The 55,911-nt window shown below is 67.4% G+C and carries 51 protein-coding genes and 1 tRNA gene (1 of these 52 cut by a window edge); 17 read left to right on the forward strand and 35 right to left on the reverse strand.

Annotated elements, in window-relative coordinates; all coding sequences use genetic code 11:
• From ACTIF2_RS15475 to pyk, 3 genes are all read left to right on the forward strand, one after another.
• A partial coding sequence (locus ACTIF2_RS15475; protein ID WP_439497982.1) for an MOFRL family protein occupies nt 1–682 on the forward strand: 682 nt, incomplete at its 5' end.
• A gap of 3 nt (nt 683–685) precedes the next feature.
• Nucleotides 686–1,135: a DUF1036 domain-containing protein gene (locus tag ACTIF2_RS15480; protein ID WP_439497983.1), complete on the forward strand. Its 450-nt coding sequence runs from the start codon at nt 686–688 to the stop codon at nt 1,133–1,135.
• A gap of 10 nt (nt 1,136–1,145) precedes the next feature.
• The gene (gene pyk, locus ACTIF2_RS15485; protein ID WP_439497984.1) at nt 1,146–2,585 is read left to right on the forward strand and encodes a pyruvate kinase; all 1,440 of its coding nucleotides are present in this window, start codon (nt 1,146–1,148) and stop codon (nt 2,583–2,585) included.
• Nucleotides 2,586–2,595: 10 nt separating this feature from the next.
• Here the strand turns inward: pyk and ACTIF2_RS15490 are convergent, their stop codons facing one another.
• The 10 genes from ACTIF2_RS15490 to cpdR form a co-directional block, all read right to left on the reverse strand.
• On the reverse strand, nt 2,596–3,564 hold the full coding sequence (locus ACTIF2_RS15490; protein WP_439497985.1) for an alpha/beta fold hydrolase: 969 nt from the start codon (nt 3,562–3,564) through the stop codon (nt 2,596–2,598).
• A gap of 54 nt (nt 3,565–3,618) precedes the next feature.
• Nucleotides 3,619–4,275 carry a tetratricopeptide repeat protein gene (locus tag ACTIF2_RS15495; RefSeq protein WP_439497986.1) on the reverse strand — a complete coding sequence of 219 codons (657 nt, stop codon included), beginning with the start codon at nt 4,273–4,275 and terminating at the stop codon, nt 3,619–3,621.
• Nucleotides 4,276–4,419: 144 nt separating this feature from the next.
• Nucleotides 4,420–4,545: a type B 50S ribosomal protein L36 gene (ykgO, locus tag ACTIF2_RS15500; RefSeq protein WP_038363015.1), complete on the reverse strand. Its 126-nt coding sequence runs from the start codon at nt 4,543–4,545 to the stop codon at nt 4,420–4,422.
• Nucleotides 4,546–4,720: 175 nt separating this feature from the next.
• Complete coding sequence (locus ACTIF2_RS15505; protein ID WP_439497987.1) at nt 4,721–5,512, reverse strand: MBL fold metallo-hydrolase; 792 nt, start codon at nt 5,510–5,512, stop codon at nt 4,721–4,723.
• A 222-nt stretch (nt 5,513–5,734) separates the two neighbouring features.
• A complete protein-coding gene (locus ACTIF2_RS15510; protein ID WP_439497988.1) occupies nt 5,735–6,292 on the reverse strand; it encodes a hypothetical protein in 558 nt (185 codons plus the stop codon).
• Between the two features lie 302 nt (nt 6,293–6,594).
• Nucleotides 6,595–7,851 (reverse strand): calcium-binding protein, encoded by a 1,257-nt coding sequence (locus tag ACTIF2_RS15515; RefSeq protein WP_439497989.1) that lies wholly within the window; start codon nt 7,849–7,851, stop codon nt 6,595–6,597.
• A 295-nt stretch (nt 7,852–8,146) separates the two neighbouring features.
• The gene (locus ACTIF2_RS15520; RefSeq protein ID WP_439497990.1) at nt 8,147–9,574 is read right to left on the reverse strand and encodes an aldehyde dehydrogenase family protein; all 1,428 of its coding nucleotides are present in this window, start codon (nt 9,572–9,574) and stop codon (nt 8,147–8,149) included.
• 197 nt (nt 9,575–9,771) lie between these two features.
• A complete protein-coding gene (locus ACTIF2_RS15525) occupies nt 9,772–10,266 on the reverse strand; it encodes a GAF domain-containing protein (protein WP_439497991.1) in 495 nt (164 codons plus the stop codon).
• Nucleotides 10,267–10,386: 120 nt separating this feature from the next.
• Nucleotides 10,387–10,461: transfer RNA gene (locus ACTIF2_RS15530), tRNA-Val, on the reverse strand.
• A 128-nt stretch (nt 10,462–10,589) separates the two neighbouring features.
• Nucleotides 10,590–10,949, reverse strand: coding sequence for a cell cycle two-component system response regulator CpdR (cpdR, locus tag ACTIF2_RS15535; protein ID WP_038363805.1), 360 nt, complete (start codon nt 10,947–10,949; stop codon nt 10,590–10,592).
• Nucleotides 10,950–11,204: 255 nt separating this feature from the next.
• Here cpdR and ACTIF2_RS15540 point away from each other — a divergent pair, with 255 nt between their 5' ends.
• Both ACTIF2_RS15540 and hisN read left to right on the forward strand, forming a co-directional pair.
• The gene (locus tag ACTIF2_RS15540; protein ID WP_439497992.1) at nt 11,205–12,125 is read left to right on the forward strand and encodes an N-formylglutamate amidohydrolase; all 921 of its coding nucleotides are present in this window, start codon (nt 11,205–11,207) and stop codon (nt 12,123–12,125) included.
• Between the two features lie 334 nt (nt 12,126–12,459).
• Complete coding sequence (gene hisN / locus ACTIF2_RS15545) at nt 12,460–13,242, forward strand: histidinol-phosphatase (RefSeq protein WP_439497993.1); 783 nt, start codon at nt 12,460–12,462, stop codon at nt 13,240–13,242.
• Here the strand turns inward: hisN and ACTIF2_RS15550 are convergent.
• On the reverse strand, nt 13,147–14,202 hold the full coding sequence (locus ACTIF2_RS15550) for an alpha/beta fold hydrolase (protein ID WP_439497994.1): 1,056 nt from the start codon (nt 14,200–14,202) through the stop codon (nt 13,147–13,149). The two genes, hisN and ACTIF2_RS15550, sit on opposite strands and share 96 nt — an antisense overlap.
• A 193-nt stretch (nt 14,203–14,395) precedes the next feature.
• Between ACTIF2_RS15550 and ACTIF2_RS15555 the strand changes: the two genes are divergently transcribed.
• Nucleotides 14,396–14,863, forward strand: coding sequence for an Hsp20 family protein (locus ACTIF2_RS15555; RefSeq protein ID WP_439497995.1), 468 nt, complete (start codon nt 14,396–14,398; stop codon nt 14,861–14,863).
• Nucleotides 14,864–14,950: 87 nt separating this feature from the next.
• Here ACTIF2_RS15555 and ACTIF2_RS15560 read toward each other — a convergent pair whose 3' ends face one another.
• The gene (locus ACTIF2_RS15560; protein WP_439497996.1) at nt 14,951–15,808 is read right to left on the reverse strand and encodes a hypothetical protein; all 858 of its coding nucleotides are present in this window, start codon (nt 15,806–15,808) and stop codon (nt 14,951–14,953) included.
• 85 nt (nt 15,809–15,893) lie between these two features.
• Entirely contained in the window at nt 15,894–16,958 is a 1,065-nt protein-coding gene (locus ACTIF2_RS15565) for a threonine aldolase family protein (RefSeq protein WP_439497997.1), read from the reverse strand.
• Nucleotides 16,959–17,631: 673 nt separating this feature from the next.
• Between ACTIF2_RS15565 and gltB the strand changes: the two genes are divergently transcribed.
• Together gltB and ACTIF2_RS15575 are read left to right on the forward strand one after the other, a co-directional pair.
• The gene (gltB, locus tag ACTIF2_RS15570; protein ID WP_465248472.1) at nt 17,632–22,263 is read left to right on the forward strand and encodes a glutamate synthase large subunit; all 4,632 of its coding nucleotides are present in this window, start codon (nt 17,632–17,634) and stop codon (nt 22,261–22,263) included.
• Between the two features lie 4 nt (nt 22,264–22,267).
• A complete protein-coding gene (locus ACTIF2_RS15575; protein ID WP_439497999.1) occupies nt 22,268–23,692 on the forward strand; it encodes a glutamate synthase subunit beta in 1,425 nt (474 codons plus the stop codon).
• Between the two features lie 96 nt (nt 23,693–23,788).
• Here the strand turns inward: ACTIF2_RS15575 and ACTIF2_RS15580 are convergent, their stop codons facing one another.
• From ACTIF2_RS15580 to ACTIF2_RS15595, 4 genes are all read right to left on the reverse strand, one after another.
• Nucleotides 23,789–25,033, reverse strand: a complete 1,245-nt coding sequence (locus ACTIF2_RS15580) for a DUF459 domain-containing protein (RefSeq protein WP_439498000.1) — start codon at nt 25,031–25,033, stop codon at nt 23,789–23,791.
• A 66-nt stretch (nt 25,034–25,099) separates the two neighbouring features.
• Complete coding sequence (locus ACTIF2_RS15585) at nt 25,100–26,332, reverse strand: lytic murein transglycosylase (protein WP_439498001.1); 1,233 nt, start codon at nt 26,330–26,332, stop codon at nt 25,100–25,102.
• A gap of 88 nt (nt 26,333–26,420) precedes the next feature.
• The gene (galE, locus tag ACTIF2_RS15590; RefSeq protein ID WP_439498002.1) at nt 26,421–27,410 is read right to left on the reverse strand and encodes a UDP-glucose 4-epimerase GalE; all 990 of its coding nucleotides are present in this window, start codon (nt 27,408–27,410) and stop codon (nt 26,421–26,423) included.
• A 39-nt stretch (nt 27,411–27,449) separates the two neighbouring features.
• Nucleotides 27,450–27,683 carry a hypothetical protein gene (locus ACTIF2_RS15595; RefSeq protein WP_439498003.1) on the reverse strand — a complete coding sequence of 78 codons (234 nt, stop codon included), beginning with the start codon at nt 27,681–27,683 and terminating at the stop codon, nt 27,450–27,452.
• 57 nt (nt 27,684–27,740) lie between these two features.
• Here ACTIF2_RS15595 and galU point away from each other — a divergent pair, with 57 nt between their 5' ends.
• A complete protein-coding gene (gene galU / locus ACTIF2_RS15600) occupies nt 27,741–28,619 on the forward strand; it encodes a UTP--glucose-1-phosphate uridylyltransferase GalU (protein ID WP_439498004.1) in 879 nt (292 codons plus the stop codon).
• A 98-nt stretch (nt 28,620–28,717) separates the two neighbouring features.
• On the opposite strand, the gene ACTIF2_RS15605 is transcribed toward galU, so the two are convergent.
• A complete protein-coding gene (locus ACTIF2_RS15605) occupies nt 28,718–30,259 on the reverse strand; it encodes an outer membrane beta-barrel protein (RefSeq protein WP_439498005.1) in 1,542 nt (513 codons plus the stop codon).
• 306 nt (nt 30,260–30,565) lie between these two features.
• Here ACTIF2_RS15605 and ACTIF2_RS15610 point away from each other — a divergent pair, with 306 nt between their 5' ends.
• The gene (locus ACTIF2_RS15610; protein ID WP_439498006.1) at nt 30,566–31,540 is read left to right on the forward strand and encodes a KpsF/GutQ family sugar-phosphate isomerase; all 975 of its coding nucleotides are present in this window, start codon (nt 30,566–30,568) and stop codon (nt 31,538–31,540) included.
• 34 nt (nt 31,541–31,574) lie between these two features.
• Here the strand turns inward: ACTIF2_RS15610 and ACTIF2_RS15615 are convergent, their stop codons facing one another.
• The gene (locus ACTIF2_RS15615; protein WP_439498007.1) at nt 31,575–32,654 is read right to left on the reverse strand and encodes a citrate synthase/methylcitrate synthase; all 1,080 of its coding nucleotides are present in this window, start codon (nt 32,652–32,654) and stop codon (nt 31,575–31,577) included.
• An 83-nt stretch (nt 32,655–32,737) separates the two neighbouring features.
• Between ACTIF2_RS15615 and ACTIF2_RS15620 the strand changes: the two genes are divergently transcribed.
• The gene (locus tag ACTIF2_RS15620; RefSeq protein WP_439498008.1) at nt 32,738–33,892 is read left to right on the forward strand and encodes a citrate/2-methylcitrate synthase; all 1,155 of its coding nucleotides are present in this window, start codon (nt 32,738–32,740) and stop codon (nt 33,890–33,892) included.
• Between the two features lie 25 nt (nt 33,893–33,917).
• Here ACTIF2_RS15620 and serA read toward each other — a convergent pair whose 3' ends face one another.
• The 4 genes from serA to ACTIF2_RS15640 form a co-directional block, all read right to left on the reverse strand.
• The gene (gene serA, locus ACTIF2_RS15625; RefSeq protein WP_439498058.1) at nt 33,918–35,165 is read right to left on the reverse strand and encodes a phosphoglycerate dehydrogenase; all 1,248 of its coding nucleotides are present in this window, start codon (nt 35,163–35,165) and stop codon (nt 33,918–33,920) included.
• A gap of 235 nt (nt 35,166–35,400) precedes the next feature.
• Nucleotides 35,401–35,847, reverse strand: coding sequence for an NfeD family protein (locus ACTIF2_RS15630; protein WP_439498009.1), 447 nt, complete (start codon nt 35,845–35,847; stop codon nt 35,401–35,403).
• A 10-nt stretch (nt 35,848–35,857) separates the two neighbouring features.
• Complete coding sequence (locus ACTIF2_RS15635) at nt 35,858–36,838, reverse strand: SPFH domain-containing protein (protein ID WP_439498010.1); 981 nt, start codon at nt 36,836–36,838, stop codon at nt 35,858–35,860.
• Between the two features lie 105 nt (nt 36,839–36,943).
• Nucleotides 36,944–37,441, reverse strand: coding sequence for a MarR family winged helix-turn-helix transcriptional regulator (locus ACTIF2_RS15640; protein ID WP_439498011.1), 498 nt, complete (start codon nt 37,439–37,441; stop codon nt 36,944–36,946).
• 192 nt (nt 37,442–37,633) lie between these two features.
• Between ACTIF2_RS15640 and ACTIF2_RS15645 the strand changes: the two genes are divergently transcribed.
• Nucleotides 37,634–38,383 (forward strand): alpha/beta fold hydrolase, encoded by a 750-nt coding sequence (locus ACTIF2_RS15645; RefSeq protein WP_439498012.1) that lies wholly within the window; start codon nt 37,634–37,636, stop codon nt 38,381–38,383.
• Nucleotides 38,384–38,503: 120 nt separating this feature from the next.
• On the opposite strand, the gene hemH is transcribed toward ACTIF2_RS15645, so the two are convergent.
• The gene (gene hemH, locus ACTIF2_RS15650; RefSeq protein ID WP_439498013.1) at nt 38,504–39,568 is read right to left on the reverse strand and encodes a ferrochelatase; all 1,065 of its coding nucleotides are present in this window, start codon (nt 39,566–39,568) and stop codon (nt 38,504–38,506) included.
• A gap of 171 nt (nt 39,569–39,739) precedes the next feature.
• Between hemH and ACTIF2_RS15655 the strand changes: the two genes are divergently transcribed.
• Together ACTIF2_RS15655 and ung are read left to right on the forward strand one after the other, a co-directional pair.
• Nucleotides 39,740–41,260 (forward strand): bifunctional metallophosphatase/5'-nucleotidase, encoded by a 1,521-nt coding sequence (locus ACTIF2_RS15655; protein ID WP_439498014.1) that lies wholly within the window; start codon nt 39,740–39,742, stop codon nt 41,258–41,260.
• On the forward strand, nt 41,257–41,958 hold the full coding sequence (gene ung / locus ACTIF2_RS15660) for a uracil-DNA glycosylase (RefSeq protein ID WP_439498015.1): 702 nt from the start codon (nt 41,257–41,259) through the stop codon (nt 41,956–41,958). The genes ACTIF2_RS15655 and ung overlap by 4 nt, the downstream gene beginning before the upstream one ends.
• A gap of 153 nt (nt 41,959–42,111) precedes the next feature.
• Here the strand turns inward: ung and ACTIF2_RS15665 are convergent, their stop codons facing one another.
• The 8 genes from ACTIF2_RS15665 to ACTIF2_RS15700 form a co-directional block, all read right to left on the reverse strand.
• Nucleotides 42,112–43,344 (reverse strand): phenylacetate--CoA ligase family protein, encoded by a 1,233-nt coding sequence (locus ACTIF2_RS15665; RefSeq protein WP_439498016.1) that lies wholly within the window; start codon nt 43,342–43,344, stop codon nt 42,112–42,114.
• A 26-nt stretch (nt 43,345–43,370) separates the two neighbouring features.
• Nucleotides 43,371–44,051, reverse strand: coding sequence for a zinc metallopeptidase (locus tag ACTIF2_RS15670; RefSeq protein WP_439498017.1), 681 nt, complete (start codon nt 44,049–44,051; stop codon nt 43,371–43,373).
• Nucleotides 44,052–44,072: 21 nt separating this feature from the next.
• Nucleotides 44,073–44,921: an ABC transporter ATP-binding protein gene (locus ACTIF2_RS15675; RefSeq protein ID WP_439498018.1), complete on the reverse strand. Its 849-nt coding sequence runs from the start codon at nt 44,919–44,921 to the stop codon at nt 44,073–44,075.
• 144 nt (nt 44,922–45,065) lie between these two features.
• The gene (locus ACTIF2_RS15680) at nt 45,066–46,394 is read right to left on the reverse strand and encodes an ABC transporter substrate-binding protein (RefSeq protein ID WP_439498019.1); all 1,329 of its coding nucleotides are present in this window, start codon (nt 46,392–46,394) and stop codon (nt 45,066–45,068) included.
• Between the two features lie 118 nt (nt 46,395–46,512).
• Nucleotides 46,513–47,592, reverse strand: a complete 1,080-nt coding sequence (locus ACTIF2_RS15685) for a branched-chain amino acid ABC transporter permease (RefSeq protein ID WP_439498020.1) — start codon at nt 47,590–47,592, stop codon at nt 46,513–46,515.
• Between the two features lie 11 nt (nt 47,593–47,603).
• Complete coding sequence (locus ACTIF2_RS15690; RefSeq protein ID WP_439498059.1) at nt 47,604–48,518, reverse strand: branched-chain amino acid ABC transporter permease; 915 nt, start codon at nt 48,516–48,518, stop codon at nt 47,604–47,606.
• A 187-nt stretch (nt 48,519–48,705) separates the two neighbouring features.
• Nucleotides 48,706–49,524: an ABC transporter ATP-binding protein gene (locus ACTIF2_RS15695; protein ID WP_439498021.1), complete on the reverse strand. Its 819-nt coding sequence runs from the start codon at nt 49,522–49,524 to the stop codon at nt 48,706–48,708.
• A complete protein-coding gene (locus ACTIF2_RS15700) occupies nt 49,521–51,458 on the reverse strand; it encodes an AMP-dependent synthetase/ligase (RefSeq protein ID WP_439498060.1) in 1,938 nt (645 codons plus the stop codon). The genes ACTIF2_RS15695 and ACTIF2_RS15700 overlap by 4 nt, the downstream gene beginning before the upstream one ends.
• Before the next feature lie 387 nt (nt 51,459–51,845).
• On the opposite strand from ACTIF2_RS15700, the gene ACTIF2_RS15705 reads away from it, so the two are divergent.
• The gene (locus tag ACTIF2_RS15705; protein WP_439498022.1) at nt 51,846–52,187 is read left to right on the forward strand and encodes a hypothetical protein; all 342 of its coding nucleotides are present in this window, start codon (nt 51,846–51,848) and stop codon (nt 52,185–52,187) included.
• Nucleotides 52,188–52,313: 126 nt separating this feature from the next.
• Nucleotides 52,314–52,841 (forward strand): P-loop nucleotide/nucleoside kinase family protein, encoded by a 528-nt coding sequence (locus ACTIF2_RS15710; RefSeq protein ID WP_439498023.1) that lies wholly within the window; start codon nt 52,314–52,316, stop codon nt 52,839–52,841.
• 78 nt (nt 52,842–52,919) lie between these two features.
• Here the strand turns inward: ACTIF2_RS15710 and ACTIF2_RS15715 are convergent, their stop codons facing one another.
• Together ACTIF2_RS15715 and ACTIF2_RS15720 are read right to left on the reverse strand one after the other, a co-directional pair.
• Nucleotides 52,920–53,594 (reverse strand): Crp/Fnr family transcriptional regulator, encoded by a 675-nt coding sequence (locus tag ACTIF2_RS15715; protein WP_439498024.1) that lies wholly within the window; start codon nt 53,592–53,594, stop codon nt 52,920–52,922.
• A 117-nt stretch (nt 53,595–53,711) separates the two neighbouring features.
• The gene (locus ACTIF2_RS15720; protein WP_439498025.1) at nt 53,712–54,962 is read right to left on the reverse strand and encodes an MFS transporter; all 1,251 of its coding nucleotides are present in this window, start codon (nt 54,960–54,962) and stop codon (nt 53,712–53,714) included.
• Nucleotides 54,963–55,097: 135 nt separating this feature from the next.
• On the opposite strand from ACTIF2_RS15720, the gene ACTIF2_RS15725 reads away from it, so the two are divergent.
• Complete coding sequence (locus tag ACTIF2_RS15725; RefSeq protein WP_439498026.1) at nt 55,098–55,541, forward strand: winged helix-turn-helix transcriptional regulator; 444 nt, start codon at nt 55,098–55,100, stop codon at nt 55,539–55,541.
• A gap of 3 nt (nt 55,542–55,544) precedes the next feature.
• Here ACTIF2_RS15725 and ACTIF2_RS15730 read toward each other — a convergent pair whose 3' ends face one another.
• Nucleotides 55,545–55,911: the 3' portion of a LysE family translocator gene (locus tag ACTIF2_RS15730; protein WP_439498027.1), read on the reverse strand. 224 nt of this gene lie beyond the right edge of the window; the window shows 367 of its 591 coding nt (coding positions 225–591); its start codon lies beyond the right edge, outside the window; the stop codon is at nt 55,545–55,547.

Below are 55,911 nucleotides of genomic sequence, written 5' to 3' on the forward strand. Positions count from 1 at the left end.
GGCCGGCCCGACCGTGCCGGACCCGAGCACGATGGCGGACGCCCGCGCCATCGTCGCGCGCTACGGCCTCGATCTGCCGCCGGCCGCCCGCGCCCTGCTCGACGACGACGCCAGCGAAACCCCGAAGCCCGGCTATGCCACCTTCGCCGACAGCGAGTTCCGGATCGTCGCCCGCCCGGCCGATTCGATCGCCGCGGCGGTGGCGGCAGCCCGCGCCGCCGGCTACGAGCCGATCGATCTCGGTCCCGATTGCGAAGGCGAGGCGCGCGAGGTCGCGGCCGAGCATGCCGCGCTCGCGCTCCGGCTCAAGGCGGAAGGACGCCGCGCCGCGATCATCTCCGGCGGCGAACTGACCGTGACTTTGCGCGGCAAGGGCCGCGGCGGGCCGAACCAGGAATATGCTTTGGCGCTCGCCATCGCGCTCAATGGGGAGGCGGGCATCGTCGCGCTCTCGGGCGACACCGACGGCACCGATGGCGGCGGCGGCGAGGCCACCGACCCGGCCGGCGCCATCGTCGACCCCACCACTTTGGCGCGCGCCTCGGCGCGTGGCCTCGTTCCTGCCCAATCGCTGGCGGACAACGACTCGACCGGCTTCTTCGAGGCCCTTGGCGACCTGCTGCGGACGGGACCGACCTTGACCAATGTGAATGATTGCCGCGTCATCCTGATCGACCCCTAGATCATGACCAGCCGATTCGACCGATCCGCCTTTCGCCTCGCCCTGCTGCTGGCCGGCCTCCTCGGAAGCGCCGCCCCGGCACTGGCCGATCTGCGCATGTGCAACACCACGGCAAGCCGCATCGGCGTCGCGATCGGCTATCGCGACGCGCAAGGCTGGGTCACCGAAGGCTGGTGGAACCTGGCGCCGCGCGGCTGCGAGACCTTGCTACGCGGCACGCTCGCGGCGCGATTCTACTATGTCCACGCCGTGGACTACGACAAGGGCGGCGAGTGGACCGGCAAATCCGTCATGTGCACGCGCAACAAGGAATTCACGGTTCGCGGCATCGAGGATTGCCTCGCGCGCGGCTTCGACCGCTCAGGCTTCTTCGAGGTCGATACCGGCGAGCAGAAGAGCTGGACCATCCAGTTGACCGACACCACCCCCGGCGCGGCGCCGCCAAGGCCATGAGGACATGCCAATGAGGCGCGAGCGCCGGATCAAGATCATCGCCACGCTGGGCCCGGCATCGGCCAGCGAGGAGATGTGCGCCAAGCTGTTCGAGGTCGGCGTCGACGTCTTCCGCATCAACATGAGCCATACCCAGCGCGAGACCCTGCCGGAGAAGATCGCGATGCTGCGCGGGCTGGAGGCGAAGTTCCATCGCCCGGTCGGCATCCTCGCCGATCTCCAGGGTCCCAAGCTTCGCGTCGGCCAGTTCGGCGGCGATGGCGGCGTGATGCTGGAGAAGGGCGCGCGCTTCGTGCTCGATTCCGATCCGGCACTGGGCGACGTCAAGCGCGTCCACCTGCCCCATCCGGAAATCCTGAGCGCGCTCGAGCCGGGCCACAACCTGATCCTCGACGACGGCAAGATCCGGCTCGTCGTCGAGAAGGCCTCGCCGAAACAGGCGGTGACGCGCGTCACGATCGCCGGCCGCCTCTCCTCGCGCAAGGGCGTCAGCCTGCCGGACACGACGATCCCGGTCTCGGCCATGACCGACAAGGACCGTTCCGACGCGGAAGCCGCGGCCGAGGCCGGCGTCGACTGGATCGCGCTCTCCTTCGTGCAGCGGCCCGAGGACATGGCCGACCTGCGCAAGATCGTGCGCGGACGGGCGCTGGCTCTGGCCAAGATCGAGAAGCCCCAGGCGGTGGCGCGGCTGGAGGAGATCATCGAGGCCTCGGATGCGATCATGGTCGCCCGCGGCGATCTCGGCGTCGAGATGCCGCTCGAGAAGGTGCCGGGCACGCAAAAGCGCATCACCCGCATGGCGCGGCGCATGGGCAAGCCCGTCGTCGTCGCGACCCAGATGCTGGAGAGCATGATCACCGCCCCGGTGCCGACCCGCGCCGAGGTCTCCGACGTCGCCACCGCCGTGTTCGAGGGCGCCGACGCCGTGATGCTCTCGGCCGAGAGCGCCGCCGGCCAGTATCCGATCGAGGCGGTGGCGATGATGAACCGCATCGCCGAGGAGGTGGAGAACGAGCAGGTCTACCGCTCGATCCTCGAATCGCAGCAGGCCGAGCCGGAGGCGACCGGCGCCGACGCGATCGCCAAGGCGGCGCACGAGATCGCCGACACGCTGCATCTCAAGGCGATCACGGCCTGGACCTCATCGGGCTCGACCGCGCTGCGCATCGCGCGCGAGCGGCCGAACTCGACCGTGATCGCGCTGACGCCCAACCGCGGCACGGCGCGCCGGCTGACCCTGGTCTGGGGCGTCCATGCCGTCGTGACCAAGGATGCCAGCGACGCCGACGACATGGCCTTCCGGGCTTGCAAATTCGCGGTGCGCGAAGGTTACGCCTCAGTCGGTGACCGTATCATCGTGGTCGCCGGCGTCCCCTTCGGCACACCCGGCGCGACCAACATGGTGCGCATCGCCTTCATCGCGAAGGAGCATGTCGCAAAGGCCTGAGCGGCGGGTCTCAACGCGCCCAGGCCAGCCCCGATTTCGGCCCGGCCAGCTGGTCGATCGCCGCGACGACGATCTCGGGCGCGGCATGGTGCGGCATATGCCCGACGCCCGGCAGCAGCACGAAGCGGCCCTGCGGCGCCTCACGCGCGATCGAGGCCGAATGGATCACCGGCGAGACGATCGCGTCGCTGTCGCCGGTGATCGCCACCACCGGCACGGCGAGCTCGCCATAGCGCGGCGCCTGGGCGCTGACGAAGGCGAGCGTCGCGGCGACGTCCTGGGCGTTCGCCTGGAAGGTCGCGGGCCGCAGCAGCAGCCTGACCTCTCCGGTCTCGACATAGCCGGGCGTGACCGGCTTCGGCGCGAAGACACTCTCTACGCCATAGCGCAGGAACGCATCGCTGGCCGGCACGCCGATCAGCCAGGTGAAGAGCGGTCCGACGACCGGCCAGGATGCGGCGTGATAATACCAGGCGATGCCGCCCGGCCAGGGATGGGTGACGCCGCCGAGCAGGACGAGCCCCTGCAGCCGTTCCGGCCTGTCGAGCGCGATGCGGGCGGAAAGCCCGCCCGCCAGCGAATGAGCGACGAGGACGAAGCGCTCCGGCGCGATCCGGTCCAGCGCCTGCATGAGCACGGCCGCCTGCCGGGCCGGATCGGCCATGGCGCGGCCTTCCATCCGGTCGCTCCAGCCATGGCCGGGCCGGTCGAGCGCGATCACGCGATAATGGCTGAGTTCCGGGCCGAGCATCGCCAGCAGGTCGGCATGGTTGGATGAGGCGCCATGGACGAGGACGACGGTGCCGCGCATCTCGCCGGAAGGCTTGCGCTCGACATAATGCAGCCGCCCGCCGGGCAGCGCCAGGAATGTCCCCTTCGGCGGATGCAGCCGCGCGGCCTCGGCGCTCAGCCATGCCGTTCTGGCGAGCAGGCCGGCGACGACGAGGATGGCGAGGAGGAGCAGCGCGCGCGTCGGCATGATGCGCTTACGTCGCCGCGGCCGATTCGGTTTTGTCGGGAGAGTGCAAGGGCCTTACGCGTCGCGTCCGTCGACCTCGAACTTCAGCGCCTCGACCGCGTCCTTGATCGCGTCGAATTGCGGATAGATCTCGAGCGCCTTGCGATAGGCGACCATGGCCCGCTTGTCGTCGCCCTGCTGGCGCAGGATCGTGCCGAGCCCCATCATCGCGCCGTAATGGCGCGGCTCGCGCTTCAAGGCCTCGCCGATATCGAGCATCGAGCGAATCGGGTCGCCGGCGAGAAAGAGCGCGTTGGCGCGCTGGTTCCAGGCCTCGGCCCAGTCGGGTTCGAGGCTGATGATGCGGTCGAGCAGCTCGATCGCGAGTTCGAGTTCCTTGCCGCGCAACGCCGTCTGGGCCCGGGTCATCAGCAGGTCGGCCGTGTCGGAGCCCGAGCGGGCCCAGCGCCGCTGGATCAGGTTGGCGATGCCCTTGGCCTCTTCGTCGGTCTTGGCCGCCGCGAGCCGCTCGAACAGCCGGTCGAGCGTCGCGGCCGGGCCGCGCGACGGCCCCGGAGCCGGCGTCACCGGGTTGTCGTCCTTGTCGGCGGGCGGAACCATGCCCGGACGCGATGGCAGGCTTTCCTGCGCCAGCGCCACGGCAATGCCGAACGGCGCGGCGGCAGTCAGGGCCAGCGCGAAACCGGCGGACAGCAGGCGATGCGTGCTCATGACTGCAAGTTTAGGAGCTTGCGCGTCCGCGTCAAATCACGGGACGGCGATATGCGCACGCCAAAAAGGGCGGATGCGCCCGGCGCATCCGCCCTTGAAACCTTCGTCGGCATCGGCAACGCGGCCGGAAAGCCGCGCGCGAACTCAGCCCTGACGCGCCTTGAAGCGCTTCTGGACCTTGTTGATGATGTAGACGCGGCCCTTGCGGCGAACCAGCTGGTTGTCGCGGTGACGGGCGCGCAGCGACTTGAGCGAATTGCGGATCTTCATCGTCTCTACTCCGTCGACCCACCCTCGCGGGCGTGTCGGTCAAAAATTCACGGCCGCGACGCGGATCGGCAGGCGATCCTCATCGACCACTCGAACGGCGCGGCTGATGCGATGCCGGCTGTATACGGATTTTTCCGATAATCGCAAGGGCGCAAGGCTCCGAAAAGCGCGAGGCTCATGCGATCGCGGCGAGATAACGCTCGAAGGAACGGGCTACTCCCGCCTTGGCGTCGCCATCCATCACGCGCCCCTCGAAGGCTCCGTAGACGCGTGAGAACGGATAGGGATCGAGAATCGCGGCGATCCGGCGAATCGTCGCGGCATTCACCGGGATCATGTTGGGATAGGAATAGAGCACGCTGACATAGCGGCGGTCCGGCGCCACCTGCAGCACGTCGCCGCAATAGAGCGCGCCCTCGCCCTTCGCGTGATGCAGCACCGTCGCCCCCGCGAAATGGCCGCCGCAGCGCAGAAGGGTCAGACTCCGCCCGAGCTTGAGCGCCTCACCGTTCCAGAATTTGATCGCGGGATGAGGCTCGGTGACCCATTGCGCATCGTCGGCATGCAGATGGACCGGGATCTCCAGCGCCTGCGCCCAATCGGCCAGCGCCGTGTAGTAATGCGGATGCGAGATCGCCATCCCGATCAGCGGGCCGCGCGCCTTGATCGCGGCGACGGCCTCGGGCGTCACCAGCCCGATGCAGTCCCAGAGCAGGTTGCCCTCGTCCGCCTCGACCAGCAGCATGCGCTGGCCGATGGCGAAGGCCGGCTTGATGCGCAGGCCGAGGACGCCGTGATCCTCAGTGCAGTCGATCGCGTGGGCGGCGCCGAGCTCATCCGGCGTCAGCCAGTCCTGCCCTCCCCAGCGCACATATTGGCGCTCGTCGCGACAGATCGGGCAGGCTTCGGGAGGCGTTGCGGATTCCGGAAAGCGGGCCCCGCATTGGCGGCAGATGAAACGCGGCATGGCGCACTCCGTGACAGGGCTGGGGCCGACCTATTCCTGCGTCGGCTCGCCGCTGGCGCTCCGAACGCCACGGCGAATTATCTTCATGAGAAGAAAAGAGTCCATCTATCTTCTTGTCAAGATAACTCGACGCTGGCTGCGGAGACTTCCAGCAGGGCCGATCAGCATCCCGCGCCGCCGCTGCGACCCGGCAGCCACGTGCGCCGGGCCGAGCGGCAGTCCCTACGACACGACGCTCGAGAGGTCATGCGGGCTGCGATAAGGCCCCGCCTTCTCGTCGAAACGCGTCCAGCCCTCGCGTTCGTATTCGGCACGGCGCGCTACCGCGTCGATCGGTCCCGCCCCCTCCATGATCTTCCCGATCGCGGCCGCATGCGACTCCGTCGTCCGAACCGAGACGACCGCCCCGCCGCGCCGGATGGTCTCGGCGAAATAATGCGCCTCCTCCTCGCTCATGCCGGCGCCGGTCAATGCGCCGATCAGGCTGCCGGCGGCGGCGCCGGCGGTCGCGCCCACCGCCGTGGCGCCGATCAACCAGCCCGCCGCCAACGCTGCGCCGACGCCGGGAATCGGAAGCGCCGCCAGGCCGGCAAGAAGCCCGGCGCCGCCGCCGGCGATCCCGCCGATCTCGCCGCCCGTGGTCGCATCGTCCTCGATCTGCCCCGGGCTGTAGCTGACGATGCTGATGTCGTCGGGCTGCACGCCGGCGGCTTCGAGCCGGGAGACGGCGGTCTCTGCGGCGCTGCGGTCGTCATAGGATCGTGTGATGGTGCTTGCCATGAAGCTGCTCCTTCGCTGGGATGCACTTCAGGGCGAACCCGCTTCGCCGGGTGTTGTTCCCTGGAGCGGTCGAGAGTTGGCATCGCGGCGCGGGCGTCACGGCTTTGCAGCATGTCGTCAGGGCAGGGGAAACCCCAGCACCCGTTGCGGCGAGTGCCAGGGTCCCTGGATCGCACCGCGAAGCGATGCCCATAGGTAACGTGCAACCCGCGGATGAGTTCCCAAAGAACAAGCCCGCCTCCCATCAGGGCGGCAGGCTCCATCAGGAGGCCTGTCATTGATAAGACTGGTCTCGGCGTAGCCTAGGCGAAGAACAATGCCGCCTGCACCTCGGCGATGGTCAGCGGATTGGCACTGTGGACCTGGAACGAGTAGTAGCTCGAGCCCTGCGCGATGTAGCCGATCACGTCGGTGCCGTACTGGCTGAGAAAGACCGAGCCGCTATAGGCCGTCGGCAGGATGATGTAGTCCTGCACGCCGCCGGCCTTGAAGTCCGCGATATAGTCGCCCTCCCCGGCCCGCACATCCGATATCAGGTTGAAGTAGTCGAGCCCGCCGGCATTGAAGTCGCCGTAGAAGATGTCATTGCCGATATAGCCGCCGAGCGCGTCCGAGCCGTTGCCGCCGAACAGGAAGTCATTGCCGATGCCGGCGAACAGGATGTCGTTGTCGATCCCGCCGTCGATATAGTCATTGCCGTTGCCCGTCGCGATCTGGTCGTTCCCGGCTTCGCCAAAGGCGGTGATCGCGTTGGCGAGGCCCGAATAGATCGCGTCGTTGCCGGTGCCGCCAAAGGCGGTATCGGCGCCCTGGTCGGCCCAGATCGTATCGATGCCGGCGCCGCCAATGAGCGTGTCGTTGCCCAAGCCTCCGATCAGCGTGTCGTTATTGTCGCCGCCATCGAGATAGTCGTTGCCGCGACCGCCATCGAGATAGTCGTCGCCGGCGCCGCCATAGAGACCGCCAGTGATCGTATAGAACGTGTTGGCGGCATTGTGATCCTTGACCTGGAAATTCGCCAGCCTGTTGTCGTCGCCGTCGCCACCCAGCAGCGTGTCATTGCCATCGAAGCCATAGAGGGCGTCGCGATCCTGGCCGCCATCGAGATAGTCGGACCCGCTGACCTCGCCTGCAAACGGCACGATCGAGCCGGCCGCGGCAGTGGCATAGTCAAATTCGCCTCCGACCAGCAGGTCGCTGCCCATCTCGCCGTAGATCCAGTCGGTCGTCGTTCCGCCATGAATGGTATCATTTCCATCGTCGCCGAAACCAAACATGAATCCGGAGCCAAAATTACCGATGAAATCGAAGCCATTCCCGCCATGAACATCGGGGGCAGCTAGATTGGTGAGAATTCGATCGTTGCCGTCCAAGGCATAGACCGCATCCTGGGCCGCGAAGATATAGTCGTTTCCGTCGGTGAGTATTTGAGACATGACCGACCCCCTTTTGTTTTGTTTTTTTGGGTTGCGTACACCCTGGATCGTCGAGAATCCGGCGGGCCGCGCCCGCCGAGCACGTCGCCTGCGTTGATCCCGGCGCAGTTCCTCCCGCGCCATCCTTCATTTGACGGATGCGGAGCAGCAAACTTACTCCGAAGCCGGCACGCCCGAAGAGGAAAAGAGGCCTCGTGAGCCGGCGCAAAAGTGGTATCGCCTCGCGCGACACAACCGAAGGACACTCCCGCGAGCACGACCCCTCTCGCAAGTGCCGGCGCTTCAGTCTCTTGCGGCACCGCCTCGGGAACCGCGAAGCAAAAATAGCCGCCGTTTCCGAAGGAAACGGCGGCTACCTCTGAAGCGGTAATACCAGCGAAGTAGCGCCGATATCTTCAGTCGGGCGTGCTTTTCGCTTTCAGGCGGCGTAGCCGACCGTGCCCTTGATCTCGAGGAACTCCTCGAGCCCGAAATCGGCATATTCGCGGCCATTGCCGGATTGCTTGTAGCCGCCGAAGGGCGCCCCGGCGTCCCAGGCCGGGTAGTTGATATAGACATTGCCGCTGCGCATCTGCGCCGCGACCTTGCGGGCGCGCTCGAGCGAGCCGGACTGGACATAGGACGCCAGGCCGTAGGGCGTGTCGTTGGCGCGCTGCACGACCTCGTCGTCGCTCTGATAGGGCAGGATCGAGAGCACCGGCCCAAAAATCTCCTCGCGCGCGATCGTCATCTCGTCGGTGACGTTGGCGAAGACGGTCGGGCGGACATAATAGCCGCGATTGAGGCCCTCGGGACGACCCGAGCCGCCGGTGACGAGATCGGCGCCTTCCTTGATGCCCGCTTCGATCAGCTTCTGGATCTTGTTGTACTGCGTCTCGCTGACGACCGGGCCGAGGAAGGTCTCGTTCGAGGCCGGCGCGCCGACCTTGAGCGGTTCGGCGACGGCCTTGGCGATCGCCACCGCCTGGTCCTGCAGCGCGGCCGGCACGAACATCCGGGTCGGCGCGTTGCAGGACTGGCCGGAATTGCGCATCACGCTCTCGACGCCGAGCTTCACGGCCTTGTTCAGGTCGGCATCGTCCAGGATGATGTTGGCCGACTTGCCGCCGAGCTCCTGATGCACCCGCTTGACCGTGTCGGCCGCGGCCTTGGCGACGAGGATGCCGGCCCGGGTCGAGCCGGTGAAGGAGACCATGTCGACGCCCGGATGGCGCGAGATCGCCTCGCCGACCGTCGGGCCGTCGCCATTGACGAGGTTGAACACGCCCTTGGGGATGCCCGCCTCATGCATGATCTCGGCGAAGATGACCGCGTTCAGGGGCGCGATCTCGGACGGCTTCAGCACCACGGTGCAGCCGGCGGCGAGCGCGGGCGCGACCTTGCACATGATCTGGTTCATCGGCCAGTTCCACGGCGTGATCATGCCGACGACGCCGATCGGCTCCTTGGCGATCAGCGTGGTGCCGCGCAGCTCCTCGAACGCGAAGTTCTCCAGCGTCTGGATCATCTTGGCGAGATGGCCCGTGCCCATCGCGGCCTGGGCCTTGTGGGCCAGTTCCATCGGCGCGCCCATCTCGCGCGACAGCGTCTGCGCGATGTCGGCATGGCGCGCCTTGTAGGCCTCGAGCAGGCGCCGCATCAGCGCCAGGCGCTCCGCCTTCGAGGTCGCCGCATATGCCGGGAACGCGGCGCGGGCGGCAGCCACGGCCTTGTCGACATCCGCCTCGTTGCCGAGAGCGATGGTGCCGATGGCCTCCTCCGTCGACGGATCGATCACCTCGAGCGTCTTCGACCCGGACGGCTGCACCCACTGACCGTCGATATAGAACTGCAGGTTATGCGACATGGGATGCTCTCCGGGGTCGGTTTGGCGGGATGCGGGCCTTCGCCGGTGAGGTCGCGGGCGAAAGTCCGGCCGAATGGTGCAGCTCTTTCGCTGTATCCGGCCGGGCGTAACGATAGGCAGCCGATGCCGGCTTGTCACGGCGCGGGGCGCCCCGTCACCGAATGGCGGTCATGCGCCGACGCTGGCCGGCGCCCCGGTTATTCGCCGCCCGCGCTCGCCGCGAGATAGATCGCTGCGATCGCCTCGATGCCGGCCTGGTCCTCGGCATCGAACCGCGCGACCTCCTGGCTGTCGAGGTCGAGCACGCCGAGCACGCGCCCGTCGCGGAGCAGCGGCACGACGAGCTCCGAGCGCGAGGCCGCGTCGCAGGCGATATGACCCGGGAAGGCATGCACGTCCTCGACCAGCACCGATTGCCCGCGTTCGGCAGCCGCGCCGCAGACGCCGCGCCCCAGCGGAATCCGCACGCAGGCCGGCTTGCCCTGGAACGGCCCGAGCACGAGCTCCTCGCCACGCAGGAAATAGAAGCCGGCCCAGTTGAGCTGCGGCATCATCTCGTAGAGCAGCGCCGAGGTGTTGGCGGCGTTGGCGATCGGGTCCGACTCGCCCGAGAGCAGGGCTTCGAGCTGCTGCGAAAGCTCCCGATAGAATTCTGCCTTGCCGGCCGCCGTGATCGCCCGCGCCTGAAACATCGCCGTTCCTCCCGATATCCGCGGACCGCCGCGCCTGCGGCATCCGGGTGGGGCTGAAAACAAAAAATCCGGAGAGGCGTTCCCGCTCTCTCCGGATCGCTCCCCGGTCACGGGGGAAGATGGTGGGCGCGACAGGGATCGAACCTGTGACCCCTACGATGTCAACGTAGTGCTCTCCCGCTGAGCTACGCGCCCGTCATGCCTTGCGGCAACCGGAACATGCCGCCGCCTTGCGGCCACGAGCATGTTGCGAGGGTTGCGGCTATAGCCGCTCGCCTTGCGGCTTGCAAGGCGCATAATCACGAAACCGACCTTGAGCGGGCTCAGGCCGCCAGCAGCTTCTCGACCTCGTTGACCAGTTCGCGCAGGTGGAAGGGCTTGGAGAGCACCTTGGCATCCTTGGGCGTCTGCGAATCGGGGTTGAGCGCGACCGCGGCGAAGCCGGTGATGAACATCACCTTGATGTCGGGGTCGAGCTCGGTGGCGCGCCGCGCCAGCTCGATCCCGTCCATTTCCGGCATCACGATATCGGTCAGGAGCAGCTCGAAGGGCTCCTCACGGAGCCGGTTATAGGCCGAGAGCCCGTTGTCGAAGGATGCGACGTCGTAGCCTGCATTCTGCAGGGCCTTGACCAGGAAGCGGCGCATGTCGTTGTCGTCTTCGGCGAGAAGTATCTTCGTCATGGGCCTGCTTCGTCCGTCCCGTTCGGCCTATAAGGATGAGGGCCGCCCATCCGGACAGCCCCGCGTTGGTTTCGTCGCGCCCGATCGGCTTTCCGGGCCGGCGCGCCGCAGCGTTAGCCGCCGCCCGGAGCGCTTGGAACATGATCCTTGTATAAGGCCCTCGCATGGTAAACAACGGGTGAACGCGGAACGTATTTCGTCCTCTCCATCGAGATGGCTTCAACCGCTTCGCATTGTGTGCTTCAGTCGCCAGGCATGACGTTCTCATCCGGTTATTTCCCGCCCGAGACCGACGATGTCGTCGCCGAGATCGAGCATCCCTTCAGCCTCTATCAGCCGGCTCTCCAGGTCGTGCCGGTGGTCGTTGACGTCCCGCATGCCGGGCGGCGTTACCCGCCGGGCTTCGTCGAGCGGGCGCGGCTGCCGCTGCGCTCGCTGCGCCGCTCGGAGGACGCCTATGTCGACCGGCTCTTCCGGCAGAGCGTCGCGCTCGGCGCGCCCTTGCTGGTCGCCGAGTTTCCGCGCGCCTTCCTCGACGTCAACCGCGAGCCCTATGAGCTCGACCCGCGCATGTTCGAGGGTCGCCTGCCCGCCTTCGCCAATACCCGCTCGATGCGGGTCGCCGGCGGGCTCGGCACGATTCCCCGCATCGTCGGCGACGCGCATGAGATCTATTTCGGGCGCATTCCGGTCGAGGAGGCCTTAGCGCGCATCGACGCGCTCTACCGGCCCTATCACGCCGGCCTGCGCAGCCTGGTCCAGCGCACGCAATCGGCCTTCGGCACCTGCATCCTGGTCGATGCGCATTCGATGCCCTCGAGCGGGCTCGACCGTGACGGGCTCGCCAAATCCGATGTGATCCTGGGCGACCGGTTCGGCACCAGCGCGGCAAGCTATGTCATAGACATCGCCGAGGAGGCGTTCCGGCGCCGCGGCCTGAGCGTGACCCGCAACCGTCCCTATGCCGGCGGCTTCATCACCGAGCATTACGGCGCACCGGCCACCGGCGTCCACGCGCTCCAGATCGAGATCAACCGGGCGCTCTACATGAACGAATCGACGCTGGAACCGCATGCCGGCTTCACCGAGCTCGAGCAGGCCGTCGGCACCGTCATGGCTGAATGCTTCGCGCAATGGAGCGGCTGGCTCGACGAGTGGCGCGAGGCGGCCGAATAGCCGCCTGCCGGTCGAGACGCTTGCTTGCCGTGGCAACCAAGAAAAAAGGGCCGCGCACTTTCGTGGCGGCCCAAGTCTAGGGAGGAAACGCCCAAGGAGGGCAACGAAGGCTTGAGGTGATCGCCCCTTCGCAGTGCACAATATGACGGTGCAGCGCAAAAACGCAAGAGGCTTTGCCAAAAATCTTATGGGGCATGCGTCGAGCGCAACCCAAACTCCCGGAATGCCGGTCGATTTTCTTGTTTTTTGACGACACCCGCCTCAAGAAGCTCGGGCGCGGGCCTCGTCGGCCACGCCATTTTGCTGCGCAGCAACGCAAGCCGGGAGAACAGGCATGAGTGCGATTGATTTCGGCGCCTTCGTCGCGGAACTGGCGACCCGGTCCGGCCAGGCGATCCTGCCGTTCTTCCGTTCCGCGCACGCGACCGAGGACAAGTCCGCCGGCGGCGTTTTCGACCCCGTCACGGAGGCCGACCGCGCCGGCGAGAACGTGATGCGCCACATGATCAAGCACAGTTTTCCGGAGCATGGCGTGCTCGGCGAGGAATTCGGCACCGAATATGGCGAGTCCGACTATGTCTGGGTGCTCGATCCGATCGACGGCACGCGCGCCTTCATTTCGGGGATCCCGGTCTGGGGCACCCTGATCGGCCTGACGCGCAAGGGCGTGCCGGTCTATGGCATGATGCATCAGCCTTTCACCGGAGAGCGCTATTCGGGCGATGGCCGGCGCGCCCGCTATGAAGGGCCGGGAGGCCAGCGCGCGCTGCGCACGCGCCAGGGCGCCGATCTCGCCACCGCGACCCTGATGACGACCAGCCCCGCCTTGTTCGCCGGCGCCGAACAGGCCGCCTACCAGCGCGTCGAGGCCAAGGTCCGCATGGCGCGCTATGGCTGTGATTGCTACGCCTATTGCATGCTCGCCTCGGGCCATGTCGACCTCGTCATCGAGAGCGGCCTGAAGCCCTATGACATCGTCGCCCTGATCCCGATCGTCGAAGGCGCGGGCGGGATCGTCACCTCATGGGACGGCGGCAGCGCCGCCGGCGGCGGCAGGGTCGTCGCCGCCGGCAGCAAGGCCCTGCACGAGGCCGCGCTCGCCCTGCTCGCCGGTTGAACGAGGCGCGGTCGCGTCCTCGCCGGGAATGAAGGCGTCGAACGCGGCCCAGAACCGCGCGCGGATCGCGTCGGTCTCCATCAGGATCTCGTGGCGCGCCGTCGGCAGGACCAGCGCCGGGCCGGTCTTCAGCCGCGCCGCGAAACGCTCGATCGCCGGCGTCGAGACGACCGGATCAAGCCCGGCGGCGATCACCAGCACCGGCACCCTGACGTCGAGCGCCGCGGCGGGCGCCGTCAAACGGTCCATCAGGGTGAAGGCCGTCCTGATCCAGGCGACGGTCGGGTCGCCGATGCTGAGATGCCGCGCTTGCGCCGACAAAGCGCTGTTGCGGGCATAGCGGGCCGGGTCGCCGGTCAGGCGGTTGCCTTCGAACGGCTTGGTCGCGATCGCCGTCTCGCCGCCGCCGGGCACGAAGGATGTGCCGAAGCCGAGCCAGAACAGCGCGCTCGCCAACAGGCGCGCGGCGCGCGGCCGCGCCACCATGCTCAAGCCCAGCATCGGCGCGATCGCCACCATGCGCGAGACCGGCAGCGCGCCGTGCCGGGCCGCATCGAGGCAAAGCGCGGCGCCCATCGAATGCGCCAGCACGAAATAGGGCGGCGGGAACCGTGCCTGCATCTCGGCCATGGCGAGCGCGAGATCGCGCTCGTAATCCTTGAGCCGGCCGACATGGCCCTTGCGTATCCGTGAGACGAAACGCTGCGAACCGCCCTGCCCGCGCCAGTCGAAGCTGAGCACGTGGAAGCCGCGGCGGCGCAGCTCGATGATCGTCTCGCTATAGCGCTCGATGAACTCGGCCCGGCCCTGGACGACGATGACAGTGCCGCGTGTCGTCTTTGCCGTCGCCCGCCAGCTCGCGAAGCGCAAGGCGGCGCCGTCCTGCGTCGTCGCGAGCCAGACCTTGCCATGTCCGGGGACGGGGTAGTCGGGATGAGCGAAGAGTTCGGCCTCGGCCATCGCGGGCTCCGAATCGTCATGCCCGCCGCGGGCGCGCGGCGCTGGTTATGCCCGCTCGAACCCGCACTTGAAAAGCTGAAAACGCACACCCAACTTTCTGTCACGCAGGCCGGGATCGGCTGCGTGAACCTGAACGGGGCCCGCGCTCATGATGAGGCGGGCTCGACCGAACGTCGCTTCTTAGGAGGACATTATGCGTCACTTCGATCTTTCCCCGCTTTATCGCTCGACCGTCGGCTTCGACCGCCTGTTCGCCCTGCTCGACCAGGCGACCAGCGTCGAGAACGCGCCGAGCTATCCGCCCTACAACATCGAGCGGACCGCCGAGAACGCCTACCGCATCTCGATTGCGGTCGCCGGCTTCGGCGAGGGCGACCTTGCCATCGAGAGCAAGGAGAACACCCTGACCGTACGTGGTGACAAGCAGGTTGCCGAGGACGCCGACAAGCGCGAGGTCCTGCATCAGGGCATCGCCGCGCGCGCCTTCGAGCGCCGCTTCCAGCTCGCCGACTATGTCCAGGTGACCGGCGCCAGCCTCGAGAACGGCCTGCTCCATATCGATCTCGTCCGCGAGATCCCGGAGGCCAAGAAGCCGCGCCAGATCGCTATCGGCGGCAAGCCCGCCAAGGTGCTCGAGGCCAAGGTTTCCAAGGCCGCGTAACACTGACCGGCTTTCCAGGCCTGATATGAATGGGGCGTCCCCGGTTTCCCGGGGACGCCCTTTTTCATGCGCGGTTTTGGCGGCGCATCATTCGAGCGGGGCGACCGGAACGGCGGGAGTGGCCGGCTTCGGCGTCGATGGCGCCGCATCCGGAAGCTGCACGGGCGGAAGCTCGACCGGCGCGACCGAGATGCCGGACGGATCGGCCTTGGCGAGCGGCGGCTGACGCTCGGCTTCGCCCGTGCCGCGCACGTCGTTCGGATTGACCAGCTTGGGCTTCTCCTCGCCGGACGGCGCGGTCGGCCCAGGCGTCGGCGCCGCCGGGGCGGCAGGCGCAGCCGGAGCCTCTGTCGCAGGCGCACTCGCCTCGACCGGCGGCGGTGGCGCGGCCGGCTTCTCCGGCTCGGGCGCAACCGGCGGCGCAGCCGGAGACGGCGGAATCACCTGCGCCGGCGCGCTCGCCTGCGCCGGTCCCTTGAGCGAGGCCGGCCGCTCGGGCGGCAGCGGCAGCAGACGAGGCTGGGCCGGCCGAGCCTCGGGTTCGACGCGGGCGACCTCGGGAGTCCGGGGCCTGACGCGCTCGGGCGCCTGCAGATTGACGCGCTGGACCAGGTCGCCGCTGTAGAGATCGAAGATCAGCCGGGTGCGCCGGCCATTCGCAGCCTGTCCGTCGACGACATAGGAGGAATCCGTGCGCACCGTCCGCTCGACCTGGGCGAGGCCGTATTCGCGGAGCGCGATGCGCGCGACCGCGCGCGCCGACAGCGGCGCGGGTGGCGGCGGCGCATAACGATAGCCGTAGCCGTAATAGGACGGCCGCGGCGCGTAATCATATTCGTAGTCGTAATATTGCGCGGCGGCTCCACCGGCCGTGCCCACCAGCGCACCGGCCATTGCCAGGCCGATCAGCGCGATGCGTGAGCGCGCGCTCGAAACAGAAGCCATGTCTCCATCCTCTTAATGGAACGAACCAGGCCTTCAGTAATCCTTAGGGATTACGGCGCGCTTGCGGCGTGAATCAGGGGATATTTCAGCGCGGGGTTGCGTTCAGCACCGCGATGAGCCCCTCGACATCGGCCTCGCGCGTCGCGAAGGACATCACGAAGCGGCCGATCACCTCGCCCGGAGCCAGCGGCGCGCCGTCGGACAGCGCCGTGTCGGACCAGGCAAGGTAGCGCGCGCCGGCCGCCTTCAGCCTGTCCTGCGCGGCGGCATCGAGAATCAGGAAGACGGCGTTCGCCTCGCAGGGCCAGGCGAGCCGCGCCGCGCCGTTTGCAACCACCGCCTCCGCGAGCCGCGAGGCCATCGCATTGGCATGGCGCGCGAGCGCGAGCCAGTGACCGTCCGCCAGCAGGCCCTCGAACTGCGCCCCGATCAGCCGGCCCTTGGACAAGGTGTGTCCGCCGCGCTTGCGCCGCCATTTCATCTCGGCCGCCAGCGACGGTTCGAAGAAGACCACGGCCTCGGCCGCCCAGGCGCCGTTCTTGGTGCCGCCGAAGGAGAGCACGTCGACCCCGGCCTTCCAGGTGATCTCGGCCGGCGTGCAGCCGAGCCTGACCAGCGCATTGGCGAAGCGCGCCCCGTCCATGTGCAGCTTCAGGCCGCGCGGCGTGGCGGCCTCCTTCAGCGCCCGGACCTGCGCCGGCGTGTAGATCAGCCCGCACTCCGTCGCCTGCGTGATCGAGAGCGCCTGCGGCTGCACCTGATGCAGCGCGCCCTCCCTCAGCCGCGAGAGCGCCAGGGTCACCGCCTCCGGCGCGATCTTGTTGCCGGCGCCGGGCAGCCCGACGAGCTTGGCGCCGTCGGAGAAGAATTCCGGGGCGCCGCATTCATCGTCGGCGACATGGCTCTCCTGATGGGTCAGCACCGCCCCCCAGGGCCGCGTCAGGCAGGCCAGAGCCAACGAGTTCGCCGCGGTGCCGGTCGTCACCAGCGAGACGGCGACCTCATGCTCGAACAGATCGGCGAACAGGCCCTCGATCCGCGCCGTCCAGGCGTCGGTGCCATAGGCCGAGGCCGCACCGTCATTGGCAGCGCTGAGCGCCGCCATCACCGGCGCGCTCGCGCCCGCCGTATTGTCGCTGATGAAATTCATGATCGAGGGTTATCTGCGGCTGGCTGGGCTGCCAAGCGCAAGGCGGGAATGATGCCCTGCGCGCCGCGCCTGCCGGGCGTCCCGATTACCGGCCCTGGACAAGAAGCGTGCAGTCCGACTCCCGCTTTCGTCCCGGAAATGTCTCGACGGCAGCGCATATCGCAATAATATTTCCGCGCGACACAAAATAGGCGCTTGTGCGGACATTAGAATTCTGGCAAATTCGTCCCAATAGGACAGTGATACTGTCCCATTTTTCACCGCGCTGACATCGGGCTCGATCCTGATGTCGGACGATCGCAACGGAGCGGAGCAATGACGAGGGGCACGGCCACGACCGCCAAAGCCAACCGTAAACGCGCCGCCCGTAAAACGGCGGCGTAAACAGGCGCGGCAGGGCTGAGACAGCCCGAGGCGCCTGCGGAGGACGCGGGCGCGGGATCAAGACAGCGCAAGCAAGCCTCTGACGGACTGACCGGCCGGATTGGCCCCATCCTTGCTGTCCAAGGGACAGCGGTGGCCGATCCGGGCGGTGACTGATGCGGCCCTGCGGCGAGAGCCCAAGGGCGATGGCAAGCGGGGTTTGACCATGAGCGGAACCAGCAAGTCGGCGATCTCCGGCGGCAGCGCGCTGACGGCCTTCGAGCCTTTCCCGACGGTGCGCGATCCGGCCATGCCGGAGCGCCAGGGGCTCTACGACCCGTCCTTCGAGAAGGATTCCTGCGGCGTCGGCTTCATCGCCGACATGAAGAACCGCAAGACCCACGCCATCGTCGAGCAGGGCCTGCAGATCCTGCACAATCTCGACCATCGCGGCGCCGTCGGCGCCGACCCCAAGCTCGGCGACGGCTGCGGCATCCTCACCCAGATCCCGCACCGCTTCTTCAAGGAGGAATGCGGCAAGCTCGGCATCGACTTGCCCGAGCCCGGCCAATACGCCATCGGCCAATTCTTCATGCCGCAGGACGCGGGCGACCGCGCTGTCTGCGAGGAGATCGTCGCCCAGACCGTCGAGGAGGAAGGTCTGATCTTCCTCGGCTGGCGCGACGTCCCGGTCGACAACGCCGACCTCGGCGAGGCCGTCAAGGAGACCGAGCCGACCCATCGCCAGCTCTTCGTCGGCCGCCCGGCCGAGATCACCGACGAGGACGAGTTCGAGCGTAAGGTCTTCGTCACCCGCAAGTCGGTTTCGAACAAGGTCTACAAGCGGCAGGACCGCGCCACCGCGACCTATTACCCGGTCTCGATGTCGGCCCGCACCATCGTCTACAAGGGCATGGTGCTGGTCACCCAGCTCGGCTCCTATTTCAAGGACCTGACCGATCCGCGCTTCGAGAGCGCGATCGCCCTCGTCCACCAGCGCTTCGCCACCAACACCTTCCCGTCCTGGCGCTTGGCCCATCCCTATCGGATGGTCGCGCATAACGGCGAGATCAACACGCTGCGCGGCAACGTCAACTGGATGGCGGCGCGCCAGGCTAGCGTCGATTCCGACCTGTTCGGGGCCGACATCTCGAAGCTCTGGCCGATCTCCTATGAAGGCCAGTCCGATACCGCTTGTTTCGACAACGCCCTCGAATTCCTGATCCAGGGCGGCTACTCGCTCGCCCATGCCATGATGATGCTGGTGCCCGAGGCCTGGGCTGGCAACCCGCTGATGGACGAGGAGCGGCGCGCCTTCTACGAGTACCATGCCGCCCTGATGGAGCCCTGGGACGGCCCGGCCGCCATCGCCTTCACCGACGGCCGCCAGATCGGCGCGACGCTCGACCGCAACGGCCTGCGCCCCGCGCGCTATCTCGTCACCGATGACGGCATCGTCGTGCTCGCCTCGGAATTCGGCGTGCTGCCGATCCCGGAGGAGAAGATCGTCGAGAAGTGGCGCCTCCAGCCCGGCAAGATGCTGCTGATCGATCTCGACCAGGGCCGCATCATCGGCGACGACGAGATCAAGACCTCGCTCTGCCTCGCCCATCCCTACAAGGACTGGCTGAACCGCACCCAGATCGTGCTGGAGGAGTTGCCGCCGGTCGAGGCGCGCGCCTCGCGCACCGACGTCGCCCTGCTCGATCGCCAGCAGGCCTTCGGCTACACCCAGGAAGACACCAAGATCCTGATGGCGCCGATGGCGGTGACCGGCCAGGAAGCCGTCGGCTCGATGGGCACCGATACGCCGATCTCGGCGCTCTCCTCGAAGTCGAAGCTGCTCTACACCTACTTCAAGCAGAACTTCGCCCAGGTCACCAACCCGCCGATCGACCCGATCCGCGAGGAGCTGGTGATGAGCCTGCTCTCCTTCATCGGGCCGCGGCCCAACATCCTCGACCTCGAGGGCACCTCGCGCCGCAAGCGCCTCGAGGTGCGCCAGCCGATCCTGACCAATGACGATCTCGAGAAGATCCGCTGCATCGGCCATTACGAGGATCGTTTCGACACCAAGACGATCGACATCACCTATCCGGCACGCGAAGGCGCTCCCGGCATGGAAGGCGCGATCGAGCGGCTCTGCGAGCGCGCCGAGGCGGCCGTCCATGGCGGCTACAACATCATCATCCTGTCGGACCGCCAGGTCGGCCCCGACCGCATCCCGATCCCGGCGCTGCTGGCGACGGCCGCGGTGCACCATCACCTGATCCGCAAGGGCCAGCGCACCTCGGTTGGCCTCGTGCTCGAATCCGGCGAGCCGCGCGAGATCCACCATTTCGCCTGCCTCGCCGGCTTCGGCGCCGAGGCGATCAACCCCTATCTCGCCTTCGAGACGCTGGAGGCGCTGTTCGAGGCCGGCGAGTTCCCCAAGGAGGTCGACCGCTACGAGGTGGTGAAGCGCTTCATCAAGTCGGTCGGCAAGGGCCTGCTCAAGGTCATGTCCAAGATGGGCATCTCGACCTACCAATCCTATTGCGGCGCGCAGATCTTCGACGCGGTCGGCCTCAAGACCGAGGCGATCGACAAGTATTTCGCCGGCACGATCTCCTCGATCGAGGGCGTCGGCCTGCCCGAGCTGGCCGAGGAGAGCGTGCGCCGCCACCGCGACGCCTTCGGCGACTCGCCGGTCTATCGCGACGCGCTCGATATCGGCGGCGAATACGCCTACCGCATCCGCGGCGAGGACCATGCCTGGACGCCGGAGAATATCGGGCTGCTCCAGCATGCCGTGCGCGGCAACGCCCTGGACAAGTACAAGGCCTATGCCGAGCTGGTGAACGACCAGAGCCAGCGCTTTTCGACCATTCGCGGCCTGTTCCGGATCAAGGATGCCGAGGCGATCGGCAACACGCCGATCCCGCTCGACCAGGTCGAATCGGCGGCCTCGATCGTCAAGCGCTTCTCGACCGGCGCGATGTCCTTCGGCTCGATCAGCCACGAGGCGCATTCGACGCTCGCGATCGCGATGAACACGATCGGCGGCAAGTCCAATACCGGCGAGGGCGGCGAGGAGCCGGAGCGCTTCGTGCCGCTGCCCGACGGCCGCTCGATGCGCTCGGCGATCAAGCAGATCGCGTCCGGCCGCTTCGGCGTCACCACGGAATATCTCGTCAACTCGGCGATGATGCAGATCAAAATCTCGCAGGGCGCCAAGCCCGGCGAGGGCGGCCAGCTTCCCGGCCACAAGGTCGATGCGCGCATCGCCAAGGTCCGCCACTCGACGCCGGGCGTCGGCCTGATCTCGCCGCCGCCGCATCACGACATCTATTCGATCGAGGATATCGCCCAGCTCATCTTCGATTTGAAGAACGTCAACCCGGCGGCCGATGTCTCGGTCAAGCTCGTTTCCGAGCTCGGCGTCGGCACCGTCGCGGCCGGCGTCGCCAAGGCGCGCGCCGACCACATCACCATTTCGGGCTATGAGGGAGGCACCGGCGCCTCGCCGCTGACCTCGATCAAGCATGCCGGCTCGCCCTGGGAGATCGGGCTCGCCGAGACCCACCAGATCCTGGTGATGAACAAGCTGCGCGGCCGCATCGCGCTGCAGGTCGATGGTGGCCTGCGCACCGGGCGCGACATCATCATCGGCGCGCTGCTCGGCGCCGACGAGTTCGGCTTCGCCACCGCGCCGCTGATCGCGGCCGGCTGCATCATGATGCGCAAGTGCCATCTCAACACCTGCCCGGTCGGCGTCGCGACGCAGGACCCCGTCCTGCGCAAGCGCTTCAAGGGCGCGCCCGAGCACGTCATCAACTTCTTCTTCTTCCTCGCCGAGGACGTGCGCGAGATCATGGCGAGCCTCGGCATCGCCAAGTTCGACGATCTCGTCGGCCGCTCCGACTGGCTCGACAAGAACCAGGCGATCGACCACTGGAAGGCCAAGGGGCTCGATTTCAGCCGCATCTTCCACAAGCCGGACGTCCCGGCGAGCGTGGCGATCCGCCATGTCGAGCTGCAGCAGCACCCGATCGACGCGGTGCTCGACCGCAGCCTGATCGCGCAATCGCAAGGCGCGCTGGAGAAGGGCGAGCCCGTCGTCATCGAAAGCCCGATCCGCAATGTCGACCGCTCGACCGGCGCCATGCTCTCGGGCGAGATCGCCAAGCGCTACGGCTATGCGGGGCTGGCGGAGGACACCATCCAGGTGAAGCTCACCGGTACCGCCGGCCAGAGCTTCGGCGCCTGGGTCGTCAACGGCGTCACGCTCGACCTCACCGGACAGGCCAACGACTATGTCGGCAAGGGCCTCTCGGGCGGCAAGCTGATCATCAGGCCGTCGCCGGCGGCGCGCGCCCCGGCCGAGCGCTCGATCATCGTCGGCAACACCGTGCTCTACGGCGCGATCTCGGGCGAATGCTATTTCCGCGGCGTCGCCGGCGAACGCTTCGCGGTGCGCAATTCGGGTGCGATCGCGGTGGTCGAGGGCACCGGCGACCATGGCTGCGAATACATGACCGGCGGCGTCGTCGTCGTGCTCGGCCAGACCGGCCGCAACTTCGCCGCCGGCATGTCGGGCGGCATCGCCTATGTGCTCGACGAGGACAAGAGCTTCGCCAAGCGCTGCAACCTCTCGATGGTCGATCTTGAGCCGGTGCCCGAGGAAGAGGAGCTGACCCAGCGCCTCTACCACCATGGCGGCGATCTCGAGTTCAAGGGCCGCATCGACGTGATGGCCAACATGTCCGGCTACGATGCCGAGCGCCTGCTCCAGCTCATCGCCGACCATCACCGCTATACCGGCTCGACCCGGGCCAAGGACATTCTCGACAACTGGGCCGAGTACCTGCCCAAATTCGTCAAGGTCATGCCGGTCGAGTACCGGCGGGCGCTACAGGAAATCGAGCGGGCGCAGGCCGGCATGTCGGTCGCGGCGGAGTGACAAGATGGGCAAGGTAACCGGCTTCCTCGAGATCGACCGCCGCGACCGGAAGTATCTTCCGGCTTCGGACCGGATCAGGAACTACAAGGAGTTCGTGATCCCGCTCGGCGTCGAGGCGACGCGCGACCAGGCGGCGCGCTGCATGAATTGCGGCATCCCCTATTGTCACAATGGCTGCCCGGTCAACAACCAGATCCCGGACTGGAACGACCTCGTCTACAACGACAAGTGGCGCGAGGCGCTGGAGAACCTGCACTCCACCAACAACTTCCCGGAATTCACCGGCCGCGTCTGCCCCGCCCCCTGCGAGGCGTCCTGCACGCTGAACCTCGAAGACACGCCGGTCACCATCAAGTCGATCGAATGCGCCATCGTCGACAAGGGCTGGCAGGAGGGCTGGATCCTGCCCGAGCCGGCGCAGGCGAAGACGGGCAGGAAGATCGCGATCATCGGCTCGGGCCCGGCCGGCCTCGCCGCCGCCCAGCAGCTCGCCCGCATCGGCCACGAGGTCCATCTCTACGAGCGCCAGGCGCGGGCCGGCGGCCTGCTGCGCTACGGCATCCCAGACTTCAAGATGGAGAAGTCCCATGTCGAGCGCCGCGTGAAGCAGATGGAGGCCGAGGGCGTCGTCTTCCATTACGGCGTCAATGTCGGCGTCGATATCGACCCGGCCGAGCTGCTCGCGAGCTATGACGCGATCGGCCTGACCGGCGGCGCCGAGAAGCCGCGCGACCTGCCGATCGAGGGCCGCGATCTCGCCGGCATCCAGTTCGCCATGGATTTCCTGCCGCAGCAGAACCGCCGCAATGGCGGCGAGCCGGCGACGCTGGCCAATGCCCAGCCGATCCTCGCCGGCGGCAAGCATGTCGTCGTCATCGGCGGCGGCGACACCGGCTCGGACTGCATCGGCACCTCGGTGCGCCAGGGCGCGCTCTCGGTCACCCAGATCGAGATCATGCCGCAGCCGCCCGAGAAGGAGAACAAGGCGCTGACCTGGCCGAACTGGCCGCTCAAGCTGCGCACCTCCTCCAGCCACGAGGAAGGCGCCGAGCGCGACTTCGCCATCACCACGCTGAAATTCTCAGGGACGAACGGCCAGGTCCGCAAGCTCCATTGCGCCCGCGTCGACAACGCGCTGAAGCCGATCCCGGGCACGGAGTTCGACCTCAGGGCCGATCTCGTCCTGCTCGCCATGGGCTTCGTCTCGCCCGTCCATGAGGGCCTGATCGAGAGGCTCGGCGTCACGCTCGACAGGCGCGGCAATGTCGAAGCCAACACGCTGGCCTACAAGACCTCGGTCGAGAAGGTCTTCGCCGCCGGCGACATGCGCCGCGGCCAGTCGCTGGTGGTCTGGGCGATCCGCGAGGGCCGCCAGATGGCGCACGCGATCGACAAGCACCTGATGGGCGAGACCATCCTGCCGCGGTGATGGCAGCCGTCATGGCCGGGCTTGACCCGGCCATCTCTTCCCCAGAGATCCTCGGGTCTGCGCTTCGCTACGCCCGAGGATGACGCGTTTCGCGCGTCAATTCCCCCTCGGCCAGCGATAATCGTCGATCCGGCCCGGCCTCGGCTCGGACGCGACGCCCTCGCCGAAGACCCGGTCGAGCTGGGCCGCCGCCTCGCCCCGGCCGCGCGCGTCCTGGATCGATGCGATCAGCGCCCGCTCGCCGGTCGCCGCGAGGCTGGACAAGGGCAGGATCGGCCCCGCCAGCGGCTTGCTTTGCAGCGACGCCCCGAGCCCGCTCAGCTCCGGCAGGCCGGAGACCATGCGGTCGATCATGCGTTCGATGCCGCCGGCCTGCAATTCGGGGCTGGTCGGCGCGCCCGTGCCGGGCGAGACCGGAAGCGCGATCAGGCTCTGGTCCGGGCCGCGCTCGATCAGCCGGCGGATCAGCACATCGACGAAATGCGCCGCCTTGCGCGCGCCGGCCCTGGTGAAATGGATGCCGTCGGCGGTCCTGAGCCGCGTGGTCTGGCCGGTGACGTCGGGGCCCATTGCGGTATAGCGGTTCTCGGCATCGACATAGGCGCCCCAGAGGTCGACATATTGCCCCCCCGCCCGCTCCACGCGCTGCCGGTAGAGGTCGTTGAGCGTGGCGAAATCGGCGGAGAGCCGCGCGTTCTGGACCGGCGGCAACCCGACCCAGATCAGCGGAATGCGCTTGGCGGCGAAGGCCGCGGCGATCGCATCGACCCGGTCGCGATAGAGCTCCAGCCAGCGCTCGCTCAGGGGCTCGTGGATCGTCTCGCCCTCGCGGATCGCCTGGCGGTCGTTGAGGCCGAGCATCATCGCAGCCGCGGTGATCTTCGTCTGGCCGGCCAGCAGCTCGCCGACGGCCTTGGACCAGTCGTAGAAATCACCGCGGACGAGCCCGGAATCGAGCTTCGTCCGGTGCAGGACGGCGACGTCCGGCCGGTCGTTCAGCGCTTCCTCGAGCCCGTCCGCGACGAGATTGCCGAGCGAATCCCCGAGCACCACGAGATGATGGGCGACATCCACCTTCGGGATGACGGGATCGTCGCGCACGATGACCGGCGCCGCCCGTCGCGGCTGCGCCACCGGTGCGACGCGCTGGCGTTGCGGCACGGCTCTCGGCAGCTGTTGCGGCGGCGCAATCCGCGAGAAGGGAAAGATGAAGCCGCGGCCGCGCTGGAGCGTCGGATCGCGCATCAGCATCGTGTCGTTCTCGGCAAAGGAGGACGGCCCGCCGGTCGCCAGCAGGAGCATGGCAGCACCCAGAACCATCATCAGCGAACGCAGACGCATCAGGCTCTCGATCCCAGCGCTATTCGATAGCGCTGGCCCCGATCATAGCGCAGGCGGGCGCATGAGTCAGCGCGAGGCGCGCATCCTGGCGAGCAGGGCCGGTGTCGGATAGCCGTCCGGGATCTCGCCTGCCCGCAGCTGATACTGCCGCACTGCCTCGCGCGTGCCGGTGCCGATGCGCCCGTCGGCGTCATGGCTGTAGAACCCGAGCGCCTTCAGCCGCCGCTGCAGATCCTTCGTCCCGGCCAGGTCGAGCCGCGGCGCCGAGACCGGCCAGTCGGCCTGGATCGCGGCCCGCCCCATGATCCGGTCGCCGAGATGGCCGACCGCCAGCGCATAGGCGTCGGAGGAGTTATAGGCCTTGATGACGTCGAAATTCTCGGTGAGCAGCATCACCGGGCCGCGGTGCCCGGCCGCATAGAACAGGCGCCCCGCGCCGGAGGACGGCAGGGCCCGGCCGTCGGCGCGACGCACGCCAGCCGCGCTCAAGGCCGAGAAGCTGGCCTTGTCGAGCTTGTGGTCGAAGCCCTGCGGCAAGGTCACCTCGATGCCCCAGGGCAGGCCGGCGACCCAGCCATGGCCCTTGAGGTAATTCGCGGTCGAGGCCAGCGCGTCGCTGGTCGAGCGCCAGATGTCGGCATGGCCGTCGCCGGTGAAATCGACGGCATACTTCATGTAGCTCGATGGCATGAACTGGGTATGGCCCATCGCCCCGGCCCAGGAGCCGCGCAATTCGTCGCGCTCGACATGGCCCTTCTCGATCAGCTCAAGCGCCGTCAGCAGCTCGTCGCGGAAGAAATCGCCGCGATAGCGGACCTGGGCCAGCGTCGCGAGCGAGCGGATGACGTCCTTGCTGCCGGTGAAGGAGCCGTAATTGGTCTCCATGCCCCAGACGCCGAGCACGATCTCCTTGGGCACGCCGTAGCGCGCCTCGATCTGCTGCAGGACGCCGGCATTCTCCGCCGCCGCGTCGCGGCCGCGCTGGATGCGCGTTCCGCCGACGGCGTTGTTCAGATAGCTCCAGATCGGCGCCGAGAACTCCGACTGCTTGCGCGTCAGCGCCACGATCGAGGGATCTGGCGATACCCCGCGAAAGGCGAGATCGAAGGTCTTGCGCGAGATGCCGCGCGCCTGCGCCTGCGGCCAGAGCCTTTGCAGGAAAACGTCCAGGGAGGGGTCGGCCGGGACCGGCGCCGCCGCTGCGGGCCGCACCGTGGGGGTGATCGAGCCCGTCGTCTGCGCGCAGGCCGGCATCAGGCTCAACGAGACCATGGCGAGGGCGGCGGTAAGATGGCGCATGGGCGAAGCTCGCTCACGGAGGACGGGACCAGAATGACCCGAACAACACCGCCCGAACAAGATTAACCATAGGTTAAGGCGATGCGAGTCAACGCGCGTTGCGCCGGCGCAAAATCTCTTCCCAGGCCAGGGCTTGCGTCACGATCTGCGTCAGATCGTCGTGCTCGGGCCGCCAGCCGAGCTCGGCGCGGATGCGGTCGGCCTTGGCGACCAGCGCCGCCGGGTCTCCGGCCCGACGCGGCGAGAGCTTGACCGGAAAATCCTGCCCCGAGACCTGCTTCACCACCTCGACCACCTCCTTCACCGAATAGCCGCGGCCATAGCCGCAATTCAGCGTCAGGCTTTCCCCGCCGGCGCGCAGGTGATCCAGCGCCGCCAGATGCGCCCGCGCCAGATCGGTGACGTGGATATAGTCGCGCACGCAGGTGCCGTCCGGCGTCGGGTAGTCGGTGCCGAAGATCTCGAGCCCGGCGCGCTGGCCGAGCGCCGCCTGGCTCGCGACCTTGATCAGATGGGTGGCATTGGCCGAGGACTGGCCGGAGCGGCCCTTGGGGTCGGCGCCGGCGACGTTGAAATAGCGCAGCGCGACGTAAGTCAGGCCGTGGGCGCGGGCGACGTCGCCCAGCATCCATTCGCTCATCAGCTTGGAGCGGCCGTAGGGATTGATCGGGTTGAGGCCGATCTCCTCCGGCACGGGCGAGACCGGTGGCTCGCCATAGACGGCCGCCGTCGAGGAGAAGATCACATGCTTGACGCCGCCGCGCACCGCGCTCTCGAGCAGCGCCCGCGTCTTCACCGTGTTGTTGTGATAGTAGCCGAGCGGGTCGGACACCGAATCCGGCACCACGATCTTGGCGGCGAAATGCGCGATCTCGCTGATGCCATGCTCGGCGATGACGCGCTCGACCAGGTCCTGGTCGCCCATGTCGCCCTGCACGAAACTCGCCTGCTCCGGCACGGCCCAGTCGAACCCGGTCGACAGATCGTCGAGCACGACCACGGCCTCGCCGCGGTCGACCAGCTCCAGAACCATATGGCTGCCGATATAGCCGGCGCCGCCCGAGACCAGAATCGCCATCGCATTCTCCTGCTGTTGTCGTCCCGGCATAGAACGGGATCACGACAGGTTGAACCAGCCTGATGAGTGCGGCTTCGCGATGGTTAAGCGCATCTGATCATGACGGCGTCGTAAAGCCACGGCATCGTTTCGGTCTTCGCGGCTGTTTTCGAGAAAGCCATTGACGATGCAGCAAGGCGAGATTGCTATCTGGTTGCCGGGCCGGCCCGTCTTTCGCCAGAATTGCGCGACAGCCTTGACCGGCCGATATTGAATGGGGCGATGCCGGCTCACGAATTCCGATGCCCTTCCGCCGTATACGTGCCAGCCGGCGCGCGAAATGGATTTTTCATGACGAAACGCATTCGCAAAGCCGTATTTCCCGTCGCGGGCCTGGGAACCCGCTTCCTTCCCGCCACCAAGGCGATTCCCAAGGAGATGCTGACCATCGTCGACCGGCCGGTCGTGCAGCATGTCGTCGACGAGGCCAGGGCCGCCGGCATCGAGCATTTCGTCTTCGTCACCGGCCGCAACAAGGCCGTGATCGAGGATCATTTCGACATGGCCTACGAGCTCGACGACACGCTCGCCAGGCGCAGCAAGACCCGGGAGCTGGAGGCGCTCAAGGCCGACCTGCCCGCCGCCGGCGCGACCAGCTTCACCCGCCAGCAGGCCCCGCTCGGGCTCGGCCACGCCGTCTGGTGCGCCCGCGACATCATCGGCGACGAGCCCTTCGCCCTGCTGCTGCCCGACATGCTGCACCACACCCATGGCAAGGGCTGCCTCGCCGAGATGATCGACGCCTTCGAGAAGCATGGCGGCAACCACATCGCGGTCGCGCCGGTGCCGGAGGACCAGACCCATCAATACGGCATCGTCGGCGTCGAGGATGTGAAGGCCAAGGTCTCGAAGGTGACCGGCATGGTCGAGAAGCCGCCCAAGGGCACGGCCCCGTCCAATCTCCACATCACCGGCCGCTACATCCTGCAGCCGACGATCTTCAACCTGCTCGCCAACCAGGAGAAGGGCGCCGGCGGGGAGATCCAGCTCACCGATTCGATGATCGCCCTGTCGCATCAGGAGCCGTTCTACGCCGTGCGCTTCGACGGCGACATCTACGATACCGGCTCGAAGATCGGCTTCCTCACCGCCAATATCGCCTATGCGCTCCAGCGCGGCGATCTCGGCCCACAGCTGCGCGAGGAGATCGCGCGGCTGGTGGAGGGCTGAGCGGCCGCGTAGGCGTCATTCCCGGACGAAGCGAAGCTGAGACCGGGAATCTCCTGCAGGAGATGCTCGGGTCGAGCCCGAGCATGACGCGAAGCGCCTCAGAACTGCAGCCTGAGGCCCACCTGCCCGACATTCGCGGTGTAGTCCGAGCCCGGCGCCGTCGAGTTCAGGCGCTCATGCGTGAAGCTCGCCCGGATCGCGACGGTGCGGGTCAGCCTGTAGTCGAGCCTGACGCCGAGGGTGGAGAAATCCTCGCGCAAGCCCTGCCCGTCATATTCGGTGCTCCCGAAGCTGCCGAAGCCGGTGACCGTGAGGTTGCGGCGCAGCGCATGCGCGATCTCGAGACTGGCGCGCCGTGCCGTGGTGCCGCTGCTGCCCGGAATCGTGGTGTCGCCGAGCTCGGAGGTGCCGCGCAAGGTGACCGTCGTCAGCGGCGTCGGCGTCCACAGGATCGCGGCATCGCCAATGAGCCCGCGCAGGTTCTTCAGCCGCCCGTCCTCGTATTTGCGGTCCTGATAGCCGACTGAGACCTCGCCGGTGAGCTGGCGGCTGATCTCGAAGGTCGAGCCGACGCGGGCGGTATAGCCGTTGGATGAGCGCATGAAGCCGTTCGAATCGGCGCGCTGGTCGAATTCCCGCTGGTCGATCTCGCCCTGCACGAAGGGCTTGAAGCCGGGCGTCAGCTCGTAGCCGGCGCGCAGGCGCAAGCCATATTGCGTCTGGTTGCGGTCGCGCTGGCTCAGCGTCGCGCCGCTGGTCAGCCGCGCATCCTCGTAGTCGAGCCGGTCGACCGAGCCGCGCAGCGTCAGCTGCAGCCGGTTGATGTCATGCGTCACTCCGGCCGAGCCGCCATATTGATAGGTCAGCGGCCGCCCGACGACCGGCGCGTTGAGATCGGGCGAGCCCGGCCGCTGCGTGTCGAGCCTGAACCGGCTCTCGAGCAGGATGCGGGTGTCGCGCGAGGCATCGAGCCGCAGGTCGAGATTGCCGTCGCCATCGGGCCGTGAGGCGTCGCTCTCGCGGAAGAACTCGCTATAGCCGCCGCGCAGCGAGCCTTTCAGCTCATGCACGTTCCAGTCGGACTGGATGCCGAGCTCGCCCTCGTGCCGGCTGAAGCCGGAGCCCTTGCTCGGCCCGGAGACGCGCTGCGGATTGCTGTCATAGCCGATCGAGTTCGTCACCGCCGGCTTGTAGATGACGTTGCCGAGCCGCAGGCCCAGCGGCGCGTAGGGATCCTCCTCGGCCGTTCTCCGGCGCGGCGTGGGCGGCGGCGGCTCGGGCGGCGGCGGCAGGCCGGTCACGTCCAGCTGCGGCGGGCGGAACTGGCGCTGGGTCACGCCGCGCAGATTGGGCGACTGGACGGAACGGCTGGCGCGCGGCGGCGCGCGCCGCGAGACCGCCGAGGCCTGGTTCCGGATCGGGGCGGCCGGGTCGCTGATCGAATCCGGAATCGGCGAGGCGGGGCCGGCAGTCGACTCGCTCGCCTCAGGTCGTGGCTGCGCCACATAGGCCGGGACCGTATTGCGCAGCGCCGGGCCGCGCGCCTGCTGCGCCTGCGCGTCGCCGACGACAGCCAGCGCCACGGCGAGGCACGCCGCGGCAACACCTGACAGGAGGACGGTCGTGACGCGACGGGACAAGAGGAGGCGAGGCTCCGCACAAAGGCCAGCGCGCGCCGGGATGGCGCGCATGGTTAACGGAGTTAGAACGAAGAGGGTTAACGTGCCGTCAATGCAGGGCTCTTCCCTTCTCCCCTTGCGGGAGAAGGTGGCAGCGCGCAGCGCTGACGGATGAGGGGTCACGCGAGATTTGCCGCGTTCGTCTGATCAAACACCCAACCGGAAAGAGTGGAGCGACCCCTCATCCGGCGCTTCGCGCCACCTTCTCCCGCAAGGGGAGAAGGGAAGCGGTGGATACCCTCGCCGCTCCTGTGCTAGAGCGCCGCCATGACAGCCGATATCCGCGCGTCCGCGCTCCGCACCATTGCCACCGAGCGCGCCGGGCTCGAGACGCTCCATGCCGCCCTCTCGGACGGGCTCGGCGCGCCCTTCGCCGCCGCCGTCGAGATGATCCGCGCCGCCAGCGGCCGCGTGGTCGTGACCGGCATGGGCAAATCCGGCCATGTCGGCCGCAAGATCGCCGCGACGCTGGCCTCGACCGGCACGCCGGCTTTGTTCGTCCACGCCGCCGAGGCGAGCCATGGCGATCTCGGCATGGTCCAGCCCGAGGATGTCGTCGTCGCGCTGTCCTGGTCGGGCGAGACGGCGGAGCTCGCCGCGATCGTCGCCCATACCCGGCGCTTCCGCGTCGGGCTGGTCGGCGTGACCTCGAATGCCGACAGCGCGCTCGGCCGCGAGGCCGATGTCGCGCTCGTCATCCCCAAGGCCGAGGAGGCTTGCCCGAACGGGCTGGCGCCGACGACCTCGACGACGATGCAGATCGCGCTCGGCGACGCGCTCGCCGTCGCCCTGCTCGAGGCGCGCGGCTTCTCGCGCCAGGACTTCTTCGTCTACCATCCGGGCGGCAAGCTCGGCGCCCAGCTCAAGACGGTCGAGAGCATCATGCATCGCGGCGAGGCGCTGCCGCGCGTCGGCCTCGACGCGGCGCTGCCCGATGTCGTCGCGATGATCTCGGCCAAGGGTTTTGGCTGCGTCGTCGTCACCGACCCCGACGGACGTCTCGCCGGCATCGTCACCGACGGCGACCTGCGCCGCAAGCTCGGCGCCGGCAGCCCCGCCGCCCTGCGCGCCCGCGACGTGATGAGCCCAAACCCGCGCCGCATCGCGCCCGACGCACTCGCCGTCGAGGCCCTGGAGATGGTCAACCGGCTGCGGATCACCGCGCTCATCGTCGCCGATGGCGAGCAGCGCCCGGTCGGGCTGGTGCATGTCCACGACCTGCTGACGCTCGGCGTCGCCTGAGTTTCAGGCTCCGGCTAGAGGCGGAATCCAGCCGTCACGCCGCCTGTTTCGGCACAGGTCCGACATAGACCGATTGCGGCCGGATCAGCCGCCCGCCGGCGATCTGCTCCTGTGCATGCGCGATCCAGCCGAGCGTGCGGCCCATCGCGAAGACGCAGGTGAAGCTGTCGGGCGGGAAGGACAGCGCCTCCAGCAGCAGCGCCGTGTAGAACTCGACATTGGTCTGCAAGGCCCGGTCCGGCTTGCGCTCGCGCAGGATCGCGATCGCGGCGGCCTCGACGGCCTCGGCATAGGCGAGCCGGCCCGAACTCGTGCCGAGCTTGCCGATGGCGCGCTTCAGCGCGTCGGCGCGTGGATCGCGCACGCGGTAGATGCGGTGGCCGAACCCCATCAGGCGATCGCCGCGCTGCAGCGCGGCCTCCAGCCAGGGCCGGGCGTTGGAAGCCTCGCCGATGGCGTCGAGCATCTCGATCACCGGCCCCGGCGCGCCGCCATGCAGCGGGCCTTTCAGCGCGCTCAGCCCCGCCAGCACCGCCGAGGCCAGCCCGGCCTGCGTCGACGCGACGACGCGGGCGGCAAAGGTCGAAGCGTTGAGACCGTGATCGCAGACGGTGACGAGATAGGCATCGAGCGCTGCCGCCTGCGCCGGCGCCACCGCCTCGCCGCCCATCATGCGCAGGATATCGGCCGCATGCGGCAGCGACGCGTCGGGCGCCACCGGCTTGAGTCCGCGCCGCGCCCGGATCACCGCCGGCGTGAAGACCGCCGGCGCCGCCAGAAGCCGCAAGGCGGTCGCGAGATCGTCGCCATCGGCCAGGCGCGCCATCAGCGCGCGCACGGCCTCGACCGGCGAGCGCGAGACGAGCCTACCATCGAGCGCCGCGACCTCCGCGAAGACCTCGACCCGGCTGCGGCTGAGCGCCGCCGCAAAGGCCTCGCCGGACGGCAGATCGGGAAAGAAGCCGTCGAGCATCAGCTCGGCGGCTTCGGCAAAGCTGGTGCGGCCGGCCAGTTCCTCGAGGCGATAACCGCGAATGATCAGGCGCCCGGCGGCACCATCCACTTCCGACAGCACGGTTCGTGCGGCAACGACATCTTCAAGCCCATCCGACATCGGACAACTCCTTCAGTGATGCCTTGAGAGTCGGATTCGCATCGGCTAAAATCAATCTTGATCAAAATAATCAATGTCTGGCGATGAGCGAATGGGTGACGGCGCAGGAGGCGATGACGCGGCTGCGGCTGAAGCCGCAGACTCTCTATGCCTATGTCAGCCGGGGCCAGATCGAGGCCAGGACTGACGCCGTCGATCCGCGCCGGAAGCTCTATCGCGCCGCCGATGTCGCCCGCCTGGAATACCGCAAGGCGCGCGGGCGGCGGGTCGCCACCATCGCAGAGGATGCGATCGCCTGGGGCGAGCCCGTACTGGCCTCCAGCATCGCGACGATTGCCCATGGCCGCCTGTGGTATCGCGGGCGGGACGCCGAGATTCTGGCGAAGGCCGCGCGCCTCGAGGATGTCGCGCGCCTGCTATGGGCCTGCGGCGATGCGCGCTTCCCGACCCAGCACGGCCCCATCCCGCCCGGCAACGGGCAGGAGCGGATGTTCGCGGTCATTGCCGCCCGCGCGGCAAGCGACCCGGTGATTGCCGGCCGGACCCCGAAGGCTTTGTATTTCGAGGCGGCCTCCGTGCTCGATGCCCTGGTCGATGCGATTGCCGGCAGCCCCGGCGAAGGCCCGATTCACCAGCGCGTCGCCTGCGCCTGGGGCTGCGACGCACGGGGCGCGGAGCTGATCCGCATGGCGCTCGTCCTGCTCGCCGATCACGAGCTCAACGCCTCGACCTTCGCGGTGCGCGTCACGGCCTCCACTCGCGCTTCGCTGGCCGCTTGCGTCCTCGCCGGGCTCTCGGCCCTGTCGGGCCCGCTGCATGGCGGCATGTCGCGGCGCGTCCGCGCCTTCCTCGACGAGGCCCGGCGCGACGGTGTGGAGAACGCCGTTCGGTCCCGCCTCGAAACCGGTGCGCCGGTGCCCGGGTTTGGGCACCCGCTCTATCCGGAAGGCGATCCCAGGGCGCGCTGCCTGCTCTCGGCCTTCGCCCTGCCGGCGGAGTTCGAGGAGGTTCGCCAGGTCAGCGAGGCGATCACCGGCGAGCTGCCGAATATCGATTTCGCGCTGACGGCCTTGGCTTCCTCGCTGCATCTCGATGACGACGTGCCGTTCCAGATCTTCGCCGCGGCACGCTGCACGGGCTGGATCGCGCATGCGCTGGAGCAGTTCCAGACGGGGCGCCTGATCCGCCCCCGCGCGCGCTATACCGGGCAGCAGCCGATGCTGGACGGCGAGGCCTGAACGAGGCCGCCCGGCGCGGGCGCCGTCACTCCCGCTCGTAAAGCAGCCGCGCCCGGATCGTGCCGTCGAGCGCTCGGATCTCGGCCAGGATCTCCTGCGCGTCGGTACCGATGCGGTCGGCCTCCATCACGACATAGCCGATCTCGCCGTCGGTCTGGTAGTTCTGGGCCGAGATGTTGACCTCGCGCCGGGCGAAGATGTCGTTGAGCCGCCGCAGCATGCCGGGCTCGTTGCGCTGGACATGGATGAAGCGCGTGCCGATCGCCCGCGGCGTCAGCTGCACCTGCGGAAAATTCACGGCGCCGACGGTCGAACCGATATCGGAATAATCGACCAGCTTGCGCGCCACCTCGGCCCCGATCCGCTCCTGCGCTTCCTCGGTCGAGCCGCCGACATGCGGGGTCAGGATCACGTTGGGCAGGCCCTGCAGCGGCGTGACGAAGCGCTCGCTGTTCGAGGCCGGCTCCTTCGGGAAGACATCGACCGCGGCGCCCGCGAGATGGCCGCTGCCCAGCGCCCCGGCAAGCGCCTCGAGATCGATCACGGTGCCGCGCGAATTGTTGATCAGGTAGCTGCCCTTGCGCATCGCGGCGATCTCGGCCTTGCCGATCATGCCATGGGTCGCCGGCGTCTCCGGCACATGCAGCGAGACGACGTCGCAGGCGCCGAGCAGCTGCTTCAGGCTGTCGACCGGCTCGGTATTGCCGTGGCGGAGGCGATCGGTGTGGTCGAAATAGATCACCCGCATGCCCATCGCTTCGGCCAGCGTCGAGAGCTGGCTGCCGATATTGCCGTAGCCGACGATGCCGAGCGTCTTGCCGCGCACCTCGAAACTGCCATTGGCCGACTTGTCCCAGCCGCCGTCATGGGCCGAGCGCGAACGGTCCGGGATGCGCCGGAGCAGCATGACGATCTCACCGATCGTCAGCTCCGCGACGCTGCGCGTATTGGAGAAGGGCGCATTGAAGACCGGCACGCCGCGCGAGCGCGCCGCCTGGAGATCGACCTGGTTGGTGCCGACCGAGAAACAGCCGACGGCGAAGAGCCGGCTCGCCTTGTCGAAGACCTCGGCGGTGAGCTGCGAGCGCGAGCGGATGCCGAGCACATGCACTTTCTCGACCGCCTTCATGAGCTCGTCGCGGTCGAGCGCCTTGGGCAGCCGGGTCATGTTGGTGTAGCCGGCCTGGACCATCAGGTCGGCGGCGGAATCGCTGATGCCCTCGAGCAGCAGGACGCGGATCCGGTCCTTGGGCAGCGACAGGCGTTCGGTCATGGTCATGGCGGCGATCAGGTTGCGGCGGAGGCTTCGCTATAGACCTCTCGCGCCGCCCTGGGCAGCCCCATTTCGCATTCGCGAGATGCGGGAGGGGACGCAGGGCTACGTTGGGGTCATCCCGGACAAGCCGCGCAGCGGCGCCGATCCGGGATCCATGCCGGAGCATATCCGGCTCTTGTTCAGGAATGGATCCCGGGTCTCCCTTCGGTCGCCCGGGATGACACGAGAAATGTCAGGCTTTCTCGACCACCAGCGTCGCGCCTTCGACGCGCACCACTTTGACCTCCGTGCCCGCCAGCAGCTCCGGCCCGGTGATTCGCCAGGAGGAATCGCCGACGCGGATGCGGCCTTCGCCGCCCGTCATCGTCGCCTCCAGCCGGTAGACCTTGCCGATGAGCTGGCGGCCGCGATCGTTCAGGCCCTGCGCCAGGTCCGGCTCGTCGGTCCGGCGGCGGGTCAGCAGGCGGCCGGCGATCACGCTGGCGATGGCGAGAGCGGCGAAGACCAGCGCCGCCGCCTGCCAGCCGAGATCGAAGAGCCCGACGACGAGCCCGGTCAGCAGCGCCGCCAGCCCGAGCCAGATCAGGAAGATGCCGGGCGCCATCAGCTCGCTGCCGATCAGCACGAGCCCGATGACGACCCAGCCCCAGCCGCCGAGAGATGCGAACCAGCCCAGCATGGCGATGACCTTACCCGCCCGTGCGGCCGGAGGCCGGCACCGAGCCGGCGCGCCGCGCCTCGACCGCGTCGTCGCCGAACACGGCCTTGGTCAGTTGCGCGATGCCGCCGACCGTGCCGGCCAGCGCCGCAGCCTCGATCGGCACGATCACAACCTTGCTGTTATGCGCGCTTGCCATCGCTTTCAGCGCGTCGGTATAGCGCTCGGCGATCAGGAAATTCGCCGCCTGGATGTCGCCCTTGCTGATCGCCTCGCTGACCATGGCGGTCGCCGAGGCCTCGGCCTGGGCCGAGCGCTCGCGCGCCTCGGCGTCGCGGAAGGCGGCCTCCTTGCGGCCCTCGGCGGCGAGGATCTGCGACTGCTTCTGGCCTTCCGCCTTGAGGATCTCGGCCTGGCGCAGCCCTTCCGCCTCGAGCACGGCGGCGCGCTTCTCGCGTTCGGCCTTCATCTGCCGGTTCATCGCCCCGGCGATATCGGCCGGCGGCAGGATGTCCCGGATCTCGATGCGGGTGACCTTGACGCCCCAGGGCGAGGCGGCCGCATCCATGACGCGCAGCAGCCGCTCGTTGATCTCGTCGCGATGCGAGAGCAGCTGGTCGAGATCCATCGAGCCGACCACGGTGCGGATATTGGTCATGGTCAGCACGACCAGCGCCTGGTCGAGCGACGACACCTCGTAGCTCGCCCGAGCGGCGTCGAGCACCTGGTAGAAGGCGGCGGCGTCGATCCTGACGCCGGCATTGTCCTTGGTGATTGCCTCCTGGCTCGGAATGTCGAGCACCTGCTCCATGACGTTCACCTTGTGCCCGATACGCTCGATATAGGGCACGATCAGGCCCAAGCCCGCGCCGAGCGTGCGCGAATAGCGCCCGAACCGCTCGACCGTATAGTTGTAGCCCTGTGGCACCGTGCGGACGCCGAGCGCGATCGTCAGGATGACGAGCAGCACCAGCACCACGACGACGATGTCGAAACCAAAAATTGGAACCATCTGGATTGCCCGCCTGCCGCCTGCCCTGATCGAAGCGTTCTAGGCCGCCCCGCTCCCAGCAACCTGACGATTGCGACAGGCGGATGCAAGCATGAGCTGCATCGCTCAGCTTTCCAGCGCCTTCGCCACCCGCCGCATCAATTCGCCGATCGTCCCGCACTCCTCATCGCTCAGCACCGTCATCATGCTCTCGATGCGCGCGACATGGATCGCCATGGCCTGGCGCGTCAGGGCCTCGCCCTCCGGCGTCAGCCAGAGCCGGCGCACCCGCCGGTCGGCCTCGTCGCCGCGGCGCTCGATCAGCGCGCGCCGCTCCAGCTCGGGCAGCAGCATGCTCATCGCGCTGCGGCCGACGAGCAGCTTCTCGGCGAGCTGCTGCTGCGTTAGCCCCGGCACGTGGAAGACATTGGCGAGCACGTCGTAATGCGCGAGCTGGATGCCGAGCGGCGCCAAAGCCTCGGTGAAAACCTTCTTCCAGAGCGCATGCACGCGCGCGACCGCGATCCAGTTATGGAAGCGCGGCAGCTCCCAGGGCAGCACCTGCGCGACTGCGGCCTGCGGCGTATTGGCCTCACCTGAAATTGCTTCTTGCTTTTTGTTCATGGCTGAACATACTTGTTCATCGCTGAACGAAATTGGGCTTGCGCCATGTCCGGTCCTGCACTGCGTCTCATTCGCCCGCTCGTCCGCATCTCCAGCCTCATCGCTCCGAAAGCGGCCGGCCACCTCGCCTTCAAGGCCTTTTGTACCCCGCCTCGGCGCAAACAGCGAACCGCCACGCACAGCAGCGCCACGGTGAGGACGGCACAGACGCGACTCGACGGAGCGCAGCGTCATGCGATCTCCTACGCCTGCGGATCGGTCACCGCCTATGCCTTCGAGCCCGACGCCACGCATTTCGACACGCCCGCCCCGACCGTGATCCTGCTGCATGGCTGGACCGGCGAGGCTGCCTTCATGACCGCCTTCGTCGCGCCGCTGCGCGAGGCCGGCTTTCGCGTCGTCGCCTATGACCTGCCGGCGCATGGCTCCTCGACCGGCAGCGAGCTCAACATCCCGCTCGGCGTCGCCAGCCTCGCGGCGGTGGCGCGGGCCTTCGCGCCGGTGCACGCCATCGTGGCGCATTCCTTCGGCGGCGCCATCGCCATGGCGGGCCTCGCCCGCACCGTGCCGAGCCAGCCCGCCGTCAGGGCCAACCGGCTGGCGCTGATCGCCGCTCCGGCCTCGATCACCGCGATCACCCGTGATTTCGGCGCCACGATCGGGCTCGGGCGGCGGGGCCAGGCGGCGCTGGAGCGGCGCATCCATGTCGTCGCCGGCAATCCGGTCGAAGCCTTCGAGGGCCGCGATCAGCTGGCAGCCATCGCCAGACCGACGCTGGTGATCCATTGCCGCGACGACCGCGAGCTCGACTTCCATCACGCCGAAGCGCTGGCGGCGGCCGGGCCCTTCGTCACGCTGGAGCCGGTGAAGGGGTTGGGCCATCGCCGCATCCTGCAGGCGAAGCCGGTGGTGGAGAGGGTGGCGCGGTTTGTGATCGGATGATGCCGCCGCCGTCATTCTCGGGCGGAGCGAAGCGCAGACCCGAGAATCTCAGGCAAAAGGAGGCTCCCCCTCCCGAGATGCTCGGGTCAAGCCCGAGCATGACAGCCGTGGACGCCGGACTCACACCCAGCCCATCAGCTCCCGCCGCACCACCGCCTCGAGCACCCGGATGCCCTCCTCGGAATCGTTCAGGCAGGGCAGATAGGCGAAGTCCTTGCCGCCATTATGCAGGAAAATCTCGCGGTTCTCGACATCGAGCTCCTCCAGCGTCTCGAGGCAGTCGGCCGAAAAACCCGGCGCGACGATGGCGAGCGATTTGGTGCCGCCCTGCGCCAGCGCCTTCACCGTCTCGTCGGTATAGGGCTGCAGCCATTCATCCGGCCCGAAGCGCGACTGGAAGGTCAGCCTGAAGCGCTCCGCCGGCAGGCCGAGCTCCTCGCGCAGCAACCGCCAGGTCTTGGCGCATTGGCAATGATAGGGATCGCCCTTGAGCAGATACTCCTTCGGCATGCCGTGGAACGAGCACAGGATCACCTCCGGCTCGAAGGCGAGCTTCGCCAGCGAGGCGCGCATCGAGGCGGCGAGCGCGGCGATATAGACGGGGTCGTCGTGATAGGGCGGCGCGACGCGCACGGAGGGCTGCCAGCGCATCTGCATCAGCGCGCGAAAGGCCTGGTCGCAGGCCGTCGCCGAGGTCGGCGCGGCATATTGCGGATAGAGCGGCACCAGCAGGATGCGGTCGCAGCCCTGGTCGAGCAGCGCCTTGAGCCGGCTCTTCACGTCGGGCAGGCCGTAGCGCATCGCCCAGTCGAAGACGAGCCGATCGCCGCCGAGCCCGGCGAGGCGTGCCGTGAGCTTCTCGGTCTGCGAACGCGTGATCGTCTTGAGCGGGCCCTCGTTGCGCTCCTTGTTCCAGATCGAGGCGTAATCCTTGCCCTTGGGGCCCGGCCGCTTGGTCAGGATGATCAGGTTGAGCACCGGCCACCAGATCAGGCGCGAGGTCTCGATGACGCGCCGATCCGACAGGAACTCCTTGAGATAGGCCCGCATCGGCCAATAGCCGGTGCCCTCCGGCGTCCCGAGATTCATCAAGAGCACGCCGATGCGTGAACCGCGCAGGGGCTGATGATCGGCCGGAAGCGGCACGGCATAGGCATTTTCGGCAGGCTTGGTATCGACAGTCATGATCCCGCGCTTTCCTTTGCCCGTGATTTAGACGAGTTCGAGCGTTCGTCCAGTCGCCAGCGCTGCGGATCAGGGGGGTGCGACATCGCGGAAGGGAGCCAGCGGGCCGCGTTTCGGCTGGCAAGCGCCGCCGCCTTTGCTAGTCTGGACTACTCTCGAAAAGGCTTCGTCATGACCAAGCTCACCCGCCGCCGCGCCCTCGGCGTGCTCGCCGCTCCCGCCGCGCTGGCGGCGACCGCGCCTGTCGCCCGGGCACAGGCCCCGGCGCCCGCCTTCACGCTGCTGCTCGTCAACGACATCTACAAGATGAGCGACGAGAAGGGCCGCGGGGGGTTCGCCCGCGCCGCCGGCATCGCCAAGGCCGAGCGCGCCCGCGGCGTGCCGGTGCTCTTTTGCCATGCCGGCGACTGCTACTCGCCCTCGCTGATGTCGGGCTTCGACCAGGGTGCCCATATCGTCGCGATGCAGAACAAGTTCGGGCTCGACGTCTTCGTGCCCGGCAATCACGAATTCGACTTCGGCAAGGAGAACTATCTCAAGCTCGCCGCCGCCCAGAGCTACCCGACCTTCGCCGCCAACCTGCGCGACGCGGCAGGCCAACCCCTGCCCGGCCACAGGGATTCGCAGCTCTTCGAATTCGGCGGCCTCAAGGTCGGCGTCATTGGCACGACCTTCGACCCGACGCCGCAGCTCTCCAACCCCGGCGACCTGAAATTCTCCTCGACCATGGACGCGCTCCGGCGCGAGGCGAAGACGCTCAAGTCGCAGGGTGCCGACATCCTCGTCGCCGTCGTCCATGCCGACCGCGCGATGGACCTCGAGATCGTGCGCTCGCGCGTCGTCGATATCCTGCTCACCGGACACGACCACGATCTCGCCATCGCCTATGACGGCAAGGTCGTGATGGTCGAGTCGAACGAGGAGGGCAATTACGTCACCGCGATCGACATCGCCGCGACGGTGTCGGGGGAAGGCGCGGCGCGGCAGGTCTCCTGGACGCCGACCTTCCGCGTCAACGATTCGCGCGCCGCGACGCCGGACCCTGAGGTCGCCGCGATCGTGAAGGGCTACGAGGCTGAGCTTTCGAAGGAGCTCGATGTCGAGATCGCGACGCTGACCGCCCCGCTCGATTCGCGCACCGGCGTCATCCGCACCCAGGAAACCGCGATCGGCAACCTGATCGCCGATGCGCTGCGCGCCTCGACGGGCGCACAGCTCGCCATCACCAATGCCGGCGGCATCCGCGCCAACAAGCAATATCCGGCCGGCCACAAGCTGACCCGCCGCGACGTGCTGAGCGAATTGCCCTTCGGCAATGCCTCGATCATGGTCCAGATCACCGGCAAGGACGTGAAGGACGCGATCGAGAACGGGCTTGCGCCCGCCCCCCAAGGCTCCGGCCGCTTTCCCGAGGTCTCGGGCCTCTCATTCGAGGCCGACATCAAGCGCCCGCCCGGCCAGCGCCTCGTCACCGTGCTGGTCGACGGCAAGCCGATCGACGAGGCGGCGAACTACACCGTCGCCTCCAACAACTTCATGCTGGCCGGCGGCGACGGCTACACCGCGCTCGGCCGCGGCAAGACGCTGATCGGCCTCACCGACGGCAAGCTGATGGCCAATGAGGTGATGGTCTATCTGCGCCGGATGGGCACCGTCGATGCCAGGATCGAGGGCCGGGCCGTCCTCAAGTGAGTTCCTACGCGGCGGCGCTGACGCAGTTTCTGGCGAGCCCGGCGAGCAAGGGCTGGCGCGACCTCGCGGTGTTCGCGCCCGGCGATGCCGCGACGCATGCGGCAGCGGCTGCCGACGCCGATCGCGCCGCCGGCCACGTCGTCGCGCCCTCCCCCGAGCGCTCCCTGGCGGCACTGGCGCAAACACCGTTCGACGCGGTGCGCGTCGTGATCCTCGGCCAGGACCCCTATCCCACGCCCGGCCATGCCAACGGCCTCGCCTTCTCCTATATCGGCCCGCCGCCGCTGCCGCGCTCGCTGGTCAATATCTACAAGGAGCGGGCCGACGACCTCGGCGCGCCTTCGCCGGCGACGGGAGACCTGACGCCCTGGGCCCGTCAGGGCGTGCTGCTGCTCAACACGGCGCTGACGGTGCGCGAGGGCGCCAGCAAGGCGGGCTCCCATCTCAAGCTCGGCTGGGGCACGGTGACCGACGCGATCATCACCGCCGTCTCGACTGCGCGCCCGCACGTGGTCTTTCTGCTCTGGGGCGCGCCGGCCCAGAGCAAGCGCGGGCTGATCGACGAGAGCCGGCACCATGTCATCGCCAGCGCCCACCCCTCGCCGCTCTCGGCGCGGCGCGGCTTCTTCGGCTCGAAGCCCTTCAGCCGGGCGAATGCGTGGCTGGAAGAGAGGGGCGAGCCGCCGATTGCCTGGTGAATGCCGCTGCGCCGTAAGGCTGCTTCAAAATTCGCCAGCCTGAGGCGGCTGGCGTAGCGGCCGAGAACCGGCGCGCAGCGGACATTTGTCCGTGAGCACCGGAAGCGCAGGCCGTTGCGTCAGACGGCCAGGATCGCGGATTTGGAAGCAGCCTTACCCCACCGGCCGCTCGTCGGCGATCACCTTGCCATCGTTCGGCAACGCCCCGAGCGGCAGGATCTCGACAGCGCCCTTGAGCTTGGTCACCTGCTGCAGCGTCGAGGAGACCGCGTCGACCAGCCCGGCCGGCTCGGCATAGATCTCGGCGCGCAGCGTCATCGTGTCGAGCTCGTTGGCGCGGCCGATGACGAGCCTCAGCTTGGCGATCTCGGCATGGCGCCTGGCGATCTCGGCGACCTGCTCGGGCCGCACGAACATGCCCTTGATCTTGGCGGTCTGGTCGGCGCGGCCCATCCAGCCCCTGATGCGGGTGTTGCTGCGGCCGCAGGCGCTCGCGCCCGGCAGCACGGCTGTCAGGTCACCCAGCGCCAGCCTGATCTGCGGATGGTGCGGATCGAGATTGGTGACGACGATCTCGCCGACCTCGCCCTCGGCGACGGGATCGCCGGTGCCCGGCCGCACGATCTCGACGATCAGGTTCTCGTTGAGGACCATGCCCTCGCGCGCGCCGGTCTCATAGGCGATGACGCCGATATCGGCGGTGGCATAGAGCTGGTAGGCGTCGATGCCACGCTCCCTCACCCAGGCCTGGAGCGAGGGCGGGAAGGCCGCGCCCGAGACCACAGCCCGCTTGATGCAGGAGATGTCGACGCCGCGCGCCTCGGCCGCCTCGATCAGGATCTTCAGGAAATCCGGCGTGCCGGCATAAGCCTGCGGTCGATAGGCCGAGATCACCTCCATCTGCTGCTCGGTATTGCCCGGCCCGGCCGGGATCACGGCGCAGCCCAGCGAACGGGCCGCCGAATCCATGATGAAGCCGCCCGGCGTCAGGTGATAGCTGAAGGTGTTGATGACGACGTCACCGCGCCGGAAGCCGGCGGCGAACAGGCCGCGTCCCGCCCCCCAGGGGTCGACGCCGGTGCCCTCCGGCTCGAAGATCGGGCCGGGCGAGGTGAAGAGCCGGCCGAAGGAGCCTGGCGCAGCCGCGACGAAGCCGCCGAAAGGCGGCGCGGCCCTGTGCAGCGCCGGCAGGTCGGCCTTGCGCAGGATCGGCAGCGTCGCCAGCGCCTTTCGGTCGGTCACCGCGGCCGGGTCGATGCCTTTCAGGCGCTCGCCATAGCCCGGCGTCGCGAGCGCGGCGACGAGAACGGGGCGCAGCCTGGCGAAGAGATCGGCCTCGCGGGCCTCCGGCGAGCGGGTTTCGAGATCGTCGAGATGATCGCTCATCGCTTCTGTCCTTGCCGGGCCGCAGCTCAGCGGATGATGCGCAGGATGCGCAGGAAATTGAGGAGGCCGACGAGCGCGCCGGCGACATAGGTGAAGGCGGCCGCCCGCAGCACGCCCCGGGCCGCTGGCAGGTCGCGCCCGTCGAGATAGCCGTCGGCGGTCAGGATCGGCAGCGCCTTGCCGAAACTGGCGTCGAGCTCCAGCGGCAGCGTCACCAGATGCACGACGAGCCCGACGCCGAGCATCGCAATGGCGACGCCGGCCTGCATCAGCCCGAGTGCCGGGACATGCGTCACCGCCATCACCAGCGGCGCCGTGATCAGGACCACCATCGCGATCTTGTCGAACACGATCAGGAAGCGCGCCAGCGCCGTGCGCCAGGCGAAGAGCGCGCTGCCTTGGGCATGCTGGATGGCATGCGCGACCTCATGCGCCGCGACGGCCACCGCCGTGATCGAGCGCCCGTCGTGATTGTCGGGCGAGAGCCTGACGGTGCGGGCATCGGGATCGTAATGGTCGCCGGCCGCTGTCGTCTCGACCGCGACGGAGCCGAGCTGGAACCGGTCGAGCAGGTGACGGGCGAGTTCGCCGCCGGTGCCGGGCAGGTCCGGCCGCGCGGCGGCGTGCTTCGCCATCTCGCGCCGCACCCAGGCCTGTGGCCCGAAGATCAGGGCGAGCAGCAAGAGGGCGAGCACGAGATAAAGCATTCGACGTCACGTCCAGTCCGATCACGACAGCCAGCGCTTGCGGCGCTTGTAGCTTTTCACGTCGCGGAACGATTTCTTGTCGCCCTCCGCCACGCCCAGATAGAACTCCTTCACGTCCTCGTTCTCGCGCAGCATCTTGGCTTCGCCGTCCATGACGACGCGCCCGGTCTCCATGATGTAGCCATAGGTCGCGTAGCGCAGCGCCATGTTGGTGTTCTGCTCGGCGACCAGGAAGGAGACGCCGTCCTCGGCATTAAGGCGGCGGACGATCTCGAAGATCTCCTCGACGATCTGCGGCGCCAGCCCCATCGAGGGCTCGTCGAGCAGGATCATCTTGGGCTTCGACATCATCGCGCGGCCGACCGCGCACATCTGCTGCTCGCCGCCGGAGGTGTAGCCGGCCTGCGAGCTGCGGCGCTGCTTCAGGCGCGGAAACAGCTCGTAGATCTTCTCGAGGTCGCGCTTGATCGCGGCGTTGCCGTCGCGCCGCGTGAAGGCGCCGGTCAGCAGGTTCTCCTCGATCGAGAGATGGCCGAAGCAATGCCGGCCCTCCATCACCTGGATGCAGCCGCGCCGCACCAGCTCGTTCGGCGACATCCGGTCGACACGCTCGCCGTTGAAGACGATCGAGCCCTTGGTGACCTCGCCGCGCTCGGCCTTGAGCAGGTTCGAGATCGCTTTCAGCGTCGTGGTCTTGCCGGCGCCGTTGGCGCCGAGGATCGCGACAATGCCCTTGCGCGGCACCGTGAGCGAGACGCCCTTCAGCACCAGGATGACGTGATCATAGATCACCTCGATATTGTTCAGCGCGAGGATCGTGTCCGTCGCGGCGGCGCTGGCGGCAGGCTTTTCGAGTGTGGCGGTGGACATCGTGCCTCCAATCCTTCTCCCCTCGGGGGAGAAGGTGGCCCGGCGCAGCCGGGTCGGATGAGGGAAGGACGACGGAGAGGGAGACTTCCCTCATCCGTCGCCTTCGGCGACACCTTCTCCCCCGGAGGGGAGAAGGCTAAGTGGTCACGACGACTTCTCGCAGGACTCTGTCCGCTTCGGCCAGTTGCCGGCCTTCTCGACATAGTCCTTGGCATTGGCCTCGATCAGCGGACGCACCTCGTCCTTCAGCGGCTCCATCCAGTCGGAGCCCTTCGTCCACTTGGTGCCGTCCCACTCGGCCACATACATCTTGCTGTGCCCGGAATGGTCGGTGCAGGAGACGGTGGTCGGCGTGGCGAAACCCTCCATGCCGATCTCCTTCAGCCGCGCCTCGGTGATGTTGAGGGTCTCCAGGCCGCGGCGCATGTCCTCGCCGGTGATGACCTTCTTGCCGCTGAGCTTCTGCGCGTTGCGGATCGCCTCGGCCACCAGCATCGAGTTGTAGACGCCGCGATTATAGAGGTTCTCGCCGACCTTCTCCTTGGGCGCCAGGCTCTTACCTTTCTCCACGACATGTTTCATGATGTCCTGGATGATCGGGAAATTGGTGCCTGCCGCGTTCAGGTTGAGCGACTTGTAGCCCTTTGCTTCCGGCCCGCCCGCGCGCGCGTCGTCATCGCCGCCGGCCCACCAGACGCCGACCAGCTTGCCGATCGGGAAGTTGTTCTTGATCGCCTCCTTCACCGCGGTCGGGTTCATCGCGCCCCAGCCCTGGTTGTAGAGATAGTCCGGCCGGTCGCGGCGGATCGAGAGCCAGAGCGAGCCCTGGTTCTGCATGTCGGCGGCCGCGACGGGATAGAGCTTGAGCTCGAAGCCGTATTTCTTGGCGAGGTTCTCGAGCACCGGGATCGGCTCCTTGCCGAAAGGCGCGTCGAGATGGATCAGGCCGAGCTTCTTGCCCTTGAGCTTGTCCATGCCGCCGAGCTCGTTGGCCATGTGCCTGACCATCACCGAGGCGCCATCCCAATAGGTGAAGGGCGGGATGAAGACCCAGGGGAAGTTCGTGCCGTCGGCCGAGGCCGAGAGGCCATAGGCCATCGACAGGATCGGGATCTTGTCGATATGGGCGCGCGGGATGGCGGCCAGCGTCGCTCCGGTCGACCACGGGCTATAGACGATCGTGTTCTTCGACTTGGCCTGCTCGTAGCATTCGATCGACTTCTTGGTGTCGTAGCCGGTCTCGCATTCCTCGAAGTTGATCTTGACGCCACCAATGCCGCCATCGCGCTCGTTCAGCATCGTGAAATAGTCACGCATGCCGTCGCCGATCGGGATGCCGGAACCCGAGAACGGGCCGGTGCGATAGGCGTTGTTGGCGACGTAGATCGAGTCCTGCGCCAGCGCCGGCGCGGTCGCGCTCGCCGCGAGCAGGGCGCCGAGCGCCGCGCCTTTCATCAGACTGGTCTTCTTCATTTGCTTCCTCCGTGGTTGCACCGGACGCCGGCGGGGCCGCCCATCCGTTGTCTCGTGCCCGCCGCTTGACGATGGCGGCGGGTCGTATTCTTGGGCCCTTCCGGCCGAGGCATGAGCCTCAGTAGGGGAAGGGCCACGTCCGCAACTTCTGCTTCGTGATCTGCCAGAGCCGCGCCAGGCCGTGCGGCTCGACGATCAGGAAGAAGATGATCAGCGCGCCGACCAGCATGAAGGTGACATGCTCGGCGGCAGCGCCCGAGAGCGGCACGCCGAGCGCCGGCAGGCCGAATTTCAGGATGGTCGGCAGGCTGGCGATGAAGGCCGCGCCCATGAAGGAGCCGATCAGCGAGCCGAGACCGCCGAGGATGACCATGAACAGGATGTTGAAGGACAGGCGGATGGTGAAGACGTCGTTGGCTTCGCCGCCGCCATACCAGAGGAAGATCATCATCGCCCCGGCGACGCCAGCGAAATAGGACGAGACCGCGAAGGCGATGAGCTTGGCGTTGAGCAGCTTGATGCCCATCAGCTCGGCGGCGATGTCCATGTCGCGCACCGCCATCCAGGAGCGGCCGAGCTTGCCATGAACCAGGTTCGAGGCGAACCAGGTCAGCACCACGACGAGCCCGAGACAGACGAAATAGCGCGTCTCCGGCGTCGCCGACGCGCCGGTGATCGGGATACCGAACAAGGTGCGCTGAGGCACCTCGATGGCGCCCGAGGCGTTGTAGTTGAACAGCCATGGCACGCGCACGAAGGCCCATTGCAGGAAGAACTGCGCGGCGAGCGTCGCGACTGCGAGATAGAAGCCCTTGATGCGCAGCGAGGGCAGCCCGAAGAACACGCCGATCGCGGCCGAGAACAGGCCCGAGACCAGGATCAGGACGATGATGTTCACATCGGGAAAGAAGGTCGTCAGCTTGTAGCAGCCATAGGCACCCACCCCCATGAAGGCGGCGGTGCCGAGCGAGATCAGGCCGGTATAGCCGGTCAGGATGTTGAGCCCGATCGCCGCCAGCGAGAAGACCAGGAACGGGATCATCACCGTCGCGATGAAGAAGTCGTTGCCGATCAGCGGGATGCCAATGAAGGCGATGGCGAGGATGACCGCGATGCCGATCCGGTCCTGGCGGATCGGGAACACGGCCATGTCGGCGGCGTAGGTGGTCTTGTACTGGCCGGCTTCGCGATAGAACACGGTTCAGCCCCTCAAATCCGTTCGATGATCTTGTCGCCGAACAGGCCCTGCGGCCGGAACAGCAGGAAGCCGAGCGCGATGAAATAGGCGAGCCAGCTCTCGATGCCGCCGCCGATCAGCGGCCCCCAGTAGAACTCGCCGATCTTCTCGCCGATGCCGATGATCAGCCCGCCGACGATGGCGCCCGGGATCGAGGTGAAGCCGCCGAGGATCAGCACCGGCAGCGCCTTCAGCGCCACGATCTCGAGCGCGAACGACACGTCGGAGCGCGCGCCCCACATGATGCCGGTGATCAGCGCCACGATGCCGGCGGTGAACCAGACGATCACCCAGATCTGGTTCAGCGAGATGCCGACCGAGAGCGCAGCCTTGTGGCTGTCGGCGACCGCCCTGAGCGCCCGGCCGATGCGGGTATACTGGAAGAACAGCGCGAGCCCGGCGATCATCAGCGAGGCGATGACGGCCGCGGCGATGTCGATCTTCTGGAACGAGACGAAGCCGCCGAGGATCTTGGCGTCGAACGAGCCGCTCGGCAGGTAGAGCTCGCTGGTGATCATCCGCTTCGGATTGCCGCCGAAGACGGCCTCGCCGAAGCCGATCAGGAAATAGGTGATCCCGAAGGTCGCCATGAACAGGATGATGTCGGGCTGGTTGACCAGTGGCCGCAGCACCACCCGTTCGATCGTCACGGCGAGGGCGAACATCACGCCGAGCGTCAGGATGACCGCCAGGATCGCCGGAATGCCCATTTCGTGCAGGCCGACCAGGGTCAGCGCCGCGAACACGACCATGATGCCCTGGGCGAAGTTGAAGACGCCCGACGCCTTGAAGATCAGCACGAAGCCGAGCGCGATCAGCGCGTAGAGCACGCCCGAGACCAGCCCTTCCCAGATCGTCTGGACGAGCAGGTCCGGCGCCGAGGCCATTTGCTGGAACGGGTCGATCAGGACCTTGTGCAAGGTGCCCGAGCCGTCGATCTGCGCGCCGAGGATCGCCGCGGCGACGATGGCGGCGAGGATCAGGCCGGCCTTGATCCAGCCATTGGCGAGAAGGTTCGGCGCGGGCCGCGCGGCGACGTCGCTCATGACTGCAATCCCCTGGAGAACCGGCCCATCAGTGCGCCACCCCCAAATAGGCGTCGATCACCGTCTGGTCGCGCTTGACCGCGTCGGGCGTGCCGTCGGCGATCTTGCGGCCGTATTCGAGCACGACCACCCGGTCCGACAGGTCCATCACCACGCCCATGTCGTGCTCGATCAGCGCGATCGTCGTGCCGAACTGGTTGTTCACGTCGAGGATGAAGCGGCACATGTCCTCCTTCTCCTCGAGATTCATGCCGGCCATCGGCTCGTCGAGCAGCAGGAGCTCGGGCTCCATCGCCAGCGCCCGGCCGAGCTCGACGCGCTTCTGCAGCCCATAGGGCAGCTTGCCGACCGGCAGCTTGCGGATGTGCTCGATCTGCAGGAAGTCGATGATGTCCTCGACCACCTTGCGATGCTCGATCTCCTCCCGCATGGCAGGGCCGTGGCGCAGCGCCTGCCAGAAGAAGCCGCGATTCATCTTCAGCGTCCGCCCGGTCATGATGTTGTCGAGGGTCGACATGCCCTTGAACAGCGCGACGTTCTGGAAGGTGCGGGCGATGCCGGCCGCCGCCGCCCGGTGCGGCTTCATCTTGGTGCGGCGCACGCCCTTATAGGTGATCTGGCCTTCCTGGGGCTGGTAGAAACCGTTGATGCAGTTCAGCATCGAGGTCTTGCCTGCCCCGTTCGGGCCGATGATGGCGCGCACCTCTCCCTTGCGGATGTCGAAGGAGACGTCGGAGATCGCCTTCACGCCGCCGAAGCGCAGCGAGACATGCTCGACCGAGAGCAGCACCTCGCCCTTCTCGGTCCTGATCGGGGTCCCGGTCACGTTCATCGGTTCCGCATTCATGCTGCCCTCGCCGTCGCGGGACGTTCGGGGGCCGTCACCGGGTGGGTCTTGGCGTCGCGCACCTTGACGCGCGCCGAGATCACGCCCTTGCGGCCATCCTCGAAGGTGACTTCGGTCGAGATGTCGGCCTCGCTCGAGCCGTCATAGAGCGCCGCGACCAGCGGGGCGTAGCGCTCGGCGATGAAGCCGCGCCGGACCTTCTGCGTCCGCGTCAGCTCGCCATCGTCGGCGTCGAGCTCCTTGTGCAGGATCAGGAAGCGCTTGATCTGCGCCCCGCCCATCGCCTGCTCGGAGGCGAGCGATTTGTTCACCTCGTCGATATGCTTGGCGATCATGTCGTAGACGAGGTCGTGGCCGGCGAGCTCCTGATAGGAGGCATAGACGACGTTGTTGCGCTCGGCCCAGTTGCCGACCGCCGTCAGGTCGATATTGAGCGCGACCGTGGCGTAGTCGCGGCCCTGGCCGAAGGCCACGACCTCCTTGATGTTCGGATAGAACTTGAGCTTGTTCTCGATGTATTTCGGCGGGAACAGCTCGCCCGAATTGAGCTTTCCGACATCCTTGGCCCGATCGATGATCTTCAGGTGCCCGGTTTCGTCGAAGAAGCCGGCATCGCCGGAGCGGACATAGCCGTCGGCCGTCATCGTCTCGGCCGTCTTCTCCGGATCCTTGTAATAGCCGCCGAAGATCGACGGCGAGCGGTAGAGCACCTCGCCATTCTCGTCGAGCTTGATCTCGACCAGCGGCGCCGGGCGTCCGACCGTGTCGGCCTTGATCTCGCCATTCGGCTGCATGGTGATGTAGACGCCGGCCTCGGTCTGTCCGTAGAGCTGCTTCAGGTTCACCCCGATCGAGCGGTAGAACTTGAACAGCTCGGGGCCGATCGCCTCGCCGGCGGTGTAGCCGACCTTGATGCTGGACAGGCCGAAGCGGTTGCGCAGCGGCGCGTAGATCAGGATGTCGCCGAGCTTGTAGAGCAGCCGCGCGCCGAGCGGCACGGGTTCGCCGTTCAGGATCTTCTCGCCATGCTTCTTCGCCACGCCGAGGAAGTAGTGGAACATCTTCCGCATCAGCGGGCCGGCATCCTCCATCCGCACCATGGTGATGGTCAGCATCGTCTCGAAGACGCGCGGCGGCGCGAAGGCATAGGTCGTGCCGACTTCGCGGCGGTCGTCGATCACCGTCTCGGGCCCTTCCGGGCAGTTGACGCAGAAGCCGGCGACGATCGCCTGGGCATAGGAGAAGACATGGTCGCCGACCCAGGCGATCGGCAGATAGGCGATGACCTCGTCCTCCTGGTTCAGCCCGTCGAACTGGCAGCCGATCTCGGCCGCCGTGATGACGTTGTAATGGCTGAGCATCACGCCCTTGGGGCGCCCGGTCGTGCCCGAGGTGTAGAGGATGACGGCGAGGTCGGCGCCCGTGCCGGCCTCCATCTCGCGGTCGAGCGCCGCGGGCGCGGCCGAGTTCGCCGCGAGCGCCTTGGCGCCGGCCGCGATGACGGCGCCGATATCGTGCAGCTTGGCGTGGTCGTAGTCGCGCAGGCCGCGCGGTTCATCATAGAGCATCTGCCGCAGGCGCGGCAGCCGCTCGGCGATCGAGAGCACCTTGTCGACCTGCTCCTGGTCCTGCACGCAACAGAAGACCGCCTCGGCATGGTCGAGCACATAGGCCATCTCGTCGGCGACGGAATCGGCATAGACCGGCACCGGGATCGCGCCGAGCCACTGCGCCGCGCACATCGACCAGTAGAGCCGCGGCCGGTTGTAGCCGATGATCGCGACCTTCTCGCCGCGCTTGAGGCCGAGCTCCTGCAGCCCCCTCGCATAGGCGCGAACCTGCTCGGCCATCTCGGCCCAGGTCCAGGACTGCCAGATGCCGAGATCCTTGTGCCGGTACGCCGTGCGCTCGCCGCGCTCGCGGGCATTGCGCATCAGCAATTTCGGAAAGGTGTCCGCCTGGCCGGCGGTCGCGCTTGCCACGATTGCGTTCTCCCTGTCCGGCCGCCGTACATCGCAGCGACCGTCGTTCCGGGCCATTTCCGGCCTCGTTCTTCATGCAAGCCTTGCAGGCCCCACACATATTCGCAAGGAGGCACTTGACAGACAACTTGGTATTTGGTCGCTATTGTCCCGCCGAAGTGTGCATTGAACCGAATGCACCTCCTTTGCGATTTCACCTCCCTCGAAATCTCCAGGCTGCGCGACGGGCCAATGACCGGCCCTTCTCGTGTGCGGGGCCGCGGATAAGTGCGCGCTGGCGCCCCGCGCGCCTTTCATCCGCCGCCTTTCGGGAGCGAGTTTCGGGGCGAGGACAGGTCCATGCGCCTTCTTGCCGCGATCAGTCTGGCGATGATGCTTGCCGCTGGGGCGACGGAAACGCGCTCCCATCCGGCCCCGAGCGGCTGGGAATACCCTTTCGAATGCTGCTCGGGAGCCGATTGCGCGCAGATCGACGCCAGCGAGGTCCGGGAGAACAAGCCGGGTTTCATCGTGACGATCGAACCGGGCCGCCATCCGATGTGGCCGACCGAGCGCCGCAAGCCTCTCGTCCTCGAGATCCCGTACCAGAAGGTGCGCCTCTCGCCCGACGGGCTCTGGCATCTGTGCATCAACGATGCGGGCGAACTGCTCTGCTTCTTCTCGCCGGGCGGAGACTCGTAATGCCATCGGCCAGGTCCGCACCATGCAGTCTGGCCGGCCGATTGGAACGGGCGTATCGAGCGCCTCCGGTTACTGCGGCGTCTACAACGGGTGGATTGCGGACGTTATCGATGCTAGTCCGCCGTCATGCAGCTCGTCTTTATCTACGGTCAGGTCGCCTCAGGAAAGCTGACGATTGCGCGGGAAGTGGCGGAGCAAACAGGCGTCGCGCTGTTTCACAACCACCTGGTCGTGGATGCCGTTGCGGCCGTATTTCCCTTCGGCTCAGAACCCTTCGTGCGGTTACGGGAACTATTCTGGCTGGAAGTCATCTCGGAGGCAGCGAGGACCGAACGATCGGTCATTTTCACCTTCGCTCCCGAACCGACAGTCAAGTCCGACTTTCCAAATCGAGTGCAGGAGCTGGTTGAAGCCCGCGGTGGTAAGGTAGTCTTTATCGCGCTTTCGGTGTCCGAGAAGGAACAGGAAAGAAGGCTGATCGAGCCGAGCCGTGCGGCTTTCGGCAAACTTCGCTCGCTCGACCTTCTACGACAGCTTCGAAAGGACTTTTCAGCCTGCACCGCGTCCATGCCAATGGCAGACATAACTATCGACACCGATAGGATCGATCCTCGGGAGGCGGCGCGGATCATAATTTCGCGCATATCAGCATAGTGTCGTTTCCGAACGTTTGGGAGGTCGAGCGCCAACGTCCGAGATGGTCGCCAGCTGTCCTTGCGTCCCTGCCCCGACCTACCCCTCGTAGCGCGCCAGCCGCTCCAGATTCAGGATGGTGATCGAGCCGTGGCCGACCTCGAGCAGGCCGAGGCCGGCGAGCTTCGCCAGCCCCTGGTTGGCGACCTGCCGCGACATGCCGGCAAGGAGGCCGAGCTCCTCCTGCGAGATCGCCAGCGTCCTGTCTTGGTCGGGGTAGAGGATCGGATTGAACAGCCAGCCGAGATTGCGCGCCAGCCGGGCGGTCGAATCCAGCATCCGGTCGTATTCCGCCAGCGCGATGAACTGCGCCAGCCGCTCGTTGAACTGGTGCACCAGGAAGCGGTTGAAGGCGGCCGAGTGCTCGAACAGCCAGAGGAAGGTCGAGCGCCGCATCAGGGCGAGCTGCGTCTCGCGCAGCGCCACGAGATCGTAGCGCCGCGGCTCGGCCTTGATCACCGTGCCTTCGCCGAACCAGGCCCCGGCGCGCAGGCCGGCGAGCGTCGCCGATTTGCCCTCCTTCGAGGTGGTGCTCATCTTCACCAGCCCCTCGGCGACGCCGGTCCAGGATTCGAGCCTGTCACCGACATGGCAGATGTAATTGCCCTTGCCGTAGGATTTCAGACTGACGCCGCGGCGCGCCTCCTCGAACTCCTCCGGCTTCAGGTCGCGCGACCAGGCGGCGATGCGGCGCAGGTCTTCGGGGGAGATCAAGGCAGGTTCACCGCGTGTTGGAGCAGGCACGGGCCCGCAGTGCGGCTCAGTATGCGGCGTCAAACGCGGCCAACTCAAGCCCGGCGCATCAAGCCGGCCCTGGTATCAACCTTCGGTTCATTTGGCCCTGATCTGTATGGGCTGGTAGCGACGGGTCGCCGCCCAGAACAACAGCGCCAGCAGGCTGATCGTGGCTCCCAACACGCAGACGCCAATCCAGCCGGCGCGGGCATAGACCATGGTCGAAGCGATCGAGCCGAGCGCGCTGCCGACCGAGTAGAACACCATGTAGCCGCCGACGAGCCGGCTGCGGGCGTCGGGCCGCACCGCGAAGATCATGGTCTGGTTGGTGATGTGCACCGCCTGGATCGCAAGGTCGAGCAGGACAACGCCGATGACGAGACTCCAGAGCGACGTGCTCATATATGCGATCGGAACCCAGGACAGGACCATCAGCCCCAGCGAAAACCCGGTGACACGCTGGCCGAAGCCACGATCCGCGAGAGATCCGGCACGCGCAGCCGCTAGCGCTCCGGCCAGCCCGACGAGGCCGAACATCCCGATCTGGGTATGGGAGAGCGAAAACGGCGCGGCGCTCAGTGGCAGCACCAGCGAAGTCCAGAACACGCTGAACGTGGCGAAGATCAGCAGGGCGAGGACAGCCCGCACCCGCAGAACCGGCTCCCTGACGAACAAGCTGACCACCGACGCCAGCAGCTGCGGATAGGAGATCGTCGTCGCGACGCGCTCATGTCTCGGCAGCACCCGGAACAATAGGCCGGCCATCAGCAAGGTGAGCACTGCGGACGCCAGATAGACCAGGCGCCAGCCGCCGATATCGGCAAGCGCGCCGGAGACGAAGCGCGCCAGCAGAATGCCGATGACGATCCCGCTCGTGATCGTGCCGACGGTGCGCCCGCGCTCTTCATCTGCCGCCATGCTGGCCGCGAAGGCAACGAGCACCTGCACCACGACGGCGAGCAGGCCGACTGCGACCATTCCCGCCAGCAGGACGGCAGCGCTTGGCGCCAGCCCAACGACAATCAGGGCCAATGCCGACAGCAGCGCTTGCGCGCCAATGAGCCGGCGGCGGTCGAGCAGGTCGCCGAGCGGTACGATGAAGATCAACCCCAGCGCGTAGCCAATCTGGGTGACGGTCACGACGCCGCCGATCGCGGCAGGGCTGATCGCCAGATCCCGCGCCATCACATCGAGCAGCGGCTGCGCGTAATAGATATTTGCGACGCTGAGGCCGCAGGCGACAGCGAACAGCAGCGTCACGGAGCGGGAAAGTCCCCGCGCCGGCGCAGGTTCCGTCGCGTGTCCCGCCGTCGCGTCAAGGCGCGCGGCGACAGCCGCCCGGGACATCAGGGGCGTCTCTGAATTCATAGGCCTCATGGCGTTATCCTGTGCAGACTAGTCCTATTATAGAACCACATTGCATGCCACCAGATCTAGTCCTATCTTGAGACCGGAGATCACAAGGAGGTGAGATGCGGCCCCATGGTTAGGCGCACCAGCCTGAAGGAGGCGGATTGCCCCGTCGCCCGCGCCCTGGACGCCATTGGCGACTGGTGGTCGCTGCTGATCATTCGCGATGCCTTCAGCGGCCTGCATCGGTTTGGAGAGTTCCAGAAGAGCCTCGGCGTCGCGAAAGGCATTCTCTCCGCGCGGCTGCGCAATCTGGTCGAGCTCGGCATCCTCGAGGTCGTGCCGGCATCGGACGGCAGCGCCTATCAGGAATATGTGCTGACCGAGAAAGGGCGCGGCCTCTTCGTCGTCGTCGCCGGGCTGCGCCAGTGGGGCGAGGATCACTGTTATGAGCCGGGCGAGGCCCGTTCCAGCCTCATCGACAACGAGACCAGACAGCCGGTCGAACGGCTTGAGCTCCGTGCCGCCGACGGGCGCGTGCTTGGCCCGCTCAACACCACGGTGATGAGCGGCTAGGGATCAGCGCAGCGCGAACGCGACCGAGACGATCAGCAGGACGGCGAAGGCGACATTGATGAGCCGGTTCGTGCGCGGTTCATGGAAGAAGCGCGTCAGCGCCGCGCCGGTAACGAGCCAGACGAGATTGACGGCGGCGATGATCGCCAGCAGCACCGCGGCCTTCGCCAGCGCATCGGCGGTCACCCGCTCCCGCAGCAGGACGAAGCCGGAGAACAGCGCCGCCATCGCCGCATAGCCCTTCGGGTTGACCAGCGAGAGCAGGGCGCCGGCAACGAAGGACGGACGCTCGCCGCGTGCGTCCGTCGCGCTCAAGGGCGGCGCAGTGGCGATGCGCCAGGCGAGATAGAGGAAATATCCGCCCGCCGCG

Source organism: Allobosea sp. (genome assembly GCF_051860145.1).
Classification (GTDB): domain Bacteria; phylum Pseudomonadota; class Alphaproteobacteria; order Rhizobiales; family Beijerinckiaceae; genus Allobosea.

What these genes read in the sequence shown, in the direction of transcription:
- ACTIF2_RS15615 (WP_439498007.1), bottom strand. Translation starts at nt 32,654, where the DNA reads ATGTCGGATGGGCTTGAAGATGTCGTTGCCGCACGAACCGTGCTGTCG.
- ACTIF2_RS15635 (WP_439498010.1), bottom strand. Translation starts at nt 36,838, where the DNA reads ATGGTTCCAATTTTTGGTTTCGACATCGTCGTCGTGGTGCTGGTGCTG.
- ACTIF2_RS15560 (WP_439497996.1), bottom strand. Translation starts at nt 15,808, where the DNA reads ATGGCTTCTGTTTCGAGCGCGCGCTCACGCATCGCGCTGATCGGCCTG.
- galU (WP_439498004.1), top strand. Translation starts at nt 27,741, where the DNA reads ATGACGAAACGCATTCGCAAAGCCGTATTTCCCGTCGCGGGCCTGGGA.
- galE (WP_439498002.1), bottom strand. Translation starts at nt 27,410, where the DNA reads ATGGCGATTCTGGTCTCGGGCGGCGCCGGCTATATCGGCAGCCATATG.
- pyk (WP_439497984.1), top strand. Translation starts at nt 1,146, where the DNA reads ATGAGGCGCGAGCGCCGGATCAAGATCATCGCCACGCTGGGCCCGGCA.
- ACTIF2_RS15695 (WP_439498021.1), bottom strand. Translation starts at nt 49,524, where the DNA reads ATGAATGCGGAACCGATGAACGTGACCGGGACCCCGATCAGGACCGAG.
- ACTIF2_RS15565 (WP_439497997.1), bottom strand. Translation starts at nt 16,958, where the DNA reads ATGAATTTCATCAGCGACAATACGGCGGGCGCGAGCGCGCCGGTGATG.
- ACTIF2_RS15575 (WP_439497999.1), top strand. Translation starts at nt 22,268, where the DNA reads ATGGGCAAGGTAACCGGCTTCCTCGAGATCGACCGCCGCGACCGGAAG.
- ACTIF2_RS15610 (WP_439498006.1), top strand. Translation starts at nt 30,566, where the DNA reads ATGACAGCCGATATCCGCGCGTCCGCGCTCCGCACCATTGCCACCGAG.
- ACTIF2_RS15580 (WP_439498000.1), bottom strand. Translation starts at nt 25,033, where the DNA reads ATGCGTCTGCGTTCGCTGATGATGGTTCTGGGTGCTGCCATGCTCCTG.
- ACTIF2_RS15655 (WP_439498014.1), top strand. Translation starts at nt 39,740, where the DNA reads ATGACCAAGCTCACCCGCCGCCGCGCCCTCGGCGTGCTCGCCGCTCCC.
- ACTIF2_RS15705 (WP_439498022.1), top strand. Translation starts at nt 51,846, where the DNA reads ATGCGCCTTCTTGCCGCGATCAGTCTGGCGATGATGCTTGCCGCTGGG.
- ACTIF2_RS15710 (WP_439498023.1), top strand. Translation starts at nt 52,314, where the DNA reads ATGCAGCTCGTCTTTATCTACGGTCAGGTCGCCTCAGGAAAGCTGACG.
- ACTIF2_RS15510 (WP_439497988.1), bottom strand. Translation starts at nt 6,292, where the DNA reads ATGGCAAGCACCATCACACGATCCTATGACGACCGCAGCGCCGCAGAG.
- ACTIF2_RS15640 (WP_439498011.1), bottom strand. Translation starts at nt 37,441, where the DNA reads ATGAACAAAAAGCAAGAAGCAATTTCAGGTGAGGCCAATACGCCGCAG.
- serA (WP_439498058.1), bottom strand. Translation starts at nt 35,165, where the DNA reads ATGACCGAACGCCTGTCGCTGCCCAAGGACCGGATCCGCGTCCTGCTG.
- ACTIF2_RS15520 (WP_439497990.1), bottom strand. Translation starts at nt 9,574, where the DNA reads ATGTCGCATAACCTGCAGTTCTATATCGACGGTCAGTGGGTGCAGCCG.
- ykgO (WP_038363015.1), bottom strand. Translation starts at nt 4,545, where the DNA reads ATGAAGATCCGCAATTCGCTCAAGTCGCTGCGCGCCCGTCACCGCGAC.
- ACTIF2_RS15665 (WP_439498016.1), bottom strand. Translation starts at nt 43,344, where the DNA reads ATGAGCGATCATCTCGACGATCTCGAAACCCGCTCGCCGGAGGCCCGC.
- ACTIF2_RS15505 (WP_439497987.1), bottom strand. Translation starts at nt 5,512, where the DNA reads ATGCCGCGTTTCATCTGCCGCCAATGCGGGGCCCGCTTTCCGGAATCC.
- ACTIF2_RS15550 (WP_439497994.1), bottom strand. Translation starts at nt 14,202, where the DNA reads ATGGCCGAGGCCGAACTCTTCGCTCATCCCGACTACCCCGTCCCCGGA.
- ACTIF2_RS15700 (WP_439498060.1), bottom strand. Translation starts at nt 51,458, where the DNA reads ATGCGCAATGCCCGCGAGCGCGGCGAGCGCACGGCGTACCGGCACAAG.
- ACTIF2_RS15495 (WP_439497986.1), bottom strand. Translation starts at nt 4,275, where the DNA reads ATGAGCACGCATCGCCTGCTGTCCGCCGGTTTCGCGCTGGCCCTGACT.
- hemH (WP_439498013.1), bottom strand. Translation starts at nt 39,568, where the DNA reads ATGACTGTCGATACCAAGCCTGCCGAAAATGCCTATGCCGTGCCGCTT.
- ACTIF2_RS15720 (WP_439498025.1), bottom strand. Translation starts at nt 54,962, where the DNA reads ATGTCCCGGGCGGCTGTCGCCGCGCGCCTTGACGCGACGGCGGGACAC.
- ACTIF2_RS15555 (WP_439497995.1), top strand. Translation starts at nt 14,396, where the DNA reads ATGCGTCACTTCGATCTTTCCCCGCTTTATCGCTCGACCGTCGGCTTC.
- ACTIF2_RS15630 (WP_439498009.1), bottom strand. Translation starts at nt 35,847, where the DNA reads ATGCTGGGCTGGTTCGCATCTCTCGGCGGCTGGGGCTGGGTCGTCATC.
- gltB (WP_465248472.1), top strand. Translation starts at nt 17,632, where the DNA reads ATGCCGGAGCGCCAGGGGCTCTACGACCCGTCCTTCGAGAAGGATTCC.
- ACTIF2_RS15725 (WP_439498026.1), top strand. Translation starts at nt 55,098, where the DNA reads ATGGTTAGGCGCACCAGCCTGAAGGAGGCGGATTGCCCCGTCGCCCGC.
- ACTIF2_RS15620 (WP_439498008.1), top strand. Translation starts at nt 32,738, where the DNA reads ATGAGCGAATGGGTGACGGCGCAGGAGGCGATGACGCGGCTGCGGCTG.
- ACTIF2_RS15515 (WP_439497989.1), bottom strand. Translation starts at nt 7,851, where the DNA reads ATGGCGCGGGAGGAACTGCGCCGGGATCAACGCAGGCGACGTGCTCGG.
- ACTIF2_RS15585 (WP_439498001.1), bottom strand. Translation starts at nt 26,332, where the DNA reads ATGCGCCATCTTACCGCCGCCCTCGCCATGGTCTCGTTGAGCCTGATG.
- ACTIF2_RS15480 (WP_439497983.1), top strand. Translation starts at nt 686, where the DNA reads ATGACCAGCCGATTCGACCGATCCGCCTTTCGCCTCGCCCTGCTGCTG.
- ACTIF2_RS15675 (WP_439498018.1), bottom strand. Translation starts at nt 44,921, where the DNA reads ATGTCCACCGCCACACTCGAAAAGCCTGCCGCCAGCGCCGCCGCGACG.
- ACTIF2_RS15690 (WP_439498059.1), bottom strand. Translation starts at nt 48,518, where the DNA reads ATGGCCTCGGCGCCGGACCTGCTCGTCCAGACGATCTGGGAAGGGCTG.
- ACTIF2_RS15670 (WP_439498017.1), bottom strand. Translation starts at nt 44,051, where the DNA reads ATGCTTTATCTCGTGCTCGCCCTCTTGCTGCTCGCCCTGATCTTCGGG.
- ACTIF2_RS15540 (WP_439497992.1), top strand. Translation starts at nt 11,205, where the DNA reads ATGACGTTCTCATCCGGTTATTTCCCGCCCGAGACCGACGATGTCGTC.
- hisN (WP_439497993.1), top strand. Translation starts at nt 12,460, where the DNA reads ATGAGTGCGATTGATTTCGGCGCCTTCGTCGCGGAACTGGCGACCCGG.
- ACTIF2_RS15680 (WP_439498019.1), bottom strand. Translation starts at nt 46,394, where the DNA reads ATGAAGAAGACCAGTCTGATGAAAGGCGCGGCGCTCGGCGCCCTGCTC.
- ACTIF2_RS15525 (WP_439497991.1), bottom strand. Translation starts at nt 10,266, where the DNA reads ATGTTTCAGGCGCGGGCGATCACGGCGGCCGGCAAGGCAGAATTCTAT.
- ACTIF2_RS15490 (WP_439497985.1), bottom strand. Translation starts at nt 3,564, where the DNA reads ATGCCGACGCGCGCGCTGCTCCTCCTCGCCATCCTCGTCGTCGCCGGC.
- cpdR (WP_038363805.1), bottom strand. Translation starts at nt 10,949, where the DNA reads ATGACGAAGATACTTCTCGCCGAAGACGACAACGACATGCGCCGCTTC.